Below are 57,671 nucleotides of genomic sequence, written 5' to 3' on the forward strand. Positions count from 1 at the left end.
TCCCTGCTCGTCGCCCAGGTCCTGGCCGGCTCGCCGCGGATCGAGGTGATGCTGACCGGCGGCACGCTGCGCGGCACGATCCTGGCCCTGGTGGGCAGCGCGGCCGAGCACTCACTGTCCGGGCTGCGGGTGCGCCGGGCGTTCATCTCCGGCAACGGGCTCACCGCCGAGCGCGGCCTGTCCACGCCCAACATGCAGGTGGCGGGCGTCGACCGGGCGCTGGCCGCGGCGGCCGAGGAGGTCGTGGTGCTGGCCGACCACACCAAGATCGGCGTCGACACGATGGTGCAGACCGTCGCCGCCGAGCAGATCGACCACCTGGTCACCGACGAGGGCGCCCCGGGCGACGTGCTCGACGAACTGAGCGGCAGGGGCGTCAGGCTGCATGTCGCCCGGATCTGATCGAATGTGACACTTCTGTTACTGGATTGTTTCCTGCCGCGACCACGATCGAGGCGGAGGCAACCGTGCTGCAGGTGGCTGGAGTTCTCAAGACGTTCCAGGGCGTGACCGCGCTCGACCACGTCACGCTCTCCGTGCGCCCCGGCGAGGTGCACGCGCTGATCGGCGGCAACGGCGCCGGCAAATCCACCCTGGTCAAGGTGCTCTCCGGCGTGTGCCAGCCGGACGCGGGCCAGCTGCGCTACCTGGGCGAACCCGTCAGGTTCGGCAGCCCGGCCGAGGCCAGGCGGGCCGGCATCGCCACCATCCACCAGGAGACGAACCTCGTCCCGACCATGAGCGTCGCCCGCAACCTGCTGCTCGGCCGGGAGCCGCGCGGCCGCCTCGGGCTGATCGACTTCACGGCCGCCAACGCCCGTGCCGGACGGATCCTGGCCGAGTACGGCCTGCGCACCGATGTCCGCAGGCCCCTGGGCACGCTGGGCGAGGGGGCCAGGCAGCTCGTGGCCCTGGCCAGGGCGGCCACCGCCGACGCCAAGCTGGTCATCATGGACGAGCCCACCTCGGCACTCGAACACGCCGAGCTGGAGACACTGTTCGGCGCGGTGGCCCGGCTGCGCGACGAGGGCCGCTCGGTCGTCTACGTCACCCATCGGCTGGAGGAGCTGTACGAGGTCTGCGACCGCGTCACCGTGCTGCGTGACGGCCGCGTCGTACACACCGGCCCGCTGGCCGGACTGGATCGGCTCCGGCTGGTGTCGCTCATGCTCGGCAGGCCGTTCCACCCCGTCGAGGAGCCGCACTCCGCTGCCCAGCCCGACGAACCAGGCGACGACCCCGTCCTGGAGGCGAAGGGGCTCACCCGCCACCACGTGCTCGACGGCGTGTCGCTGGCGGTGCGCGCGGGCGAGGTCGTCGGCCTCGGCGGCCTGCTCGGCGCCGGACGCAGCGAGACGGCCAGGGCGATCGCGGGTGTCATGCCGGTGGACGCGGGCCAGGTGACCGTGGCCGGGGCGGCGGCCCGCAAGTGGTCGATCAGGAGCGCCATCCGCGCCGGCGTCGGCCTCGTGCCCGAGAACAGGAAGACCGAGGGCATCGTCCCCACCCTCTCGGTGCGCGACAACATCGCCCTGGCCGCGCTCCCCCGGCTGTCCCGCGCCGGAATCGTCTCCGACGCGCAGATCGACGGCATCGTGGCGACGTTCATGAAGCGGCTCGGCATCAAGGCCGTCTCACCCCGGCAGCCCGCAGGCGAGCTGTCGGGCGGCAACCAGCAGAAGGTGCTGCTGGCCCGCTGGCTGGCCATGCACCCCAAGGTGCTGCTGCTCGACGAGCCGACCCGCGGCGTGGACGTGGCCACCAAGCTGGAGATGCAGGCGCTGCTCGACGAGCTGGCCGTGGACGGGCTGGCCATCCTGCTGATCTCCTCGGACGTGGCCGAGCTGGCGGGCAACTGCGACAGCGTGGTGGTCCTGCGCGACGGCGCGATCAGCGAGCAGCTCAACGGCGCCGAGGTGACCGAGGACCGCCTGCTCGCGGCCCTGGCGAAGGCTTAGCTCCCTGCCAGGCGCTCAGGCTTTGCGGCCACGATGATCGCGTACCCTATCTCCGGTGTTTCGATGAGCCGGGCCACGAACGGCGGCGGCTCGATCACGCCGTCGTACTCTGGGAACTCCTCACGCAGTCCGGCGATTCTCTCGACGATGCGATGCAGTGTCGGAGACATCGTGTGTTCGGAGATGTCGATGATCTCTCTCAGCGCGAGTCCGCTGTCCGCGATGAAGCCGGGATAGTCCCGCAGCGGGATGATCGAGTCAATGTGGGAGTCGTGGTAGGAGGCCTCCAGTCTGCCGCGCTGCTCGTCAGCAAGGGGGGCGCGCTCGACCAGGTTGGCGATGACCAGCACGCCGCCGGGCCGCAGTACGGAGTACGCCTGGCGGAGCACGCGCGCCTGGTCAGGCATGTGCAGCAGTGACTCGAAGAGCCAGGCGCCGTCGAACGAGTCCGGCTCGAAGGGCAGCTCCAGCGCGTCAGCCACATGGAACGTCACCCGATCCGCCAGCCCTTCGTCCTTCGCCAGACGGGAGCCCAGCTCCACTTCCCTCTCGCTGATCGTCACGCCGACGACATCCACCCCGGCGGTCCGGGCCAGGGCTATCGCCGGCCTGCCCGTGCCGCATCCGATGTCGAGTATCCGCCGGCCCTTGCTCGCGTCCAGCTTGTCGATCATCAGCTCGGTCAGGCGTTCGGAGGCCGCTTCCAGCGACGCCCCATCCATGGGGTCGTCCCAATAGCCATTGTGCAGGCTGCCTCCCATGATCTTCTCGATCATCTCTGTGGTCCGGTCGTAGAGCTGACCGATGGTTTCCTGGTGCTGGCTGGATGTCGGCGTCACTGGAACGATCCCTTCCTCAGGTTCATGGAAACGGAAAAGGAAGAACCCCCGCGGTTCCGGCCACTTGCGTCAGGGCGCGGGTGTGTGGTCCGCCGCGCTGCGGTACGGCGGCGACATGGGCCTGCTGACCGCCGGGCAGCCATGGCCAGGCGCACGATCATCAGAATGCATAAAAGTGATGAGCCACTGTGCTGCATCAACTTTGAGGAGTACTCTTGGAGACTCGCAGACGCGCATCCCCTCTGTCAACTAGGTTCCATTGCCGGAGAAGATCTGCGAATATAGTTGATGAAGCCGAGCGGTGAGTGATGACGGATGAGAACATGTCGGATGAGTTGACCGGGCAGTCGCAAGGCGAGCCGTCCTCGCCATCCCTGGCCGACAAGATCAACTTTTTGTTCCGGACGGTCTATCCAGCCGGCCGGGGGCCCTACTCCTACGCCGAGGCGGCGGCCGGCATCGAGGAGCTCACCGGCGAACAGGTCTCCCACACCACGTTGTGGAAGCTGTCCACCGGGCGCGCCACCAACCCGACCAAGCGCCTGATCGAGGCGCTCGCCGCCTTCTTCCAGGTCTCGCCGGCCTATTTCTTCGACGACGAGGCCTCGAAGGAGATCGGCGACCAGGTCGAACTGCTCGCCCTGCTGCGCGACACGGGCATGAAGGGCGCTCATCTGCGTGCCTTCTTCGAGCTCTCTCCGGAAGCGCGCGACATGGTGCAGGAGCTGATCGAGCGGACAGCCCGGCTGGAGCAACGTCACCGCGACAAGTAGGAGAAGAGGAGGAGAGGTGGACCGACCATTGAGCCCCTGCTTGCCATGAGCGACGACATTTGCACTGGGCGTGGGATGGCGAGGGTACCGGACGGCATGCGGTGAAAAGGGAGCAGCGCACACCACATCAGGTGTCGATCAAGGAGTTGGAGGCCGAAGGAGTAATCCCCGACCCCTTCGACCTCGAACTCTTCATCAAACGACTGGAGAAGCGACGAGGCCGCCCCATCCAGATGATTCCCATCTCGGCGCGTCGCGGTGCGCCGTGCGGCCTTTATATCAAGGCCGTCGGCACCGACTATTTGTGTTACGTGCGCAGCTCGTCGCCGCTGCATGAGTGCCATATCCTGCTGCACGAATTGGGTCACCTAGTGCTCGGTCATCAGGACAGCGGATGGCGGAGTGAAGAGCTCCAGCGCATGCTGCTGCCGGATCTCCACCCGGACATGATAAAACGCGTGCTGTGCAGAAGCGGTTACGCCGATCCCGCCGAAGACGCGGCGGAGGCTTTCGCCGAGCTCATTCTGGCGCCACGCGTTCTGGCACCGGGCAACTACACGGTGCCGGCCGCCACACCGCCTCCTGAAATAGCCGAGGTGGTCCGGAACATCGAACAGGCGTGGGGGTACGGAAGGGGATTTTGACGTGGTCGATGTGTTGTATTGGGGGGAGGCCTCCGTCATATGGACGATTGCCGTGCAGGCTGCGGTCCGACTCATCCGGAAACGTCGATCGCCAGTGGACCTGGCCTACTCCGCCCATATCGTCACGCTCAGCCTCAGCGTGCTGGTGCAGTTTCATGACATCCAGCCGAGGCTCGACACTCTCGCCCATATCAACGGGCTCGGGCGATGGCTGGTGTTCAGCTTCACCATCGCCTCCATGTGCGCGTTCTGGATCACAGTGACCTACCTGACGTCACCGGTGGGCGACCGGGCGCCGGGCGTCAGCGCGAAGATATTATGGGCCGCGGCCGGCATCGCGGTGATGGGAGTCCTGCTGTTCGGCTCCGGGGTGCCGGACGACGCCGGTGCGGGCTTCCTTGTCGTGCACGGCGAAAACCCGCTCATCGTAGGTTCCTATCTGGCCTTCCTCGCCTATATCTCCGCCGGCCTTTTCGGCACGCTCCGCCGGACCTGGCGATACGTGCGCTATGTGCACCAGCCATATGTGCGGCTCGGGTTGCGGCTTGTCGCGGCCGGTGACGCCGGCGGGCTCCTCTATGTGGGCTACTTGAGCGCCACCGCGCTGACCAGCTACTTCGGCCTTCCGACGCCGCCGGGCGCGTCGACGCATGCCGTGACGTACCTCGGGCTCGCCTGCACCACGCTGATCGTGGCCGGCCCCACCATCGGCGTCTGGGGGCCACGGCTCGCCACGCCACTGCGGTCGGTGGCCCAACGGCGGGCGCTGCGTCGCCTTCGCCCTCTGTGGACGGCGCTGACCACGGCCATGCCCGAACTCAGACGTGACCCGCCCAGCGTCGGCGACTCCGCCGGCTACCAGCTCTATCGCTATGTCATCGAGATCCGTGACTCCTTGCTGGTCCTGGAGTCCTACACCGGAAGGCCGTTTCATGACGGCATGACCCCGGCCCTGCACGCCCAAACCGTGGCCCAGGCCCTCCATACGTTCGCGGCCACGGAGAGGACCGCCGCGGCGCCAGGCGTTTCCCTTGCTTCCGCGGGTGCCATGAAACCCGCGGTCACCCGTGAGGCCACGTCCGGCGACCCAGTGCTCAGCCCCGGATTACCGGCCATGAAGGACGAGCTGACGCATCTGACCCAGCTTTCACGGGCTTTCGCCCGGCTCTGAACGAAGAGCATGCGCGGCCTCGTGCCGTTATTTTCCGACCCCCGTCGCGCTCATGAATCTTGCGGGGAGCGGAATTTCACTAATAGCGGCATGCCATCAGCCGCCATTAGTAGTGAGTCGCCTTATTTCGATGCGCCACGCATGTCTTCATGAGCACAGAAAAGCCGCACACAGGACAACACATTGGCATTTGATCAGGTCGGCTAATACGCTCGCATTAAGGATGGACAGGGGCACTAGGGGGAGCTTTAGGGGGTTGCCCGCTAAATGCCGCGCTGAAAGTCTTGAATTGCCATGACAGAGAAACATGTCTACGGGAGAGGTTTTCGGCATGCACATCGAAGAACTTGACGTAGCGGACTCCTTCGTGATCGACCAGAAAATCTATCCAGACATGCGCGGGATTTTCCTGGAACCATTCAGCCAGCCGGCGTTCCGTAAAGCAGTGGGTCATCCACTCTGGGTGGCGCAGGTCAACTGCTCCTGGTCCTATCGCGGCACGATACGCGGCCTCCATGTGGTGGGCCTGCCGGGCCAAGCGCGCTACTTCAACTGCGCGCATGGGGCCATGCTCTGCGTCGTACTCGACACCAGGATCGGCTCGCCCACCTACGGCGAGCACATCGCGGTTGAGCTGACCGCCGAGAGCAGGAGGGCCCTTTACGTCGCGGAAGGGCTCGCCGCCGGATTCCTCGCGCTGACGAAGGAGGTGACCGTCTGGTATCTCTGCTCCAGCCTCTATTCGCCGAGCACGACCGTGTCCATCAACCCGCTGGACCCAGAGCTCAACGTGCCCTGGCCGCGGGAGCACGAATTCATTCTCTCCGACATGGACAGAACCGCTCCTTCCCTGCGCGAAGCCGAGGAACGCGGGCTGCTTCCGCTCTATCGCGATTGCCAGGCCCGATACGCGGAACTCAACGCGACGGCCGATGCTTGTCCATGATTCTCGACATCCGGACCCATCCTCAGCGGACGCGCCGTTCAGTACACCGAGATGTGCGGGTGGTCGTAGTGGTTGGCCGTGGTGCCACCGCGGTCTGACATCGTGCGCCAAGCGCCGGTCCTGGCGTGCCAGATCCGCTGGCGGTAGATGATGTACATGATGCCCAGCCGCTTGGAGTTCTTGATCGCCCAGGCGGCGATCTCGTTGCCGCGCGCCACCTCGGCGGCCGTCGGCATCGAGCCGCCGCGACTCAGCATGAAGTCGCACGCCCTCCCGAGCGGGTGCTCGCCGCCGTCCTGGATCGCCCGGTAGCAGCCGATTCCATTGGGTACGGCGAAGCGCTCCTTCACCAGGGTCTTGACCAGGCGCATCCGGGGAGTGATGTTGTCGGAGCCCCCGGGAAGCTGCGGGACCCAGGTGCCGTCCGACCGCCGGACACCGGGCGCCTGGTAGAGCTTGTCGATCTTGTCCTTGATCTTCTTGATCAGCTGCTCGGCCTTGTCCTTGCGTTTGCCGAGGTCCGCGACCTGGTCGCCGAGTTCCTTGGCGCGGGCGGCCGCCTCCTCCTCGGCCTGCTTGCGGTCGTCCCTGACCTTGGCGAAGCCGCTTAGCCTGGCGCTCTGCTGATCGACCAGGTGGTTGGAGAGCGCGAGGCGGCTCATGAGCGCGGAGGGGTCCTCGTTCGCCGAGAGCATGGTGGCGGGACTCGGGGGGCCGCCGTTGGTGTACTGGGCGACGGCCATCAGCCTGAGCTCGGCCGACTCTCGGTCGTAGACCGCCTGGGCGGCGGCCAGCTTGTCCTGGGCGGCCTTCTCCGCCTTCTCGGCCTTCTGGTGGGCGATGCGGCCGTTGTAGTACTCGGTGATCAGCTTGTCCGACTGCTTCCCCAGGGCGGCCAGCTCCTTCTTGAGCTGCTTGATCGTCGGCTTGGGGGCCGCGTGTCCGGGCGTGGCCAGGCTCACTAACAGGAACACCGCTGTGATCATCGCGGTGAGCGCTTTGGTGAGGATCGGACGGCGCCGCCGGTCGGCGGGGCATGCAACCGCCACACTTCTCCTTCGCCCGAACTGCGGGGCCCAGAAGTACGCCCCCTATCCGAGGCTAGATAGTAGGGGATCACCTGTATCGGTCGGCAAATCAGCAAATTTTGGTATGGGCGAAATGTCCGACGGTGGCGCGGGTCACGGCTTGTCGATGTCCGGTGGAGGACAGGACGACGTGTGCGAGGAGCGGGCCCTCCTGGCTCTGCGGACGGCCCAGTGGCGGCCGAGCAGCGCGGAACCGGGGACCAGTACGGAGCCGAGCAGGCCACTCCCGAGCCCGAGGCCGAGGTCGACGTCGAGCAGGCCGTCCTTGCCCTTGAGCACGGGTACGTCGATCGACACCTTGACCGACACCGAGACCAGCGGCCCGGCGGCCTTGGTCGGGGCGGAGGCCTGGGTGTCCGGGGGGCTGGTGGTGGCCGGACGGGCGGACGGCTTGGGCTCACTGGTGGCGGGCTTCGTCGTCGACGCCTGCTTGGTGGGCGGCTGGGTGGCCGGTTTGGAGGTGGCCGGTTTGGAAGTGGCGGGTGCGGAGGTGGCCGGGCGCGTGGTCCGCGTCGGCTCCGCCCCACGGGTGGGCTCCTGCGAGCGGGTGCGGATGGGCTCCTGCGCATGGGTACCGGTGGGCTCGGTCTGGTCCTCGGTGACCACCGGATCCGCGGCGTCGGTGCTGGGCGGAGGGCTGGCGAGGTCGCTGGGCTCCGGGGTGAGGATGGACGGCTCCGCCGTACCGGATGGCGTGGGGATCAGGGCCGACTCGGCGGGCGCGCTGACCGGCGGGAGCCCGGCGAGGCGGTCCGGCGGTGCGTCGTTCCAGATCACGAACGCCGACGCCACCGCGGCGGCGGTCGCGACCACCAGGCCGCCCGTCACCGCGAACTTGGTCACCGGCGCGAGCGCGCTGCTGAACAGGCTCGTGCCGCCGTTCCCCGACGTGGGCAGCGGCCGCGACAGAGGTAGCAAGGAGGCGAGCGGGACGGTCAGCAGGCCGAGCCCGGCCCGGCCGCGTACCTCCCAGCCGGTGCCATAAGCGGTGTCGGCGACCTCCTCCAGCTCCGCCAGGAACGCCTCGGCCGACTCCGGCCGTTCGGCGGGGTCCTTGGCCAGGCCGTGCCCGACCAGTGCCCGCATCGGCTCCTCGATGTCCTCCAGCGGAGGCTCGGCGTGCTGGTGCTGGTAGGCGAGGGCGGCGAAGTTGTCCGCGATGAACGGCCGGTGCCCGGACAGGCACTCGAAGAACACCACGGCCGCCGCGTACACATCCGACGCCGTCCCCGCCGGGGCGTCCGCCCACTGCTCGGGGGCCATGTAGGAGGGGGTCCCGGCGAGGGGGGCGTTCTCGCCGGAGTGGGCGGCGACGCCGAAGTCGACGAGCTTGCTCTGGCCGTCCTGGGAGACGATCACGTTCTCGGGCTTGAAGTCACGGTGTACGACGCCGTGCCGGTGCGCCTCGGCCAGCCCGAGCAGGGCGCCCTTCAGTACGGCCAGCGCCGCCTCGGGGCCGGTGGCGCCCGCGTGCTGTAACAGGCGGCGCAGGGTGATGCCGTCCACCAGCTCCATCACGATGCAGGCGTCGTCGTGGCCTTCGACGTAGTCGAGCAGGCGGGCCGTGTGCGGGCTGTCGAGCTCGCGGATCAGCCCGGCCTCGGCGCGGAAGCGTTCGACGAACAGCTCGTCGTCGCGTAATCGCGCGGCAAGATGCTTGATCGCCACGGGCGTCCCGTCGGACGTGCGTAAAGCGAGCATCACCCGCCCGGTCCCGCCGTGTCCGAGTTCCCGAATTTCGGTGTAGCCGGGAACATCCATCGGGGGGACCTCCAGAGACGGATAAAGATCCTTTAACCCGACGCTATCCCGTGGTAACGCCCCGTGTCGAGAGTGCTACCGGTCACTGGCCTCAATCGGTATTTTTACTACTTCTCATAGTAGGTCCGGCAGCTGTAATGGAGTGGGCGCGGCGGACGTTAATAGGTCAGGCCGCCGGAACGGAGGGGGCCTGGGCGAGGAGGCGGCGGATGTTCCGGGCGGCGGTGCGGCCCGCGCGGTTGGCGCCGATCGTGCTCGCCGAAGGGCCGTAGCCGACGAGTTGCAGGCGCGGCTCGGCGATCACCTCAGTGCCGTCCACCCTGATCCCGCCCCCGGGCTCGCGCAGCCGCAGCGGGGCGAGGTGGTCGAGTGCCGAGCGGAATCCGGTGGCCCAGATGATCGTGTCCGCTTCCACGTACCGTCCATCATCCCAGCTCACCCCGCCGGCGGTGATGCGGCCGAACATCGGCAGCCGCTCCAGCGCTCCCTTGGCCAGCGCCTCCCGGACGACCGGCGTGTACCCGAGCCCGGTCACGGCGACCACGCTCTGCGGCGGCAGCCCGGCGCGTACCCGCGCCTCGACCAGGGCGACGGCGTCGCGGCGCGCGTCCTCGCCGAAGTCGTCCAGCGGGCGGAACACGGGCGGCCGGCGGGTGACCCAGAGGGTGCTCGCGGCGACGCCGGCGATCTCGGAGAGCACGTGCGCGGCCGAGGTCCCGCCGCCCACGACGACCACCCGCCGACCGGCGAACTCCTCCGATCCCCGGTACGTCGCGTAGTGCAGCTGACGGCCGCGGAAGGAACGCGCGCCCGGATAGTACGGCCAGTATGGACGGGTCCAGGTGCCGGTGGCGTTGACCACAGCCCGCGCCGCCCACTCCCCCGCCCCGGAGGTGACGACGAGCCGCCCGCCCTCCCCCGGCGCCACGGCCGTCACCTTGACCGGCCGCAGTACGGCGAGCCCGAGTTCCCGTTCGTAGTCCGCGAAGTACTCGGGGACGACCACAGCGGCGGGCCGCCGCCCATCGGCCCCGGACAGATCAGCACGACCAGCCCCAGGCATATCAGCTCGACCGGCTCCAGACGGGGCGGCCTGACCTGCTCCAGGCGGGGTGCCCACCGGTGGATCGGAGCGCCGCACACCGGGAAGGTCGAAGATGCCGTGCACCTTGTCCATGGTCAGCGACGGCGACCGGTGCCGCCACGCCCCGCCCGGCCCGTCGCCCGCGTCCAGTACCAGCGGCTCGAAGCCGAACCGGCGCAGAAAGTACGCGCTCGACAGCCCGGCCTGCCCGGCCCCGATCACCACGACGTCGATCTCGTCCACGTACGGATGCAACCGGCGAAGCCCCGGTGCTCTTCCCGGGACGAGCGCAGCGTCCCGGGAAGAGCGATCGGGGCCGCGGCGGCCGCCCCCGCGTCACCGCCGCGGCCCCCACCGGTCGAACCCGCCCCTCGGCAGGGCCGCCCGGCAGTCGGTGAGCCCGTCAGACAGTCGACCCGTCGGACGGGCGGTCCGTCACGGGCGGTCTGTCACGGGCGGTCCGTCACAAGCGGTCTGTCACGGGCGGTCTGTCAGACGGGCGGTGGGACGGTGTGCAGGCTGCGCGGCGTGACCGAGCGCGCCAGCCGGTACGCCGCCGCGGCGTCCACGAGCCCCGCCCCGGTCGCCCCGTCGAAGCCCTCCCCCGCGAGCTCCCCCGTCCCGCTCTTGCCGTCGACGACGTCCCGCGCCGAGGCCCTGAGCAGCGCCTTCACCAGGTCGGGAGACAATCCCGGCTGGACCTGCTTGAGCAGCGCGCACACCCCGGCGATCTGGGGCGCGGCGGCGCTGGTGCCGCTGATCACGCTCCAGCCGTCGTCGGGCGCGGTGCCGTCCTTGACCGGGTAGCCGGGACCGGCCAGCGAGGAGTCGATGACGTCGCCGGGCTCGGTCGGCAGCATGATGTAGAGCGCCCTGGGCTGCCGCCCGACCAGTCCGCAGACGTCGGGCACGTGCCGGCCCGGGTAGATGAGGCTGTCGAAGCTGCTCGCATAGTCGGACGCCTCCATCTTGAACTCCCCGTTGACCTGTGTCTCCTCCACGTACACGCCGCCCGCGGCGATGACGTCGGGCATCATCGCGGGGAAGGAGATGTGGCCGTTGCCCGCGGAGAAGCAGACCGTGATGCCGCGCACCCGTACGGCCTCCAGCACCGCTAACTCCAGCGGCCGCAGGAAGTTCGGCAGCCCGGTGAGTCCGTTGAGGTCGTAGCCCCAGCTGTTGGTCAGAACAGCGGGCGACAGGTCGGCGGCGGTCTTGAACGCGAGCGTGGCGTTGCCGCCCATCTTCACGCCGACGAAGTCCACGTCGCGCGCGCAGGCGAAGATGTTGGCCGCCTCGGCCGTGCCGTGGCCGTACTCGTCGTGGTCCACGCGGGCGGCGTCCGGCGCGAGGGTGGCGTTGTAGTTGTAGCCGTGATGCGGATAGAAGGGATGCTTGTAGAAGCCCGTGTCGACCATGGCCACCAACACCCCCCGGCCGGTCACCCCCCGCTCGTGCACGTGGCAGGCACGCAGGAGGAGCCCGACGTCGTCCGGCACGCGCAGGTGGTGATAGGAGACCCTGGGCGGCAGCGGCGAGCCGTAGAACTGCGGCGGCGCCTGCGGGTAGGCCCGTTCGACCAGCGGCTCCAGGTCGGCGGGCAGCGTGAACGGGACCCCGGACACATGCGACAGATAGGAGACTTCATCGCCCGGCTCGGCGGCCGGCGCGCCGCGCAGGGTGTGCGGCCGGACGGCCACGCGGGTGTTGAACGTCTCCTCCCACAGCCGGCGCGGGCCCTCCGCGCTGATGGAGAACGTCCCGACATGCCGGACGACGAACCCCCTGCGCTGCAACGCGAGCGCGGTCTGCGCGGCCCGGTCCGGCGGCGGCCTGAGGTCGTCAAGACTCGCCGCCTGTACGGCCGACGACTCGGCGAACATCGAGGCCCGGCCCGGCGGCCGCACCACTGCCTCGAAGTGGACGGTGGACTCGCGGCGTTCGATGATCGTGGTCATGCTTCCCCCTCGGGGCATGTCAGTGGGTCAGTGCAGGTCGGGAGGCCCGGCGAGATGGATCCCTGTGACAAGTCCCCGCAGTTCGCGGGGGATGGCGGGCTCAGGCAGGCCGAACGTCCGCTCCCAGACCTCTTCCGGGGCGCTCACGCTGATCGTCGGGCCGAGGTGCAGAACGCGCAGGCCGAGCCGGCTCAACACGGCCGCCGCCTGGTGCCGTCGTCCCGGCACCGGCTCCACCTCGGCGGAGATGACCCGGCGCCCCGGGGACGCGAAATCCGGCATGTCCCCAGAGTCGGGTCCGTGAGCGGATCCGGCCTCAGGTGACGGCTGAGGGCTAACCCTCAATGCGGAGGGCTAACCCTGAATGGGGACGGCTAACCCTGAATGGGGCTCCTGCCACGGGCCAGAATCCGCTCGGCCCTCGCCCGGCAGGCGTCGGCCGACTCCTTTTCCACCAGCACCTCGTACGCCTCCGCGAGGTCGAGCAGGGTGCCCGCGACGTCGGGATGGCCGCCCCCCAGCACCCGCTCGGTGCCCGTGAGCGCGCTGCGCAGCAGGTCCCGCGCCTCGGCGGCCCGGCCGTCGGCCAGCATGGCCTGGCCCAGCCGGCGCACGCCGAGGTGGACGTGGGCGTGGTCGTCGCCGTAGGCGTTCCTGAACACCTGGATCGCCCGCTCCTGGTGGTCCCTGGCCAGCTTCGGCTCGCCGGTGTCCAGGTAGACCAGGCCGAGGTTGGTCAGCGGCATGCCCACCTCGCCGTGGCCGGGGCCGTAGCAGAACTCCAGGATCGACAGTGCCCGCTCGTGGCTGACCCTGGCCTCCTCGAAGTGGCCCGACAGGCGCAGCGCGTACCCGAGCTTGTCGAGTGTGTGGGCGACCTCGGGGTGCTCGTCGCCGTACACGGCGGTGAGCATGGACGCGGCCTGCTCCTGCAGCTTGACGGCCCGCTGCGGGCGGCCGGTGTCCTGGACTATCAGCCCCAGCCCGGACAGGGTGTGCGCGACGTCCGGGTGGTCGGGGCCGAGGATCGTCCGCGCCGTGGCCAGCGCCTTGGTCAGCCATTCCTGGCCGGCGCGCAGGTCGCCCGCCGTCCAGGCGGCGAAGCCCAGCTCCCGGCTGACGCGGGCGATCTCCCTGCGGTCCGGCTCGTGCCGGGCGGTCAGGATGGCCAGGGCGCGTTCGAGGGTACGCCTGGCCTCGGGCAGGCGGCGCTGGCAGACCAGCACGTTGCCGAGCCGTCGCAGGACCCGCGCCACGGCCGGGTCGTCGCCGCCCAGGGCGCGTTCGGCCAGCACCAGTGCCTGTTCCTGGGCGGCGCGGGCGCCGTTGACGTCGCCGGTGAGCTCCAGCAGGTTGCCGTGGTCGGACAGTACGGCCGCCAGGTCGGCGTCGGCGCCCGGCTGCCGCCTGACGAGCCGCAGCGCCAGCTCGAACAGCTCCTGGGCCCGCTCGAACGCCGCCCGTACCGTGAGGTAGTGGCCGGAGCCGCAGAGCATGCGCGGCAGGCCGGGCACGGCGATGTCCGCGCCGTCGGCCTCCTGGCCGAGGTGGATGACGTCGGGGATGACGCTGTCCCAGGTACGCCAGGTGGTGGGGTTCTCGGCGTCGGCGGGCACGACCGAGCTCAGGATTTGGACGGCGCAGGTCACCCAGGTACGCCGCTCCTCGTCGGGCAGCCTGGCCCAGACCGCCGCCTTGACGAGCGGATGCATGCGCAGCCGTCCCCTGTCCCGCTCGACGAGCGAGTGGCGCAGCAGGTGGGCGATGGCGTCCTGCAGGGCCAGCTCGTCCTCGACCGCGTCCCTGAGCGCGGGCGGCAGCACGCCGGGCATGGAGTCCAGCAGGTCGAGCGAGACGCCGCCGGGGCCCAGCGTCGCGCACAGGTGCAGCAGCTCGATGGCGACCGGCGAGGCCCGCGCGACCCGCTCGAAGGCGAGCTGCCAGACCGTGGCGAACGCCTTGTCGCGGGTCAGCAGCTGATCCGCGCGGCGGCGGAACAGATCGCCGTACTCATCCAGCTTCATACCGGTCTGCTCGCTGTAGGCGGCGGCCTGCTCCAGCGCGAAGGGCAGGTCACCGAGCTGTTCGGCCAGCGCCCAGGCACCGCTGGTCCTGGCCACGCGCGTGGCCAGGAAATCGACTGACTCGGCCCGGGAGAAGGAGCCCACGCGCACGCCCACGGCCAGCTGGCCCCAGGCGGGGTTGCGCGAGGTCACGATGACGTGCCCGGCCCGCAGGGACGACAGGAACGCCTCGATCAGCGTGCCGTCCTCGACGTCGTCGAGGATGAGCAGCCAGCGGTCCATCCCGGCCAGGCGCTCGGCCAGCGCGGCGAGGATCTCGCCGCGGTCGGCCTGCTGACGTACGCCAAGACGCAGCGCCAGCTCCGCCAGCACGCTCCAGAAGGCCACGGGCTCGGCGGCCGGCGCCTCCCAGACCACGTCGTAGTCGGCGGCGTGCCGGTGCGCGTACTCCAGGGCGATCTGCGTCTTGCCGGTGCCGCCGAGACCATGCAGCGCCACCACCCGGGGCGGCGGACGCGTCGTCGGCTCGGTCAGCGCGCCCTCGATCTCGGCCAGGATCGTCTGGCGGCCGGAGAACACGTGGTTGCGCGAGGGCAGGTTGATGATCCGCCGCGGCGGCGCGTCCTGGCGCGGCGGCGGGGCGGGGCTGCCGTCGAGTCCCGGATCGTGCAGCAGGATCGCCTGGTGGGTGGCCTGCAGCGCCGGGGCGGGGTCCACGCCGAGCTCCTCGGCCAGGATCCGGCGGACCCGGTCGTAGACGTTCAGCGCGTCGCCCTGCCGCCCGCACCGGTAGAGCGAGCGCATGAGCTGGGCGACGGACCTCTCGCGCAGCGGATGCTCACTGACGCGCTGCTCCAGCCGCGGCAGCGCCTCGGCGTGCCGTCCCAGGGCCAGCTCGGCGTCGGTCCTGCCCTCCTCGGCGCTGAAGCGTAACTCCTCGAGCCTGATGGCGTCGCACTGCGCCCACGGCTCGGTGGCGAACTCCGTCAGCGCGGGACCGCGCCACAATTCCAGCGCCTGGCTGTACAGCGCCACGGCCCTCGCCCAGTCCTGCTGCGCCAGCGCGCGGGCGCCCTGCTCGACCAGCCGCTCGAAGCGGAAGGCGTCGACCTTGTCCGGCTCGACGACGACGCGGTAGCCGGAGCCGTAGGACTGCAGGATGTCGGCGCCGTTGAGCGCCTTGCGCAGTCGTGACACGTGCGCGTGCAGCGCGCTGAGGGCGCTCTTGGGCGGTGTCCCGCTCCAGACGTACTCGATGAGCTGGTCAGAGCTGAGGACCTCACCCTGGTGGAGGAGGAGGACTGCGAGAATGGCCATCCGCTGCGGTCCGCCGAGCGCGACGGAGTCGCCCTCGATCAGGACGTCGAACGTGCCCAGAATCCGGATGTCCACGCCTCTCCTCTCCTCTTGCCTGCGACTGTAACCCGGTTCAGATTGGGCAGACAGGCAGGAATACACAGCCAAGGAGCCCGGCGCCATGGCGAACATCGACGAGATCATCGGCCAAGCCCCGCCCCGAAGCATTTGGGAGGCCGTCTGGCCCCAGCGTGAGAGCTACCACCCGTCGCCGTCCGACTGGCGGGACGAGGTCATCTATTTCCTGCTGCCCGACAGGTTCAGCGACGGCCGCGAGCACGGGCGCGAGCTCGTCGACCGGGCCCGGCCGGCGAACTCCCGTCCGGCCGGGTGGATGTGGAACCAGTGGGCGGCCTCCGGCCGGGACCGCTTCCAGGGCGGCACCCTGCGGGGGGTCATCTCCAAGCTCGGCTACCTGCGCGAGCTCGGCGTGACCGCGCTGTGGATCGCGCCCGTGTGGAAGCAGCGGCCCGTCACGACCGTGGACGGCGTCCCCGCGCCGGACGACCCCCACGGCTACTCCATCCAGCACTTCCTGGACGTCGACCGCAGATTCGGCACCCGCGAGGACCTGGTGGAGCTGGTCGGCAAGGCCCACGAGCACGGCATCCGCGTCATCCTCGACATCCTCATCAACCACACCGGCGAGAACTGGGACTACGACCTCGGCACCCCCGGCTCCCCCCAGTACGTGGTCCGCCCGCCGTACGCCGGCCGGGACGGGAAACTGCCGTTCGGCGCCTGGCGTGACGGCACCGGGGGGCGCCTGCCGCACGGCACCGCGCCCACCGAGCCCGACCACGGCGTGTGGCCGAGCGAGCTGCACGACCCCGACGCCTACACCAGGGCGGGCGGCGACGGGCTCGGCTGGGGCCAGGGCGGCGACGACGAGCCGGACGCGCCCTACCGGCGGGCCGACTGGTTCAGCCGGGACCTCGACCAGTCCAAAGAGCTGCAGACGATCATCCGTATCTGGACCTACTGGATGGCGCTCACCGACATCGACGGGGTACGCATCGACACGCTCAAACACGTGCCGCCGCGCGACGCCACGTTGTTCTGCGGGGCGCTCAGGGAGTTCGCCGACGGGCTGGGGAAGGCGAACTTCCTCATCGTGGGAGAGGTCGGCGGCGGCGACACGATCGAGGAGCGGTACCTGGACCTGATCGGGCGCAACCTGAGCGCCGTCCTGGAGACCGGCGAGACGCGGCGGCTCCTGCGCGATGTCGCGCTCGGGCGGGAGGGCTTCCCCTTCCCCGACGCCGTCGAGGAGTTCTTCCGCAGGTTCGCCACGCAGGGGGTCTCTCATCGCTCTCTCGGTTCCGTCTACGTCTCGATGGTGGACGATCACGACGATCTGTCGATCGATCCCCAGCTCCGGTTCGGCGCGCTGACGCCGCCGGGCCACAGTGAGCCCGATCCCCGCCAGGTCACGGTCGGGGTGGCACTGCTGCTGTACTCGCTGGGCATCCCGTGCCTCTACTACGGCATCGAGCAGGGGCTGACGGGCCCGGAGGAGAGCGAGCGGGGATGGCTCATGGGTGAGGGCTGGGGCCGCCGCGAGCTGTCGGGGGATCGGTATCTGAGGGAGGCCATGTTCGGGCCCGAGCATCCGCGCAAAGCGGGCGCCGCCGGGCGGCCCGCCGACGGCGAGTCGCCGACCGCGGCGCACCTGTTCGACACGGAGTTGCCGGGGTTCGGCCCGTACGGCACCACGAGCCACCACGTCTTCGACCAGGACAACGAGGTCTACCAGCGGGTCAGGATGCTGCTGGCCGCGCGGGCGGCCCACCGGGCGCTGCGGGCCGGGCGGCAGTACCTGCGCAGGCTCGGCCGGGCCGACGGCGGCTACACGCTCCCCCGGCCCGGCGACGTCCTGTGCTGGTCGCGCGTACTGGCCGGGACCGAGGTGGTCTGCGTGGTCAACCCGAGCCTGACCGAGACGCGCGGCGCCCTCGTCGAGATCGACGGCGCCCTCAACGCCCGCACGCAGGAGCTCACCGTGGTCGCCAACACGGCCGAGATCGGCGGGGTGACGAAGCACCCGCTCAGGTCGGCCGTGACCGTGCTGCCCGGCCCGGGTGCCTCGCGCCACATCGAGCTGCAGGATCTGCCTCCCGCGTCCGCGCTGGTCCTGACGAACCAGCCGGTCAACTAAGGGTCAACCAGAAAGGTGGTCCGCCAACCGCATCGCCAAGGCCGTGAGCGTCAGCGAGGGGTTCGCGGCCGGCGATGTCGGGAAGACCGACAGGTCGCAGACGTAGAGGTTGTCGTGCCCCCACGCCTTCAGGTCGGGGTCGACCACGCCCATGCCGGGATCCTCGCTCATCCGCAGCGTGCCGACCTCGTGACCGACCGCCCCGAGATCGGCCGCGAACGGCTCCGAGACCGCCGGGTCGCCGCCCATGATCCGGATGATCCGGCCGCCGATCTCCCGCACCGCGGCGAGGTAACCGGGGATCTCGACCGGTTTCATCGTGATCACCGGCCGGCCGGTGTCCGGGTCCAGCTCGACGGTGTTGCCGTCGAGCAGCGGCACCGAAGGGAAGAAGACGATCTCGCAGTCCATCCTGGAGACGTCCGCGTGCGCCGGGACGGCGTCCTCGTCCACTCGGTACTGGTTGAGCCCCACACCCATCTCCACCACCACGTTGAGCGGCATCGCGCCGACCGAGCCGCGCAGCAGGATCTTGACCGAGTCGTGCGCGGCGTATCCGGGCGCGTCGCTCGGCAGCGTGAACTTCCAGACGTACGTGGGGTGGTCGGTGATCCCCTTGCCGACCCACTCGTTGTCGACCTGCGCTCTGCGGGCCAGCACGGCGCTGCCCACGGTGCCGGCCGCCATGATCACGCGCCCGCCGTCCGCCACCCGGAACACCCGGTCCTTCCCGGCGATCAGGTCACGGGCCCGCACGGCCGCCACCCTGGTCCGGCCGCCCGAGCGGTCCCACTCGAACCCGACGACCTCGTGGTTGAGGTTGACGTGCAGGCTCTTGTTCCAGCCGTCGCGCAGGCGGTCCTCCATCAGCAGCGCCGCCGTCGAGAAGATCCCTGAGGGGATGCCCAGCCGGTGCGCCACCGAGTTCTCGGCCGCCACCTGCACCTCGTGCTGGCGGAAGCGCTTCATCTGGGTGCGGAGCAGCTCCTTGATCGTCCTGCGGTAGTCGCTGAGCGTCGGGGGCGTGCCGTGCATCAGGTCGGTGGCCTCGTCGTACCACTCGGTACGCAGCTCCTCGCGGACGCCGCGCGGCCACGACTCGAACTCCCGCCCGTCCATCTTCGGGATCAGCGCCCCCCAGAAGACCGACTTGCCGCCCAGGCAGAACGCCTCGGCGACCTGCATCCCGGACGAACTCGTCCGGTAGCGCGCCGACCGGTACTGGTACCACAGGCCCCAGACGGTCCGGTTGGCCTCCGCGCCGGAGCTCTGCAGCCTGGGCATGTTGCCGACGTGGGTCGAGAACAGGTACCCGCCGGCCTCCAGCACGAGGATCTGCGGCATCCGCCCGCCCTTGGCCGCGGCCATCCTCGTCAGCTCATGGGCCAGCACGCCGCCGCCCATGCCGCTGCCGACCAGGATGTAGTCGTACACCGCGTCCTCGTCCAGCTTGGGGGCGAAGTGACGGCGGGCCGGGAGCGGGTTGGTGACGATGATGTCGTCACGGGTCGGGAACAGCTCCGACTGGGTGCCGGTCATCGTCTCGATCCGCTCGCCCGCCGCGATGTCCGCCGGCCAGGCGGTACGGTTGCCGTCCAGCGCCTCCCACGCCCCGTCACAGTGGAACTTGAACTCCACGGCCGTCCCGGCGGGCGGCCTGTCGAGCTCCACCCGCCACTCGTCCGCACCCTCCACGTAGCGGCAGGGCACGCGGGCCCGCCAGCCGTCGAGGCTGCTGAACACCCCCAGCCTCGCGTCGGGACGAATCGCCCCGCCCCTCAGCACGATCGTGAACGTCTCCCCAGCCATGCAAGCCCCCTCGCATGTCGCGCTAAATCTCCCGATGCTGGTATAGCTCGCGCCGCTTAACCTTCGCTTGCAGTCGGCGACAAGGGAGATGCGAGCGCGCAAGAGCACTGTGTGCGCATGCGAGAACGAGAGCTGGAATCGCTGACGGACCGCTTCGAGCTGGCCCGCCGGGGTGAGCCGGGGCTGGTCCTGATCCACGGCCCCGCCGGCATCGGGAAGAGCACCCTGCTGCGCCGGTTCCTGGCCACCCTCGACGACCAGGCGCACGTGATCGCCGCCGACGCCGTGGAGAGCGAGTCGGTCCTGCCGTACGGCGTGCTCACCAGGATCGCCGGTCTGCAGCCCGCGGACCCGTTCGAGGCGGGGGCCCGGCTCCGCGACCGGCTCGACGAGCTGCAGGAGGCCCGGCCGGTGGTGATCGCCGTCGACGACGCGCACTGGGCCGACTCCGTCTCGCTCACCGCGCTCGCGTTCGCCTGGCGACGGCTGCGGCCCGCCCGCGTCCTGGCCGTGCTGACCAGCCCGGACCCGTACCAGCCCGCCTCGCTCCAGCCGCTGCTCACCCGTGAGATGTCGGTACGGCTGGCGCTGACCGGCATCGGCGCCCGGCAGGTGCGCGCGCTGACCCACCTGCCCCTGACCGAGCAGGCGGCCGGGCGGCTGTGCGAGCACACGGGCGGCAACCCCCGGCACATCCTGCAGGTCCTGGAGGAGACGGACCTCGACGAGCTGGCCGACCCGCAGATCCCGCTGCCGGTGCCGGGGCAGCACGCCCGCGACGCCCTGGCCCGGCTGGCCTGGTGCAGCGAGCCCGCCCGGTCGCTGGTCGAGGCGGCGGCGGTCCTGGCCTGCGACATCGCGGCGGGCGGCGGCGGGCGGACGGCGGGCGAGGTTTCGCTCGGTGCGGCCGCCAAGCTGGCGGGCGTCGGGGCGCCGCTCTCGGCGCTGGAGGAGGCGCTGGGGGCCGGGCTGCTCGTGGAGCGGCCGACAGGTGCCGGGATCCTGATCCGCTTCTCATACCCGCTGCTCAAGGGGGCGGTCTATCAGCACATGGGCCCGACCAAGCGGCTGCGGCTGCACGCCGCGGCGGCGACGCTGACCGAGGATGAGACCACCCGGCTGGAGCACCTGCTGCGGGCCGCCGAACGTCCCGGCCCGGAGCTCGTGCGGGACATCGCGGCGGCGGGGCGACGCAGGGCCGCGGCGGGCGAGTGGGGGCCGGCGGCACGGCTGCTCGCGCAGGCGGCCCGGCTGGACCGGGAGCCGGGCGCCGACGCCGTCGAGGCCCTCCTGTTCGACGGCCGCCCGGCTGAGGCCCACGCTCTGGCGGTACGGCTCGGCGCCAACGAGCCGACCACCCGGTCAGGTACCTCTGCGACGGCTCCCTTAGAGACGGCCACCGAACCCTCCTGGACGGCTCCGTCGGACGCTGACCCTGGTGCGGGCTCCTCGACGGCCCTCAGGGTCGACACGGCGGACGGTCGTTTCGCGCGAGGGGTGCTCGCGCACTACGCCGGCCGTACCGATGAGGCGGTGGCGGCGCTGGCCGAGGCGCGGGAGCGGTGCGCGCGGCCCGTGCTGCTCGCCAGGATCGACGCCTGGAGCTGCCGCCCCGAGCCCGGCGACTATCTGCGCCTGATGCGTCACTCCGGCGGGCTGGGGGGCTCGCCACCGGCCAGGCTGCTCACCGCTGTGATGGGCAGCCTGGCCGACTTCCACCAGGGGCAGTGGGACGAGGCCGCGGCCCTGGGGCAGCTCGCCGCCGCGGTCGCCGACGAACTCGGCCCCTGCTGGATGTCGGCGCACGCCCACGCCGTGGCGTCTCTCGTGCCCGCGGCCAGGGGCGACTGGCAGCGCGCCGGACAGCACGCCGAGGCGGCCCGGCGGCTGGCCAGGGACGCGACGGCGCCGGTGGCGGTCATCGGCCCCGCGTACGCCGCGGCCCACCTGGCCGCCGCCCGGAACCGGCCGGACGAGGTGATCGCCCTGCTGAAACCGCTACTCGACCTGCTCAACGGCACCGAGCCCGCATCCGCCGAGCGTGGGCTGCTGCCGTGGGGCGATCTGCTGTTGGACGCGCTCATCACGGAGGGCGACCTGCGCCGGGCCGGTGACGTACGGGCCGGGTCTCCCGGTGTCCGGGCTCGGCTGCTGGCGGCGGGGCACGAGACCGAGGCGGCCACGACGGCGTTCGAGGCGGCGTGCGCGGAGACCGGGGAGCCGTTCGACCGGGCCAGGACCCTGCTGGCGTACGGGTCGTTCCTGCGCAGGCTCGGCCGCCGGGCAGCGGCGGCCGAACAGCTCAAGGAGGCACTGCGGGAGCTGGAACGCCTGGAGGCGGTGCCCTACGCGCAACGCTGCGAGATCGAGCTGGCGGCGTGCGGGCAGCAGCACGCGGTCTCCCCCCTCGGCCTGACGCCGCAGCAGGACGCCGTGGCCCAGTTGGTGGCCACCGGGCTGACCAACCGGCAGATCGCCCGCGAGCTGCTGCTGAGCGTCAAGACGGTCGAGTACCACATCAGCCAGGTGTACGCCCGCCTGGGCGTGTCGTCCCGCGTCGCCCTGGCCAACGGCGTCCGCGCCCGCGCGGGCTCATCAAGCTGAGGGGCCGTTCAGAGCCGCGCAGTGAGTCGGCCGCACACTGCGTCCGTTCAGAGCGCGCACTCCAGAACGGGCCGGCCGCGCACACCCGGCTCGGCGGCGAAGAGGGCGCCCGCGGCCGGCTGTTCCACCCGGTCGACGTCGAGGGCCGAGGTGGTGATGAACAGCTGGTCGAGGTTGTCGCCGCCGAAGGCGACCGCGGTGACCTTGCGTACCGGGAGGCGGACGACGGCCTCGAGACGGCCCTCAGGGCTGTAGCGGTGTACGGCGGCGCCGCCCCACAGCGCCACCCACACGCCGCCCTCGGAGTCGACCGTGAGGCCGTCGGGGGCGCCGTCGGCCGGGTCCACGACCGCGAACGGCCGCCGCCCGGTGAGCCCGCTCTCCCGGTCATAGTCCAGCACGTCGACCCGCCCGGTGGTCGTGTCGGCGTAGTAGGCGAGGTCGCCGGCGGGGCTGAAGTCCAGGCCGTTGGAGATCGTGACCTCCGGCAGCACCACGCGCAGCCCGCCGCCGGCCTCGGCCACGTAGAGGGAGCCGCGGCCCGGGGTCTCGTCGTAGGCCATGCTGCCGATGTAGAAGCGGCCGTCGGGGTCGCAGCCGCCGTCGTTCATGCGTACCGACGAATCGCTCCACGCCTCGCCGAGCGAGCGCAGCGGCGCGTCCAGGTCGTCGGAGTCGGCCAGCAGCAGCTCCCGCTCGGCCGCGACCACATAGCCCGCGCCGGCGGCGCGCGGGCGGATCGTCGCCGCGACCGCGCCGACGTGGCGGCGGCGGACCGAGCCGTCCGGGTCGAGCGCCAGCACGTCGCCGGCCATCATGTCGACGAACCGGAGGCCGCCCCAGCGAGCGGACCACACGGGGCCCTCCCCGTGCTCGGCGACGGGTGCGGTCACGGTGTACGCGGCGATGGTCATGCCGATCTCCTCCAGCTGGTCTCAGACCTCCCCATTGTCGATCACGAACGGCTGACCGCCGGGTAGGTCCGCCTCTGGCCCGTCGGCAGGTTCACCACGTCGGGTCCCTCCGCGCGGGCGTCCGCCAGGGACTTGGCCAGCTCACGCAGCAGGGCGCGCGTGGCCGAGCCGGTGAGCGCGGCGCCGATGATCCGGCCGTCCACGCGGGCCCGCTCGATCAGCTGGGCCCGCACCTGGTGGCGGCGCTCCCGGGTGAACATCACCCGGCCCTATCTCGGTGATCAGGACGAGCAGGTGTTGAGCATCTCATGCAGCGCGGCCTTCTCCGCCTTCGTGATCCGCAGCGCGTAGTGCCGCTTGACGGTGATCCACGACCGGGCGTACGTGCACCAATAGCCGATGACCGGCGGCCGCCAGGTGATCGGCGTGCTGCCGCCCTTGTCGATGTTGGCGGTGGCGCTGACGGTGACCAGTTCGGGGCGGATCAGGTCGTTGGCGAAGGCGTGGCGCTGGGCGTCGGTCCAGGTGTCGGCGCCCGAACGCCAGGCGTTGGCCAGGGGGACGAGGTGGTCGACGTCGATGTTCGCCTCGCTGGTGAGCAGCTTGCCGTCGTAGCGGCTGTACCAGGTGCCGGCCAGGACACGGCAGGACGCGTCGCGCCGGACGGCCTGTCCGTCACGGTTCAGGACGATCTCTCGGGTGTCGCACGCGCCCCGCTGCGGGGCCCATTCGGGCATGAAGCGGGTGTGGCTGTAGCCGTGGAGTGTGCCCCTCTCGCCGACGGTCAGGCCGTCGAGCGCCGTACGGGCTTCGCCCACCGAGATCGGGACGGGCATCGCGCGCGCGGTCGCGGCGGCGCCGGCCGGCGGAACGAGCAGGAGTGTCGCGAGGAAGGGGACCACGAACCGCCCTGAGAAGATGGTCATGGATTACCAGTAACAGCCACCCCAAAGGAATGTCACGAAAAGTAATTGAGATGGCACCTAAAGTGACTCCATCAAGTGATTGACGGAGTAGCGGAAGCCGAATTAGTTTCGTTCCATGAGAGACAGTGACCAGGTCACCGTGATCATGAAAGTCGCGACGCAGCTCTTCGCGGCACTCGGCTTCGACGGCACCTCCACCAGGCAGATCGCCGACGCGGCGGGCCTGAACATCGCCACCGTCAACTACCACGTCGGCGGCAAGCGGGAGCTCTACCTCGCCGTGATGGAGCGCGCCCACCAAGCCGAGCGCGCCGCCCTGGAGGGGGCGCTGGGCCGCCTGGGCGGCGATGACCCGGTCACCGGGATTCACCGATTGATCGACGACTACCTGGACTTCTGCGTGGTCCATCCCGAGGTGCCGGCGCTGTGGATGCACCGCTGGCTCTCCGACGCCAGCGACCTCACCGAGCTCGAACGCCACTACGTCCAGCCGCTGGTGGTCATGGTGACCGACGCCCTGCGTCCCTCGGTCGCGGCCGGGGTGATCGACAACGCGGTCGACCTGGAGTACGCCATGTGGTCGGTGATCTGGTGCGTGCACGGGTTCGCCAAGGGCGGCGTGCTGGACGAGGAGGGCCACCGCAGGGGCGGGAGCGACACGGTGGCGCTGCGCCGCTTCCGCGCCCACCTGCACCTGACCGTGCACCGCATGCTCGGACTGCCCGGCGAAACCCCGTGACCACGGCGGCGCCATGATGCGAGGAGAGCGTGTGAACCTGCCCGACACCGGGAGGACCGCCGACGAGCTGCTGGCCGAGGTGGCCCGGCTCAAGGAGCACGATCTGCCGGTCAGGGGCGGCCAGGTGACCGCCTATGTCTACGACAGCGGCCGGGACGGCGTTCACGAGGCGGCGGCCCGCGCCTACGCGGAGATGCTGGAGGTCAACTGCCTCGACCCGACGGCCTTCCCCAGCGTGGTGGAGATGGAGAGGCAGGTCGTCGGCGCCGTCGCCGACCTGCTGGGCGGCGGCCACGGCATCTTCACCAGCGGCGGCACCGAGTCGATCATGCTGGCGGTGAAGGCCGCCCGCGACACGGCCCGGCGCGACCGGCCCAACCTGGTGCTCCCCGTCACCGCCCATCCGGCCTTCCACAAGGCGGCGCACTACCTCGGGCTCGAGGTCAGGCCGGTGCCGGTCGATCCGGTCACGTTCAAGGCCGGCGCGCGGGCCGTGGCGGCGGCGATGGACGACGGCACCGTCCTGGTCGTGGCCTCGGCGCCGTCGTACCCCCAGGGCGTGATCGACCCGGTCGAGGAGATCGCGGCCGTGGCCGCCGCCGCGGGCGTCGGCTGCCATGTGGACGCGTGCGTGGGCGGGTGGTTACTGCCGTGGCTGCGGGCGGCCGGCGCGGCGATCTCGCCGTTCGACCTGTCGGTGCCGGGGGTCACCTCGCTCTCCTGTGACCTGCACAAGTTCGGGTACGCCCCGAAGGGCGCCTCGGTCGTGCTGTTCGCCGACCCGGCGACGCGCCGAAAGGCGTACTTCGCCTCGGCCGCCTGGCCCGGCTACACCGTCATCAACGCCACCGTGCAGAGCTCCAGGTCGGCGGGGTCGCTCGGCGGGGCGTGGGCCACGCTCCAGGCTCTGGGCCGCGACGGTTACCTGGCTCTGGGCCGGACCACGCTGGAGGCGACGGCCAGATTACGCGCGGGCATCGCGGCGATCCCGGGGCTGCGGGTGCTGGGCGATCCGGAGAGCTCGCTGGTGGCGTTCACCTCGTCGGAGCTCGACGTGTTCGTCCTGGCCGACGAGGCGCGGCGGCGCGGCTGGTACCTCCAGCCGCAGCTGTCGTACGCGGGCATCCCGGCCAACCTGCACATCACGGTCACCGGGGTGACGCTCTCGGGGATCGAGGCGCTGCTGAAGGTCATCGGCGAGTCGGCGGCGGCCGCCCGGACGCGCGGCCCGGCCGTACTCCCCGACGGGCTGATCGACCTGGTCGTGGACCTCGACCTGGAGGCACTGGACGACGCGGCCTTCGCGGAGCTGGCCGCGGCGGTCGGCGTGGACCTGCGGCCCGGCGCGGGGCAGCCGGAGATGGCGCTGGTCAACGCGGTCCTGGACGCGCTGCCCGCGCCCCGGCGGGAGGCGGTGCTGGTGCGCTTCCTGTCAGTGATCTACAGCTGACAAGCCGGTGATCTACAGCTGACAAGCCGGTGATCCGCGGCTCGCATGCCGGTGATCTACCGCTGACGAGCCGGCGATCTGCGACTAACGTCGCAGTCCCGCGTATTCGGGAGGCGGACCCCGGTCGTCATTCCAAGGAAGGACACGGAACGTCCTCGGGAAGGATGTCCCCCGCCGGGTCACGCGGGACCGTGGAAGCATGATTCGACTAGCCCGTATCGCCGCCTCGTGCGCCGTGGTCGCCCTGCTCGCCTCGTGCGGGACGGCCACCACGGCCACCCCGGCGGCCCACCCGAGCCACGCCGGGGGACATGGGGCCAAGGTCGCGCCGGTGGCCGCCCCCTTACGCGACGGCGAGCGGTTCGAGTCCCTGACGATGGCGGAGCCCTACACGCCGCACGCCCCCAACGGCGGCACCGACGACTACCGGTGCTTCGTCATCGACCCCAAGCTGACGAAACAGGCGTTCCTGACCGGAGCCCAGTTCCAGCCGCAGAACGCCGACATCGTGCACCACGCGATCTTCTTCCGGGTAGACCCCCGGCAGGCCGCCAAGGCGAAGACGCTCGACGACAGCACCCCTGGTCAGGGGTGGACGTGCTTCGGTGACGCCGGCGTGGACGACGCCTCGTGGGTGGCGCACTGGGCGCCGGGCACCAACGAGACGCTGCTCGACTCGCGCTACGGCTACGCGTTGCCGCCCGGCAGCAAGCTCATCATGCAGATCCACTACAACACGCTGAACGTGGAAGGCACCCCCGGGTCCGACAAGTCGGGCATCCGGCTGCGGCTCACCGACAAGACCCTGGAGCCGTTGGAGACCGCGCTGCTCCCGGGGCCGGTGGAGCTGCCATGCACGCCGCAGGAGTCCGGCGCGCTGTGCGACCGGGCCGCCGCCGTCAAGGACGTGGCGCGCAGGTTCGGGCCGGGGTCCGAGGAGCAGGCCGACCAGCTGGCCAAGATGTGCGGGCCGCTCAAGCCGGGGCCGACGCAGCACTGCGACCGGCCTGTCCCGGGGCCCATCACGCTGCACGCGATGGCCGGGCACATGCACCTGCTCGGGCGCTCCATCAAGGTCGAGCTCAACCCCGGCACGCCCAAGGCGCAAACGCTGCTGAACGTCCCGAACTACGACTTCGACGACCAGGCGCTTCGTGTGCTGGCCAAGCCGGTCACGCTCAAGAAGGGCGACATGCTGCGGGTGACCTGCACGCATGACGCCGGGCTGCGCGCGCGGCTGCCGCAGTTGCGCAAGCTGCAGCCGCGTTACGTGGTCTGGGGCGAGGGGACCAGCGACGAGATGTGCCTGGGCCTCGCCATCTGGTCGAAGGCCACATAAAGCACCCGCCAGGGGGCGTAGCGCACGCAAGCGGGGCGCAGGGGGTAGGGCGCACGCACACCGCCAGGCCGGTGTGCGTGCGCCCGTGGTCGGGTCAGCCGAGCATGACGTGATCCAGGCCGGGGGCCGCCGCCCGCGGTCGGGGTGTCAGCCCAGCGTGACCCGGTCCAGGTTGGGGCCGCCGCCCGCGGTCGTGGCCGTGAGGCGGATCGTGTTGGCCCCCGCCTGGAGGTCTACCGTGACCGTGCCGTCGGCCCAGGTGTCCCAGTTCGTGGTGGCGGGGAAGGACCGGGTGGTCACCGCCGTACCGTTCACCGCGACCTCCATCGGCCGGTCCACCGCCGTCCCGTTGGCGTACCGGATCGTCAGGGGCGTGGCGCCCGCGGCGGCGGCGTTGACGGCGAACTCGACGTAGGAGCCCACGAGGTTGTCGTAGTTGACGAAGCCGGTCCCGGTGAAGCCGGTGTGGTTGGACTCGGCCACGCCCTGCGAGATCGTCGCGCTCTCCGCCTGGTACTCGGTGCCGGTCGGGGTGGCGGCCGAGACGTCGATGTAGTCCGCGTTCGGGCCGCCGTTCGCGGTGGTGGCCGTCGCGCGGATGGTGTTGGCCCCGGCGGTCAGCGGCAGCGTGAACGTGGCCGTCGCCCAGGTGTCCCAGTCACCGGTGCTGGGGAAGTCGCGGGTCAGCGTGGTGCCGTTGGCGGTGATGGTCATCGGGCGGTTGACCGTCGTGCCGTTGGCGTACCTGAGGGTGACGTTGGCGTTGCCGGCCGCGGTGGCGTTGACGGTGTACTCGACGTACGAGCCGACGACGTTGTCGTAGTTGACGAAGCCGGTGCCGGAGTAGCCCGCGTGGTTGGACTCGACGACGCCCTGCGAGATCGTCGCGTTCTCCGCCTCGTAGTGGGGGGTCACGGCGGTGGGCCGGGCGCGGATGAGACGGGTCTCGCCGGGGCGCAGGGTGGCGCTGTAGGAGGAGGCGACGGTGCCCTCTGAGCCGCCGGACCACAGGTTCGTGACCTCGGCCGGGCCGGTGAAGCCCACTTGCGACCAGGTGACGCTGACCGTGGAGTTGCCGGACGTACCGGTGTTGTAGAGCGCCACGATGTAGTCGCCGTTCGATTCCCGTTTACGCCAGACCTGGTTGACACCACTGTTCACAACCCGGCCGGCCGCGACGCCGTCCTGGTCGACGGCGATGAGCCGGTCGTTGGTCAGCATGGCCAGGTCGGTCGAGGTGAGCGCGGTCAGGTCGGTGCCGAGCAGCAGCGGGCTGGAGATCATGGCCCAGTGCGTCATGTGCGTACGCCGCTGGTCGGCGGTGAGACCGACCTGGTCGCCGTTGCCGACCTCCAGGGAGTCGTAGTCGTTCCAGCCGCCGGGACCGGCGTACTGCTGCCAGCTGGCGGCCGAGGTGAACCGGCTGGACACGTGCGACCAGTCGGTGAGGGGGAACCCGCTCCCGTTGGCGCCGGGACCGCAGTAGCACTCGACGTCGCCCTGGGTACGCCAGCTGTTGGCCAGCCGCTTCCAGGTGGTGGCCTGGGCGATGGGCAGGTTGTTGGACAGCGCGAAGTTGATCGGCCGGCCGGTTTGGCGCAGCGCCTTGTCCCAGGCTTCGACGTCGGCGACCGTCGTCGCGTCCACGCCGTCGATCTTCAGGTAGTCGACGCCCCAGGAGGCCATCTGGTTCGCCCAGGAGTTGATGAACAGCTGCGCGCCGGGGTGGGAGTAGTTCAGCCGGTACATGTTCTTGCAGTTGTAGTTCTTGTGCGTCTGGGAGGTGTCGGCGATGTCCTGCGCGTGGTACGAGGTGCCCTCGACGGGCTTGTTGGCGGTGACGGCGTTCTTGGCGATGCCGGGCGTGACGTAGAAGCCGAACTTCAGCCCCTTGGCGTGCACGTAGTCGGCCAGCGCCTTGATCCCGCTGGGGAACTTGGCGGTGTCGACGGCCCACCGCCCGAAGCCGTCGACCTGGAAGCCGTTGGAGTCGCACTTCTGGTAGAAGTCGTCGAGGTTGACGTAGACGTAGCCGTGCGCGGCCAGGCCGCTGCTGACCAGCGCGTCGGCCTGGGCCTTCATCTTGGTCTCGTCGGGCCAGCGTCGCACGAAGCTCCAGCTGCTCCATCCCATGGCGGGCCTGATCGACAGGCCGTTGTCGGACGCGGCCGCGGGCTGAAGGCCTGCGAACAAGCCCGCTAAGAGCACCGCCACCGCCGTGACTATCCCTCTCCCTCTCACGGGATCTCTCCTTTGCTCGTACGGCCGGCCCGGTGGGCGCCAAGCGCCGTACGGGGCCGGGGACTGTCCAGGGGAACGCTCCTCCGGTGGAGCCGGCGCGCCGCCGCTACGTGCGCCTTCTTGGCCATGGCCGCCGTTGGTGCCGGCCGCCGTGCGAAGCGTCCGCGCCCGCACGGCGGCCGGGGTTCAACCGATCGTGACGCGATCGAGGTTCGGACCGCCGCCGGCCGTGGTGGCGGTGGCGCGGATGGTGTTGGCGCCCGCGTTCAGCGGGACCGTGATCGACTTGGTCGTCCAGGTGTCCCAGTTCGCCGTCGGGTCGAAGGCGAGCTCGTCGGAGACGAGGGTGCCGTTGACCGTGACGTCCATCGGCCGGTTGGCCGCGGTGCCGTTGGCGAACCTCAGCGTCAGCGTGGCGTTCCCTGCCGACTCGGCGTTCGCCGTGAACTCGACGTAGGAGCCGACGAGGTTGTCGTAGTTGACGAACCCGGTCCCGGTGAAGCCGGTGTGGTTGGACTCCGCCACACCCTGGGAGATCGTGGCGTCCTCGGCCTGGTAGTCGGTGGTGGTTCCGCCGCCGCCCGGTGTCACGTCCACGTCGATGTAGTCGATGTTGGGGTTGCCGTTGGCCGTGGTGGCGGTGGCGCGGATCGTGTTGGTCCCGGCGTTGACCGGGACCGTGAAGGTGTCGGTGGCCCAGGTGTCCCACGTGCCGGTGCTCGCGTAGTCACGAGTGGCGAAGACCGTCGTGCCGTTGACGGCGATCGCCGACGGCCGGTTGGTGGTGGTGCCGTTGGCGTACCGGAACTTGATCGTCGCGGTGCCGGCGGCAGCTGCGGTGATGGACCACTGCAGGTAGGACCCGGCGGCGTTGTCGCCGTTGACGTAGCCCGTGCCGCTGTAACCGGTGTGGGAGTTCTCGAAGATCCCCTGCGAGATCGTCGCGTCCTCCGCCTCGTACCGGCCCGGCGGAGGTGTCGTGCCGCCGCCGGCCGCGTACTGGCCGCCGACCCACGCCTCGTCCACCCGCCAGCGGGAGACGCCGTGGTGGCCGGTCTTGGTGAGCCGGACGTAGCGGGCGGTGGTGGCGGTCAGGTCGATGAACTGCACGCCGCGCGCGTTCGGCACGGTGCCGGTCTTGACCGCGCTCCCCCAGCTCGACCCGTCGTTGCTGACGTGCACCTGGTAGCCGGAGATGCGGGCCGACCCGGACGACGGATAGACGGTCGAGTCCTCCCGCTGGTTGAACGCCAGGTATTGGATCCGCTTGGCCGAGCCCAGGTCGAACGTCAGGGAAGCGGGCTCGGCGGCGTTGCTGTCCCAGTAGGTGAGGTAGTCGCCGTCACCCGCGGCCGAGGCGCCGTGCCCGCTGGTGGAGGAGCTCGCCGAGAGCGAGACGCCGCTGTAGATGCCCTCACGGCCGCTGGAGATCACCTTGAAGACCGTGTCGTACTGGTCCCAGGAGGAGATGCCGCTCAGCGTCAGCGTCCCGTTGGCCTGCGTGAACGTCACCGGCGAGCCGGTACGCAGGTTCGTCACCGAGCTGATCCGGTAGCCGTTGTCACGCACGGACAGCGTGCTGCCGGACGGCGGCGTGATGACGTGGATGTAGTGCCGGTTGGGATCGGTCTTGGAGATCGTGGTCACGCCGTGGGCGCCGTTGTTCCAGAAGCCCGGTTTGAGCCCGCCGAACATGTAGCCGCCGCCCTCGGTGCCGCCGAGCGACTCCCAGATATCCTCCAGGTAGGTGTTGGCGAAGTTGTTGAAGCTCACCTGCTGGGCGGGGAACTTGCCGTTGACCATCGCTGTCTCGGCCATCAGCGCCTTCACCGACGATCCGGCGTTGGTGATGAGCCGGCCCAGCGTGAGCTTGCGGTCCACCGCCTCGTCCGACCCGCCGTACCACCAGGGGCCGCCGGTCGGCAGCTTGAAGTCGGCCTCGATCAGCCTCGGCAGCGCCGTGTAGACCGCCTGCGGGTAGTCGTAGGAGGGCGACATGCCGGTCTTCTGCTCGTTGCTGATCATGTCCATGATCGGCGTGTCTTCGTTGTTGTTCGAGATCGTCATGTCCGGGCGCTGCTGGTAGATCTTGGCGTAGAGGTTGTTGCTCTCCCAGTAGGCGTTGTCGTTGTCGATCCAGAACCCGGCCAGCTTCGGATAGCGCTGCATCTGCTCGAAGAACTGCAGGTAGCTGAACTCCCCGAACCCGTCACGGGTGGTCAGGTCCACGTTGTGGCCGACGTAGCTGGAGAAGGCCGAGGAGTTGAGCCAGTCGCCGGAGCTGAGCCCCTCGTTGTGCCACTGCGGGTCGTCGGTCATGTAGTTGATGACCTTCAGCCCCTGCGCGTCGGCGGCGTCGATCAGCTCGCCCAGGAAGTCCCGCGTGGTGCGGCACGAGCCCGGGATCGACGACGGGTACGGCCGGGCGTAGCCGAGCCTGCTGTGGAAGGTGGCCAGGACGATGTACTGGGCGTGCAGCTTCTTGGCCTCGTTTACCCAGTAGGAGGCGCTCCAGCCGCCGTTGGTCACGTCGGCTTCCCAGCCGCTGCAGCTGGTGTGCTGCGGCGAGGTGCGCTCGCCCCAGTGCAGGAAGAGGCCGGCGATCGAGTTGCGCAGGAACGCCTGGCGCGGGTGTTGCAGGTCGGCCCGGGCGGGCAGTGCGGTGAGCAGGCCGAGCAGGAGGGCGAGTACGGCGAAGACCGCCGTACGCGACACACGGGACATATGCGTGCTCCTAGGGTCCGGTGATGTCGAGGTAGTCGAGGTTCGGGCAGCCGTTGGCGGTGGTGGCGGTGAGCCTGACCGTGTTCGCGCCGGCGACCAGGTTGGCGTTGACGGTCTTGCTCGCCCACGTGGTCCAGGCGCCGGTGCCCGCGAAGCTCAGGCCCGAGGCGACGACGGTGCCGTTGACCGTGACGTCCATGGGCCGGTTCGCGGAGGTGCCGTTGGCGTACCGGATGGTGAGGGTCGCGGGGCCCGCGGTGCCCTGCTGGAATCCCCACTCGGTGTACGCGCCCGCCACGTTGTCGGAGTTGACGAAGCCGGTGCCGGAGTAGCCGGCGTGGTTGGACTCGACCACGCCCTGCGAGATCGTCGCGTTCTCCGCCTCCAGGCGGGTCGCGGTGACCTGGACCTGCTTGTAGGCCCGCATGTTGGTGAGCAGCATGTAGCAGTTCTGCAGCGAGCCCGAGGTGTCGCCGAGCGAGCGGTAGATGCCCCACTTGGGGCGGACCCGGTCGCCCAGGAACGTGTCGCCGGTCTTGGTGGCGTCGACCAGCGTGGTGCTCCCGTCGCGCAGCACCCAGCGGACCGAGCCCGCGCTGCCGTCGCCGATCTTGATCTCGTACTCGGCGTCGATCCACTTGTCCTGCAGCGGCTCCAGGTTGGTCCGGCCGACCAGGATGCCCTGCTCGTAGATCGTGTGCTCGATGGTCTGCACGCCGTTCACCCGGCGCAGCGAGGTGGTCGTGATGGGCAGCGTTCCGGTGCCTGGCATCTTCGTCTGGCTGATGTGGGTGAAGGTCGTGGTCGCCTTCAGCGAGCTCGGGATGAACATCGAGTACGTGACCCGCCATGTCTCGCCCTTCAGCCACTGCAGGTAGCCGCTGGGGTTGCGGGTGCCGGTCACCTCCTGCCGCTGCCGGTCGGTCATCGTGTCGCGGTCGACCGTGTGCATGTTGAAGCGGAAGTTGTTGCCTTCGGCGAAGATGTGCGGCTGGCCGGCGGGGTGGGAGTCGGCGCGGTCGTCCTCGATCGTCTCGAACGCGCCGAGCCCGACCGACGACGCCTCCGGCGCCCACATGAGCTGCCAGGCGACCGCCGCCGCGGCCGGGCGGGCGGGCAGGTACGGGGTGAGGAGCGCGGCGCCTACGAGGGTCCCCAGCTGGCGTCGGGTGATGTCCATGGCTTCCTATCCGATTGTGATCTTGTCGAGGTTGGGGCCCCCGTTGGCCGTCGTGGCGGTCGTCCTGATCGTGTTGGCCCCCGCCGTGAGCTGGACGGTGAGCGTGGCGGTCTGCCAGGTGTCCCAGTTCCCGGTGCCGGCGAAGTCGCGGTTCACGGCTGTGCCGCCGTTGACCGCGATGGCCATCGGCCGGTTGACCGTGGTGCCGTTGGCGTAGCGGATCGTCAGCGTGGCGGGCCCCGCGGCCGCGGCGGTGACGGCGAACTCGACGTACGAACCGGTGACGTTGTCGAGGTTGACGAAGCCGGTGCCGGTGAAGCCGGTGTGGTTGGACTCCACGACGCCCTGGGAGATCGTGGCGTCCTCGGCCTGGTAGTCGGTGCCGCCGCCCCCGGAGGCGGTCGCCACGTCGATGTAGTCGATGTTCGGGTTGCCGTTGGCCGTGGTCGCGATGGCCCGCAGTGTGTTGGCCCCGGCGTTGACCGGCACGGTGAAGGTGTCGGTGGCCCAGGTGTCCCACGTACCGGTGCTCGCGTAGTCACGAGTGGCGAAAACCGTCGTGCCGTTGACGGCTATCGCCGACGGCCGGTTGGTGGTGGTGCCGTTGGCGTACCGGAACTTGATCGTCGCCGTGCCGGCCGCTGCCGCCTCGAAGGCCCACTCGATGAAGGCGCCCGCCGCGTTGTCGCCGTTGACGTAGCCCGTGCCGCTGTAACCGGTGTGGGAGTTCTCGAAGATGCCCTGCGAGATCGTCGCGTCCTCCGCCTCGTAGCGGCCCGGCGGCGGCGGGGTGCTCGCGCCCGGCAGGCCCCAGGCGGCGCCCGGCGTGGCGATCGGCACCGGCGCGATGACCAGGTCCGGGACCGCGCCCGCGTAGACGAGCACCTCACGGTTCTTGGGCAGGGTGATGCCCAGGACGCCGCCGCCCAGGTCCGAGACCGTGGCGGGAGTGCCGTCGTCGAGCACCGCGGTGACCGTGCCGGTCAGGCCGTGGTCGAGCTTGAGCGGCTCACCCGCCAGGCTCCTGACCCGGACGAAGCGGGTCGTACCTGCCTGCCGTACGGCGGAGACGAGGAAGGCGCCCTGCGTACGGAAGTCGTGCAGCGTGACGTCGGGCCACGAGCCCGGGATCGCGGGGAAGACGCGGACGACGCCGCCCCAGCTCTGGCAGAGCAGGTCGTGGATCGACTGCGAGGCCGACAGCGGCGTCTCGATGACCGGTCCGGCCTCGGTGTAGTGGGTGTTGGCCCGGCACGGGTAGGACGTCGAGGGGTCGAAGAACTTCAGCAGGTACGACAGCGCCGTGTCGCCCCGCCGCATCATGGCGTACATGGAGGCGGCGCCGGTGTAGCTGTAGCCCCGGTGCGCACCGGTCAGGGCGTGCCACCGGACGATCGACTTCTCGATCAGCGAGCGGTTGCCCGTCTGATCCCAGTTGACCAGGTAGAGGGGATAAATCATCAGAAGGTGGGAGTAGTGGCGGTGGGACTGCGCGTACGGCGTGCTACCGCCGATCATGTAGCCGTTCGTGTCCGTCGGGTACGACACGAGTGTGCTGAGCACCTGCTGCCACTTGGTCTTCAGCGGGTCGTCGACGCCCAGGCGGGCCGCCGAGTCGAGCAGCGTCTGACAGCCCCACCTGATGAGGGCCAGGTCGTAGTTGGTGTCCTGCGGCGGGACGGTCGGGTACTCGGGCGACAGCGTGCTCGGCAGGTGCAGCTTGCCGTCACTGCCGCTGGCCAGGAAGTGCAGGTAGTAGTTGATCGCCCGGCGCAGCAGCGGGAACAGCGTGTCCCTGAGCAGCCCGTCGTCCATCGTGTGCCGGTAGGACAGCCACACGTTGTGCAGCGCCCAGGTCAGGTCGCCGACCTCGGCGCCGCTGCCGGGCGTGCCGACGCTCCGGGTGGCGAACATGTCCGAGCTGCGGCCCACGCCCGAGGAGTCGCTGCGGTACGCGCTGCCCACGTTGGCGGTCAGCTGCGCCCGGTTCTGGTCGAGCGTGCTGGTGACCGAGTCGAGCTCCAGATGGTTGGAGCCGTGGATGAGCCAGTACTCCAGCTGCACGTTGAGGTTCCACCACACGCCGGGCCACGGGGTGGGCTCCAGCCACGGGCCGGTCGTCGCCATCACCGGCGCGCCGGCGCGGGTGGCGGAGGCCACCTTGTAGAGCTGGATCCAGTGGAAGCTCTGCAGCCGCTGGTCCGGGAAGGACACGAAGCTCTTGCGGTAGAAGGCGTGCCACCAGGTCCGGTGCGCCGCCCGCAGCGTGTCGTAGGTGCCCGCGTTCTGGATCCGGCCGAGCGAGGCCGTCTCGGCCGCGGTGTTGGACGGGAAGCTGTGGGCGACCGACAGCAGCAGGAGGTTGCCGCTCTGCCGGTAGGCGGTGGCGGTCTGCCCTCCCCCGGCCAGCCCCTGGAGCACCTGCTTGACGTCGCCGGTGGTCTTGGTCGTGTAGGCCGGGTTGTGCGTGTAGCCGGACGGCGGGTCCTCCGACGCCTGCCTGGGGCTGTCGGCCACCTCCGGGTGGAAGGTCCACCGGACCTGCTCACTACCCGTGACCGAGGCGCTGGCCACGAACGTCTCGTCATGGATGAACGCGGTGAACGTGATCTTCCCCGACGAGGTGGTGACGGTGCCGGTCAGCTCGGCGTCCCACAGGCTCAGCCGCCAGTCGACGGCGGTGATCGTGCCGACGGGGTCGAGCGTGAGATGGCCCACGGGCAGCCTGCAGGTGCCGAACCCGCTGCCGAACTCCGGCCGATGATCCTGGACCCGCCCGTGCTGGGTGGTGAAGCGGATCTTGTTGGCGTCCGGCTCCTTGTAGATCATGCTGCCGAGCAGACCGTCGCCCAGGAACGGGCCCTCGTGCCAGAGCGTGGGCAGCTTGGCCCACAGCAGGTCCTGCTCCCGCAGGAACGCGGCCCACTGGGCGTCCGAGGTCATCCGGACGTCGAGCGTCCAGGGCGCCGACCGCGCCTCGGCACGAGCGGGGATGGCGGTGGCGCCGCTCAGCGCCGCCGTGGCCAGAGTGCCGAAGGCGCCGCCCAGCACCACCCGGCGCGTCGGCTTACTCTCACTGTCGTCAGGTTCCATCACGCGAGGTTCTCCAGCTGCTGTGGGGGGTGTGCTCCGGGGGGCAGGCGGCCGCGCCGAAGCGCGGCCGCCTGGTGAGGGGGCGTACGTCACTGGATGTTGGAGCGCCTGATCACGTCGGCGTCACCATTGCCGTTGTTGTCGGAGTTGGTGGAGCCGAACCAGATGGCGCTGGCGTTCGGCACCTTCTCCACCGCGCGGAGCCGGCCGTACGTCCCGTTGAAGTAGGAGTTGACCGTCGAGACGTTCTCGCCGTTGAGCACGATCCGCCACAGCCGCTGGCCGCGCAGCGCCGCCATGAACACGGTGTTGTTGACGATGGCGATGCCGCTGGGCGAGGCCTCCGAGACACTCCACGTGTACTTGGGATTGGTCATGCCGGAGGTGCTGCAGGTGCCCTCACAGGTGGGCCAGCCGTAGTTCTTGCCCGGCTGGATCAGGTTGAGCTCGTCCCTGGAGGAGTTGCCCAGCTCCGACTCCCACAGCCGCCCGGCCGAGTCCCACGCCAGGCCCTGCGGGTTGCGGTGGCCGTAGCTGTAGACGCGGGTGTTGAACGGGTTGCCCGGAGCGGCCGCGCCCGTCTTGGTGATGCGCAGGATCTTGCCGTTGAGCGAGCTGAGGTTCTGCGCGTTGCTGCTCTGCTGGGCGTCGCCCGCGGTGACGTACAGGTAGCCGTCGGGGCCGAACCTGATGCGGCCGCCGTTGTGGTAGCGGTTCTTGTCGATGCCTTGCAGGATCGCGCTGTAGCCGCTGAGCGTGGTGCCGTTGAAGTTCATCTTCGCGACCCGGTTGCCCTCGGAGGCGGTGTGCATGAAGAACACCTCCTGGTCGGTCGTGCCGTTCCAGGTGGGCGAGAAGTCAAGGCCCAACAGGCCGCCCTCGCCGTCGGTGGTCACCACGTTGGGCACGGTGCCGACCTGCGTCTTGGTTCCCGACGGGGTGATCTTGAATACCTTGAACGAGTCCCGCTCGGTGACCAGCGCGTACGAGCCGTCGGGCGCCCAGGAGATGTCCCAGGGGATGTCCCAGCCGCCGGCGATCGTGGTCGGCGTCTGCGGCACGGTGCCGCAGCCGCCGGTCGTGAACGACGCGGACGCCGCGCTCGGCGTGGACAGCTGGTTGGCACTGTCACGAGCGACGACGTCGAGCGTGTAGGTGTGCGCGCACTCCAGCGGCACGCTGGCGCTGGTCGCGGGCGGCGTGCCGGTGACCGTCTGCAGCACGGTGCCGGTGGCGTGGTCCCGGATCAGGTAGGCGCGCACGCCGTTGTCATCGGTCGAGGCGGCCCAGGTCACGGTGGCCGAGGTGGGCTGCACGCCGGTCACGGTGGGCTGGCCGGGCTGCGACGGCGGGTTGTCCGCGGGCGCGGGCAGCGTGCGGCAGTTCGCCTCCGGGCTGCTCAGCGACACATTCCCGGACGCGTCGCGGGCGAACACCGAGATCTGGTACGCGAAGTCCGCGTTCAGCCCCGTCACCGTGTACGGCGGCGCGGGCGCGGTGGCGATCTGGGTGCCCTGGTGGAAGATGTCGTAGGCCACGACGCCGACGTTGTCGGTCGACGTCGGCCAGTCCAGCCGGATGCTGTTGGAGGTGATGTCGCTGCACACCGGCTGACCAGGGGCGGTCGGCTTCTCGGTGTCACCGGGGCCGCTGACGCGCAGCCGGTCGAGGTTCGGGCCGCCGTTGGCGGTGGTGCCGGTGGCTCTGATCGTGTTGCCGCCGGCGTTCAGCGTGGCGTTGAGGCTGATCTCCTGCCACGTGGTCCACGCGCCGGTGCCGGGGAAGGACTGGCTGGCCGCGATGGACGTACCGTTGACCGTGACGCTCATCGGCCGGTCCACGGTGGTGCCGTTGGCGAAGCGGAACGTCAGGGTCTGCGGCCCGGTGGTCGCGGCGCTCACCGCGAACTCGACGTAGGAGCCGGCCACGTTGTCGTAGTTCACGAAACCGGAGCCGGTGTAGCCCTCGTGGTTCGCCTCGACGACGCCCTGCGAGATCGTGCCGCTCTCGGCCTGGTAGTCGGTGAAGTTCGAGGACGAGGCGACCTCGGCCTCCAGGTAGTCCCAGTTCGGGTTGCCGCCCGCGCCGCTGGCGGTGGCCTTGATCGTGTTGGTGCCGGCGACGACCGGCGCGGTCAGCGTGACCGTCGCCCAGGTGTCCCAGTTGGCGGTGGCGTTGAACGCCCGCGCCGCGGCGACGACGGTGCCGTTGACCGCGATGTCGCTCGGCCGGTTGGCGCTGGTGCCGTTGGCATAGCGGAAGGCCAGCGTGGCGGTGCCCGCGCTGGGCGCGTTGATGGTCCATTCGACCGAGGATCCGGCGACGTTGTCACCGTTGACGAAGCCGGTGCCGGAGTACCCGGTGTGGTTCGACTCCACCACACCTTGCGAGATCGTGGCGCTCTCCGCCTCGTATCGGGTGGGCGCCGCGGCGGCCGGAGGGGCCACGACCGTCAGCGCCCCGGCGAAGAGCGCGAGGACACCGGCGAGAACGCGGTACCTGCGTAAGTTCATTCGATCACTCCTGCGGGGGGTGGTATCTCGGCGAGAGATTGGAGCTTTTCATCGTGTTCCCACAAATAGTCACAACCGTCAACAGATTCTAGATCTTGGAACGATCCAATCTTTAGGAAACTTTCCTAACTCCACTTATGAACATCCGGAGCAGAGATCGGATGTCCTGACGCCTGGACACAGAGAGAGCCGGGATGTTTGGCTATGCGCCAGGCGAAAGGTTGGATCTGTCTCTCGACGCACGCGAAGGCGCGCCAGGCATTTCACCGCACTCAGCGCAGCCGGGAGACATCACAGGTCAGAAGCTCACAGGTGAGACATAGGATGTCTTACCTGTGGCGCTCACCAGCGTGAGGAGAGTCCCTTGCCCCTCAGAATCCGACATCGAGTGGTGGCCGTGGTGGCCCTCGGTGCCCTGCTGATCCAGCCCGTGCCCGCGGCCGTCGCCGCGGCCACGCTCCACGAAGCCGAGAACGCCACCATCTCGCAAGGCGTCGTGGAATCCAACCATGCCGGGTTCACCGGCACCGGTTTCGTCAACTACGACAACGTGACCGGCTCGTCGGTCGAATGGGCGACCGACTCACCGCAGGCGCGCCAGGTGCGGCTGATCCTGCGGTACGCCAACGGCACCACGGTGGACCGGCCGATGAGCATCTCCCTCAACGGCACGACCATCGCGACCGGCCTGTCCTTCCCGGGCACCGGAGCGTGGACCACCTGGCGGACGGTGACCGTACAGGCCTCGTTGGTCGCCGGAACGAACACCGTACGGGCCACCGCGACCACCGCGAACGGCGGCCCGAACGTCGACTCGCTCACCGTCGACGACGGCACCACGGGCGGCGGGACGGACTGGTCCAAGGCCGTCATCGACTCCACGATGGCCCGCTTCACCCCCAGCTCGCTGGGCGGCTGGAGCTACCCGCAGGGCTTATACCTGTGGGGGCAGTATCTCGTCTGGCAGCGCACCGGCGACGCCCGCTACCTGCAGTACATCAAGGACTGGGCCGACCGCTTCGTCGACAGCTCGGGCAACATCTCCAACAGTTTCAGCAACCTGGACAGCATGCAGGCGGGCAACGTTCTGCTGGCCCTGTTCAAGGAGACGGGCCAGGCCCGCTACCGCACCGCCGCCACCAAGATCCGGACCCGGCTGAACACCTACCCGCGCACCTCCGACGGCGGCTGGTGGCACTCCACCTCCGACTCGCGGCAGGGCCAGCTCTGGGGCGACGGCGTCTACATGGCCGATCCGTTCCTGGCCCGCTACGGCGCCTGGGTCGCGGGCGACACCTTCACCAGCACCGAGCCGGCCAAGCAGATCGAGGTCTATCACAGCCATCTGCGACGCACCTCGGGCACGGCGGCCGGGCTGCTGTATCACGCCTATGACGAGCCCGGCGGCCTGACCGCCTCATGGGTGAAGCCGTCCCTGGGCAACACGAACGGGATCTCGTGGTGCCGGGCCATGGGCTGGTTCGGCATGGCCACGATCGACATCCTCGACCTCATCCCGGCCGACCACCCGCGCCGGACCGCGTTGATCAACATTATCCGCGACCTGGTGCCCGCCTACGCCCGCTGGCAGGACCCGGCGACCGGGCGGTGGTTCCAGGTGGTCACCGAGACGACGAACTCCGCCAACTGGACCGAGACGTCCTGCTCGGCGATGTACACGTACACGATCTCGAAGGCGGTCGAGCGCGGCTATGTGGACGCCTCCTACCGCGCCAACGCCGACCGGGGCTACCAGGGGGTGCTGAACAAGATCTCACTCGGCCAGGACGGGCGGACGAACCTCGTGGACGTCAGTGAGGGCACCAACGCCAGCGACTCGCTCAGCTACTACTTCAACCGGGGGCGGCCGGTGAACGACTTCCACGGCCTGGGCGCCTTCTTGATCATGAACGAGCAGATGATGCGCGTCGGCCCCGGCAGCTGACCCGCACGGCTCTCCTGGGACCGGCGCGCACGCGTCGGTCCCAGGAGCCGAGTCGTGATCAAAATGTTCCTGCTATCCGGGGATCATCCCCCATATCCGACTTACGCTACGACGGACGGCGCACGGGGATGGGGATGGGGGATCGCATGGCGACATTGATGACGCGGATGGCCGCTGCCTTGAAGGGAGAGGTCCGGGCCGACGAGCTCGAGGCGTACCGGCGGGCAGGCGGGATCGTGTACACCGAGCTGGAGCAGGCCGAAAGCCTCCGGGGCCGGTTGGCCCTGGAGGGGGTGAACCTGTGGCACGGCCCGCAGGGGGCCGCCGGGCAGTTGCTGTGCGTGTGGAACGCGTTCGTCCTCCAGGCCATCGGCGAGCATCTGCTGGACGCCGACTACGCCGCCGACCCCCGCACCTCCGGATTCGTGCCGCCGGTGACCGCCCAGCAGGTGGGCGCGTGCTTCGCGCAGGTCGAAGGGTGGGTATCGCGGGCGCGGCAGGCGGCGGGCAATCCCGGCTACCTGGTGGAGCAGGAATTACTCCTCCCGGCCGACCTGCCCGAGTGGGCCGAGGCCGACCCGTGTCCGCTGCCGCACCTGCACGGCATGCTGGCCGCCTCGCGCGCGATCCGCCAGCACGCCGAGGTCGCGCTCGGCGTCTTCGAGAAGACCGTCGCCGACGCCGACCGGCACATGGACGCCCTGCGGCGGCTCAGGCAGCTCGTCGCCGAGGCCGCGACCGCCGCCGACTACGCCGAAGGGCTGCTGGACACCGACCCGAACCCGCGGATGCACGAGGCGATCGAGCAGCGGCTGCAGCGGGCGCTGGAGATCTACTACCACCTCGGCCAGCTGACCGCGATGCCGCAGCTCATCGCCGGCTACAAAGGGGTGGACGCGAGACGGGCCGTGCCTCCCGTCGCGACGCCGCCGGTGAACCCCCGCAGTTTCGATCCCTGGTGCCTGACCGACCCGCAGAAGCGCGGCGTGTGGCAGGCGGATCCCCGCGCCCGGCAAGCGATCAAGGAGATGTGGGAGTACGACCCCGACGCGGCCCACACCCTGCGCATCCAGGCCGAGATCGACGCCGCCTTCGCCAGTGGGGCCATCACCTACGCCACCGACGCCGGGGGCAAGCCGTACGGCAGCTACTACTGCTGTCCGTGGGCCGCCATCTACCTGGTCCGGCGCCCGATCATCATCGGTGGTACCCGGCTTCGTACGATGCAGCAGTTCACGTACGAGGTGTCGGCCGAGGACGTACCAAAGGGCGGCCGGTTCAAACGCGAGATCATCGTGTCCAACTTCAGGCCCACGGACGAGGTCGACTACTGCGACCCCGACGGCCTGCACGGAGACTGAGCGGGCTCGCCCAAAGCCCCATCGCCGCTCGCCGGGCGCCGGGCGCCGAACATGCCGATGATCGGATCCAGCATGGTCAGGCACCCGGCGTGGTGGCTGGTGGCGGTGGCCAGTGGCGTGTGGCTAACGGCGTGTGGCTAGTGGCCCATCACCGGCCTTACCCCGGCGCTCGGGATCGGCAGATGCTCGCGGATGAGCAGCCAGCTCGCCGCCAGCACCCACAGCGCGGTGAGCACCCCGGGCACGAACGCCACCAACGCGCCGCCGGGCGCCAGCGGACCGCCGGTGATCGCGACCGTGAACGCGCCCAGGACGCTGACCACGGCGACGACGATGGCGCACCAGGCCATCCACTGCGGAAATACGTGCGTGCGCATGATGGCGGCGGCCGAGGCCGCGAACGGCACGGCCAGCGCGATTCCCATGATGGCGTCCATCACGGTCAGCGAGATATACGGCCCCGCGGCGATGGCCAGCAGCGGCCGATGCGTGGTGACCGCGTAGGTCATTCCGGCGAACACGGATATGCCGATGAATCCGGTGGCGGCGAGGACTATGTACCCCGCGAGCACCATCGCGGGCGCGTCACTGGTCTCGTCCGAACGGCGGAAGGCAGTGGCCAGCGCCACGCCGAACCACAGGAACAGCGCGGTCGCGATGGCGTACAGCAGTGCCGCCGCCAGAACCTGGGCCCGGCGCTCGACCAGATACCCCGAGATCGTCATCGCGGACTCCGTGATCTGCGGCGCGTTCCCCATCACCAGGCGCCCGATGATCGCGACCACTATGGCCACGACGCCTGCCACTCCACCCCAGCGGAGCTCATGACTTTCTTTCATGGAAGTCACCTCCCACCTGCCATTATTCGGCGCCCTCGCTGCGCCTGGCAGGGTCAAAGGTCCCAATATCGCGAGGCGGCCCACGCGCCGATCAGGCCTTGCCGCTCTTCTGCAGCGCCTGGGTGAGCTCTTCCTTGGTCATGGACGAGCGGCCGGGGACCTTGGCCTCCTGGGCTCGGTGGTACAGATCCTCCTTGCTCGGTTCCTTGGATCCTCGGCTCTGCTTCCTCGATTTGTTACCGCTCCCCACCGGAAGACCGTGCTGGATCTCCTGTGCCTTGCGTTCGCTGAAGGCTCGGCCGAGCTCCTCCAGGCGCTCGCGGGAAACCGCCTTCTTGAGCGCTGGGAGGATCTCGCTCTCCTCCTCCTGAACGTGGTGCGCGACTGCCAGAACGAGCTCGTTCAGCAGCGTGTCGAACTGCGCCGTGTCGGTGTCGACGTCCAGGAGGTTGAGCAGCATCCGCTCGGCCTGGTGGTGTTCCTCCGCTCCCTCTCGGACCTGGTCCTTCTCACTGGGTACGGTCTTGGCGATCTCCGGGTAGACCAGTTCCTCCTCTCCTCTGGAGTGGGCGACGAATTTGGCGGCCAGTTCGGCTAGCAGGGCCGGACGATCCTCGGTGTCCTTCTTGAGCCGGCCGAAAAGCCGCTCCACGTCGCGATGGTCTGACTTGATCATGCTGATGGCGTCCAATGTCATGGCTCCCCCTCTCTGGCGCCCCGGTACCCGGCAAGGACGGTCGTACGCGAAGTTGAAGGACAACGGAACAGTTGTTTGCGCTTCTTGGGCACTCCGAGCCCGGCACCATGGGCCACTGGAACCGCGCAGCCCGTTGCCGCGTTTGTCGGTGTCGGCGCGTACGTTCACCCCGAAACCACGTTCGAGATGGTGATGACCATGACCACGATCGACGAGCAGGCCGCCGTTCTCGCCCTCACCAAAGCCACCCATGACCGGCCCTGGTTCTTCACCGCCCGGGTCATCCTCGACACCGGTAGCGCCCTGGAGGTGCTCGACGGCGGCTGCGCGAGCCGGGACACAGACGACCGGGCGCACGCCGCCTCCGTCGCGGCACGGGTCCAGCCCGGCGACCTGACCTGGGCGCGCGACCTCGTCACGACCATGCGCGGTCACGGCGTCCGCCTCGTCACCGTGCTTGACGACGCCTACCCCGGCAATCTGATGTGGGCCTACGACCGGCAGCCGTTCCTGTGGATCCGCGGCGGCATCCTCCCCACCGATCACCGAGCCGTTGCCGTGGTCGGCGAGGTCGACACCATCCACGCGACGGCCGCGGCCCGCGCCCTGGCCCAGGCCGGCATCACCGTCGTCGCGCCCCTGCACTCAGCCCTGGACGCGGCCGTCCACCAGGCCGCACTCGACGCCGGCGGCCGCACCCTCGCCGTCCTGGCAGGCGGCATCACCGAGCCATCGACCGTAGGCGAGTACGCCAGTGTGGCCGAGAGGATAGCCGGCTGCGGCGCGCTCATCTCCGCGTTCTGGCCCGACGCCGCCCCAAGCGACCGGACCGCCGCGCTTTCACGTGTCGTGACCTGCGGATTGGCAGACAGCCTGTACGTCATTGACGGAGCCGACGGCGGAGCGTCCGCCGGGCACGTCGAGCAGGCGCTGCACACCGGCAAGTACGTCTTCCTGTCCCAGCGGCTTCACCAGGAACAACTGTGGGCCGCGCGGGCGGGCATCCGGGGAGGCATGACTGCCGTCCAGGACATTGACGAGCTGACCAAGCAGGCAGTCAATCTCGTAGATATGACCCCTCGAACGAACACCTGTTGATCATGGGTGACGCCGAGGCGTTCACCCGCGAATTCCTGCCGCTGTTTCGCCCCGTTCCACCGACGCGGCCAGGCGTGTGCCGGATCTGCCACTCCGGCCCGAACAACGCCGGCCACACCGGCGGACCCTGGGCCACCTGCGCGAGCTGCAAGCGCACCACGGAGAACCTGTACGGCCACACCCAGCACGTGGTGCCGATCTCGCTGACGACCAGGAACACGCAGCTGTATGACGTTCTTGTCCGGGAGAGAGACCTCAACGGTGCCGGCGGGCGGCGCAAGCGGGGCGACTTCCTGGCCGCGACAGTGGCCCACTTCTACCACCGGCATGTCCGATGCCTGGAAGGGCTGGCGGGCGGGCCGTTCACACTGGTGGCCACGATCCCGAGCAACAACCCCGAGTTACCTGCCCGGCCCCTCCACATCATGTGGGAGGTCGTGGAGAAGGTGGGCGCGCTGGCTCCCTTGTGGCGACCTCCACTCCTGCTGGAGGCCGACACCAGGTTCGCACCGGTGCTGGCCGACCGTCGCTCCCACCGGGACGCCTTCCGGATCCTCTGGCCGGACTGGGTGAGCGGGGCGCGCGTCTTGCTGGTGGACGACTTGTTCGTGTCTGGCGCGCATGTGCAGAGCGCGGCGTCCGCGCTGATCGAGTCCGGGGCGGCGGCGGTGGTGGCGCTCGTGATCGCACGGTTGATCAACCCGGCGTCGAGAAGTCCGCACAGCGCCGGCATCTGGCAGGAGGCGTGCGAACGGCCCTTCAGCTTCGCCCACTGCTGTGTCTGCGATCCAGCCCGCGGAGCCGGCGCTTGACCCAAGGCGCTGTCGGCCGCCGGCGAGCTGTTCGTCAGCTCCAGAACCCGCCGACCGGCGACAGACTGTACGTCACCACCACGACTTTGTTCCACGCGAAGGCGTATTTGTTGAAGGTGGCCTCGTCCGGGATCCAGCGGAACGCACCCGCCCAGGAGTCATAGATGTAGACGGCGTTCGTCCCGTCTTTCCTGACCAGGTAAGCGTTGCTCCACATGCGGGCTCCCCCGAAGCAACTCGACACAGTGTCGCGGGGCCACGAGCTGATGCCGTCCCAAGTGTTCCAGAGGTGGAAGTAGACGGTTTCGTCCGGCACGGCGTACGCGGCAGGGCCCGGGCCCACGACGTACACCCTCTTGGTCGTATCGCCGCTCAGCTGGAATCGCTGTCCCGACTGCGGGCAGGCGAATACCCCGGACTTCCCGGCCGACGCGGCGTTGGACACCCCGGCCGTCCCTAAGGACAGGAGCAGCGCCAGCGTGGAGACCAGGACGGTGCGGACTAACGTGCGGTTTTCGAGCATGGATCCTCCTTTTGAACGACTGCGATCCGATCGAGGGGCGGCGGCCGGGCTCCGTGCCAGTCTCAGCGCGAGATGACCGATAAACCAGGGCATACGGCGGGCATTTTGCAGACATATAGCGAAAAACTGTTCACCATCCAGTGATCTACCGCCCAACAACTCCAGGATTTCTGTCGCGTTTGACCGAATTCTCGCGAAATCTGTTGACGCTGAAGCCATGCGCTCTCAATCTATTCAAGGAGTACAGAGAAATTTTTCTCAATGGAGGTAGAATGAAGCCAAGCGGAACGATGCTCACCACGGTCCTCAGCCTCTTATGCCTGACCTTCTTGGTGGTGCCCGCGCACGCGGCGGCAGGGCTGTCGGTGTGGACGATGGACGCGGCCGACCGGCCCTTCACCTCGTCCCCGGTGGGATCCACCCAGTACATCGCGCTGTACGCGGCCCGCGGGGAGTTCGAGGCCGCCCAGATCCTGGCCCGGTCCACCTCCGCGCAGAGCGGCGTGTCGGTCAGCGTGAGCCCGTTGACCGGCCCGGGAGACCGGCTGGTGCCGACGGTTCGGCTGGAATACAACCATCCGACGATCCAGCAGATCGGCACCACGCGCCAAGATCCGCCGGGCGGCGGCGACGACTACTACGACGCCCTGGTGGAGAACACCGCGCAAAGCCCGGCGGCGAACACGACGCTGGCCTGGTTCTACCAGGTGTTCGTGCCCGCGGGTCAGGCGCCCGGCGTCTACACCGGCAACGCCGTGGTCCAGAGCGCGTCCGGCAATGTCACCGTGCCCGTGAGCCTGCGCGTCTACGACGTCACCGTCCCGCCGGCCGACCAGTCGACCTTCAAGATGAACAACTGGTTCACCTCCGCCGGCTGGGACTACGCGGGCACGATCGACGCGATTCCGGACCAGTACGACGTCAAGATGTTCGACGAGGGCTGGTGGACGGTCATCAAGAACTTCGCGGCCAACCACGCCAAGCACCGCAACAACGTGATCTACGCCGACTTCCAGGCGCTGCTCATTCCCCACTCGACCGTGGACGGGGCCGGAAACTTCACCTTCGACTGGGATGACTTCGACCGGTTCGTGAAGCTGTTCGAGACCGCGGGCGCGCTGCAGTACATCTACACCCCGACCCTGATAGAGGGAGGAAACCAGCTGGAGATGCTGGTCCCCGCCAACGGCGTGAGCGGCGGGCTCAAGCGGGTCCTGGTGCCCTACGGCGACCCGAAGGCCGGCGCCTACCTGGACAAGGTGCTACCGGCACTCAAAGCACACCTGGACGTCAAGAAGTGGACCGACAAGTTCTACATAAGCGCGGTGGACGAGCCCCAAGACCCCGCCTGGGCCAACGCCGCCAACTGGCTGTACGGCAAGTACCGCCAGTACTTCCCCACCCCCCGCACCAACGAGGCGCACAACCAGCTCTACCCCGGCACCGAACCGTCGCTGACCACGCTGACGCCGGCCACGTTCCTCTACCAACCCAACATCGCGCACTACCAGTCCCAGCGGCTGGCCGGGAAGGACTTGTGGCTCTACACCGCCAACATCCCGGAGAGCGACTACATGAACCGCTTCATCAGCCACTACCTGGCCGAGACCAGGCTCCTGCCCTGGCTGGTGTGGAAGATCGGCGGCACCGGATATCTGCACTGGGGCTGGAACTACTGGTGGGATTTCAACAGGCCGGGTCAGCACATCGACACCTTCAAAGACTCCCAGAGCGGCGACGGATGGCTGGTACGGCCCAACACTAAAGATAACGCCCTCAACGTCTACGACAGCCTGCGCAGCGAGGCCCAGACGGACGGCCTGGAGGACTTCGAGCTGCTCAACCAGCTCGCCAAGACCAAGCCCGTGACCGCCCAGGCCATCGCCAACAGCCTGATCCTGGACGCCACGCACTACGAGCGCTCGGGCACCGAGGTGGAGCAGCGGCACAAGCAGATCCTGGACGAGCTCTCCGCCAACTCCCCGGACCTCGCCTTCCCCTACAACGACGACTTCGGCACCGCCGGCCAGCACTGGCGCACCTCCAGGGGCTCATGGTCGGTCAGCGGGCAGGAGTACGTCCAGGCCAGCACCGCCGCCGACTGGGGAGTGACCTCCGTCCTGGAGGGCCGGGCCTATCGTGACGTGGCCGCCGGCGTCGACCTCAAGATCACGGGTGTGTCACCCGACGGCGGCAGCGCCAACTGGGCCGGACTCATGGTCCGCAGCCTCAACGGCTCAGACATGGACACCGGCTACCTCATCGCCCAGCGCAACAACGGCAAGGTGTTCGTCTACCGCAACGGAATCCCCCTGGCCGAGGCCGACGCCCCCGGCTACACGGCGGGCCAGTGGAACCGCCTCCGGGTCGTGGCCAAAGGCAACACGCTGAAGGTCTACAGCGGCACCCGCCAGCTCCCCGCGCTGACGGTGAACGACGCGGCCTTCCCCGTCGGCAACATCGCCCTCGTCACCGGCGGCGCCGCCGCCCGCTTCGACAACGTGCACATCAATCCCATGACCAACGCCGCCGAGGGCGCCACCATCACCGCCTCCAGTTCGTACGAGGCCGACGGCTGGGGGACGGGCTCCGCCGTGGACGGCCGCCGCTCCTCGGCCACCGGAGCCCTCGGCTGGAGCAGCTCCGACAGCAAGAACGTCGACCACACCGAGTGGGTCCAGGCCGATCTCGGCTCGGCGCGCCCGGTGAGCCGGGTGGACCTGTACCCGCGCGATGACGGCGCCAACACCGGCTCGGGCTTCCCCACGGACTTCACCATCGATGTCTCAGCGGACGGCTCGACCTGGACCAACGTCGCCACCGTGACCGGCTACGCCAAGCCGGGCGCCGGAGCGCGGACCTTCCCGTTCGCCCCGGTCAGCGCCCGCTACATCAAGGTCACCGGCACCAAATTGAGCACCGACCAGTTCGGCGAATACCACATGCAGTTCGCCGAGATCGAGGCCGCCGGAGGCAACCTGGCCGCCGGCCGTACGGTCACCTCCTCCAGCTCGGTGGAGTATCCGGCCGAGAGCTGGCTGCGCGTCAACGCCACCGACGGGGTGCGCCACTCCAACCTCTGGTACTCCATGGGCTGGAGCAGCCTCATCGGAACGACCGACCACCCCGAATGGCTGCAGGTCGACCTCGGCGGCCCTACCCGGGTGGGCAAGGTGACCCTCTACGCCAGGAACGACGGCGCGAACACGGGCGACGGCTTCCCCTCCCGCTTCACCATCGAGACCTCCCCCGACGGCTCGGCCTGGACCACCGTCACGACTCAGAACGGCTACCCACGGCCCGGCGCCGATGGCCAGACCTTCACCTTCGATCCGGTCACCACCAGATATGTGCGCGTCACCGGGACGGGCAAGGTGATGCAGTTCGCGGAGATCGAGGCGAGCAGCTGATCAGCTTCCCGCCGGACAAGAATGACGCATGAGCGGTAGCGTCGGCTGCTCCCTTCACCTGGACGACATTGTGGTCGCCGACCTGTAGTCGCGGCCACCTGGCTGTGAGAGGGGCGAGCTCCACCGAGCTCGCCCCTCTCACCAGGCTGGATGAGCACTACGTCGACGTCGCTCGATGGCCATGCTCGACAAGTCTCCACTCCTGCCAATGTCGACCGCGATCGAGATAATCGGCCAGCCCTCGAGCGAGCCGGTCGAGGCGGCAGTCGTCCCCGTTGTCGCGGGCATGGTCGACGAGAGCCAGCAGCGTCCGATGTTCACGCTGGTACCACTCCATAGCCTGCTGGTAAGTGGCGATGGACTCCGGCCTGACATTGAGCGCCAAAGGATCGACAGGGATGCTGTCGTGCGGCAGCCCGGTCAACTGGTGTGAGGCTGCCAAACTGGTAAGGAGATAGTGGTCGAAGATGCGGCGCTCGGCCTGGTGACGTTCCGTGCGCGACTCTTGAGCCGCGGCCAGTTCAACGGCGTAGGCGCGCATGAGGTCATGTAGCTGATATCGGCCGGGAACGGATTCCGCGATCAAGTGTGCGCGGTGCAGCTCTGCCAGCAAGGCGCGCGCCTGGCGTACCGGCAGGCCGCACATGCTGGCAGCCGCCGGAACGCCGATGTCGGGTGCCGGGTGCATGCCAAGCAGCCGGAACATCCGGGCGGCCGCCGCTCCGAGAGTGCGATAGGACCAGGAGAACGCGGACCGGACATCGGCAAACGGGTCTTCGCAAGACAGCACGTCCAGCCAACTACTGGCGGCGTCCGCTTCGACGGCGAGGTCGTCGAGGCTGAAGTCGGGATGGATGGACGCGCGTGCTGCCACAACGGACAACGCCAGCGGTAATCCAGCACACCCTGCGGCAATCTCCTTCGCGGCCTTTTGTGCGGCGACCACGCGCGCGGCGCCGAGCCGTTCGGCCAGCAGCCGCAAGGAGTCACCGTTGGACAGCGGCTCGAGCACCAGCGGGCTGGCGCCCGCGGCCACCAGGCCGGGCAGCTGATTGCGGCTGGTCACGATGACCAGGCACCCACTGCCGCCAGGAAGCAGCGGACGAACCTGACCGGCATCGAGCGCGTTGTCAACGACGATCAGCAGTCGCATTCCGTTCACCACACTGCGCCACAGCGCCGCTTGAGCGTCCGCGCCGGCGGGGATCTGCTGCGGGACAACACCCAATGCGCCAAGGAAGCTGCGGATCGCCTCAGCCGGATCAGCCGGCTCCGCGCTTGGCGCGAATCCCCGCAGGTTCACATACAACTGGCCATCGTGGAAACGGTCGGCGACCAGGTGCGCCCAGTGCACCGCCAACGCGGTCTTGCCGATCCCGGCGCATCCGGCGATGACCACCACCTTAGGACCCGTCCGCATGATCTGTTCATCCGTTGTGAGCATGCCGTCGAGTGTGCGCAGTTCCTTGGATCGGCCGACGAAGTGCGCGGGGCCGGGCGGGAGCTGGCGCGGCATGGTCATCGCAGGAGCCGGCGCGTCCGTGTCATCTTTGAACCCGCGCGCCCTTGGATGGGTGTGGCTCCTGAGCGATGCGGCGACTAATTGCTTGTGCTTTCTGGGGTCCAGCCCCAGTGCTTCGGCCAAGGCCAAGAGCGACGAGCCGCGTGGGCGGTGGGGTTCGCCGTGCTCCAGCCGACGAAGGGTCCGGGGGTTCAGCCCCGACCGTTTGGCCAGCTCCTCCTGTGTCAGCAATGCCTGCTCGCGCCAGGTTCGTATCAGCACGCCCAGAGATGGTTCTTCGCCGGCCGGGCTGACACTGGCTCCGTTTCGCGGCTCTTCGTACATCAGCCGCCCTCCTCCCGGCAAGCGGCACCGGCCGGCTTGTGTGGGCTCCATGTGAGCGGTGTCCCTTCGTAAACGTGGTGTGAGGTGCGACGGACGATGACGTCTTCGAAATCGACTCGACCTGCTCCAAGAAGGCACATCGGGAACGGCTCAGATCAGTCATCGGATCTTCTGCGGGCGGCGCGGGGGGATCGGCTCGGCGCCCAGGAGCCGCGTATAAAGCGCGTGGGATTCGAGCGCGGGTACGCCGGAAAGCTGCCGGCCGGCCAGCCATGCCGCGGCTGCGGCTCCCCCGCCGGCGCGGTGAATCTCCGCATCCGGCCATACCTTCCGGACCGACGCCCGGACGGCTTGCGAGAGCGGATTGGGCGTGGTCAGCAAACTGCCCCCGAGCACAATGGGGCTGGTGGCGCCAAGGATCCGGATGGTGTTGAGCGATGCGGTGAGGTGATCGGCGGCCCGCCTGGCGATCAGCCTCGCTTCGACGTTTCCGCCTTCTGCGGCTGTCAGGATGAGGGGCGCGAGCTTGGCCAGCTCAGCAGGTGGCATGCGATGAGCCGCGTCGATGGTGGCGCTGGTCAAAGCCAAGGTCCGCCGGTCAGCGTGCGCCACCCCCAGTGCGTGCAGGATCTCGCGGTGGAGGTCGGATGGCGGGTGGCAGCGGTCCATCGCGGCGAGCGCGGCTCGTATGCCCTCGCGCCCGATCCAGAAGCCGGAGCCGAGATCGCCGAGCAGCCAGCCGTGCCCGTCGGCGCATCGCACGATGGTGCGTTCGCGGATGGCCGCGGCGACCGCCCCCGTACCGGAGACCAGGACGCTGCCCTCAGCGGAGTCGGTACCTGCCACGTACGCGAGAGTGACGTCGCTGACCATGGTCGGCGTGCACCGCAGTCCAGCCTGCCGCCATCCCGCTCGAAGCGCCTGGGCGATCTCGGGATCGTGAACGGCGACATCGCCGCCCGCCAGGCCGAAGACGGCCGCCTTGACGTCGGCCGGATCGACGGCGCCGAGTGCGGCGCACAAGGCGTCACGGATGGCGGTGATTCCGGCCGGGCCGCGCGAGACCGGGTTGCCGCCGCCTGCCCGGCCGACACCGCGCAGGCGCCCGAACAGGTCGGCCACGATGACGCGGCTGGAGGTGCCGCCGATGTCCATGCCAAGGACGAGCGCGATGCTCATCCGACGGCTCCCGCGGTGAAGAAGAGTCCTGTCATAAGAGCCTCCGGATCCGTCCGGCGTAGCGCTCTTCCAGGATCCGGTTGTGATCGTCGCCGCCGGTGATGTTGGCGGACAGGTAGACAGGGGCCTGCTCACCCGCCTCGTCAAGGCGACGCACGACCTCCGCCACGACCATCTGCGCCAGCAGACCGGCGCTGATGGAGGAGATCCCGCAGACCTTGGCGCCCGAGGCCATCGGCAGCAGCGCGTCACCGTGCGGGGCCCCGTTGTCCAGCACAACGTCGGCGAAGTCGATCAGCCGGAGTTGGGATGGGTGGCGGGAGGTGGCCTGCGCGGTGTGCCGGGTCGAGGTGAACGCGATCAGCGCGTGCCCCCGCCGCTTCACCAGCTGGGCCATCTCCACGACGCACCCGTTCACCCCGGAGTTGGACGCGATGACGAAAGCATCCTCCGGGCGAGGGGCGGCCAGCTCGTAGAGCTGGTAGGCGATGGCCGGGTCCCGTTCCAGGAACGGATCGAACAGCACCTCGCGCGGGGAGTCTCCGAGAGTGACCACGTCGCGCAAGGCGATCTTGTTGGTCGGCACCAGCCCACCGGCCCTACCAGCGATCTCCATCGCCAGCCCCTCGGAATGCCCAGTACCGAAGGCCTGGACGACACCGCCCGCACGGATCGATTTCGTGATGAGGTCGGCCGCGGCCTGGACCGCGGGCGCCTGCTCGGAGACGACTTGCTCCAGGATGGTCCTGGCCGCCACGAGATACGCGGCAGCACTGGGGCGATGCTGATCGGACACCACGACTCCCAACATGGAGAAATATTTCCCACTCCGGCTCACTGTGGAAGCGAGTAACCGGCCATGTCAAGGACGTTTACCGGACATTCGCCCGACTCATGCCTCGTGATACGTTGATAGCCAACATAGCGAAGAAAAATTTTTGACGAATAGAGATCGCATGTCACAGAGCGGCGTCATCGAGCGCATCCGCGCGCTGCTGCCCACCATGCCTGGCGCTCAGCGTACGATCGCCGAGCTCGCGCTCGGCGATCCGGCAGCGGTGGCCCGGCTGACCATCGTCGAGCTGGCGGAGCGGTGTGGGGTCTCCACCGGCACCATCACCAGGTTCTGCCGGTCGCTGAACCTGAACGGCTACGCCGCCCTGCGTATCGCCCTCGCCTCCGACAGCGGCCGCACCGGCCCCGACGCCTGGGTCGAGCACATCGGCACGAGCTTGACCGAGGCGGACGACATTCAGCAGGTCGCCCGTGTCATTGCCGACAACATCGGACATGTCGTCACCGAGGCGATCGCCAACCTCGACCTGGCCGCCGTGGAGCGTGCGGCCGGTCTGCTGGCCGCGGCCCGCCGGGTGATGGTCTACGGGGTCAGCGGCAGCGCGACCACGGCCTCGGAATTGCAGCAACGGCTGTACCGCATCGGTCTGCCCGTCTGGGCCTCCACCGACATACACATGGCCCTGACCGGTGCCGCCCTCATGTCCCGTGGCGACGTACTTGTGGTCTTCTCCCAGAGCGGGCGCACTCGAGAGGTCGTCGATCTGATCACCGAAGCGCGCTCGCACGGCGTCCGGACCGTTGCCCTTACCAGCGACCTGACCTCCCCTGTCGCCCGCCAGGCCGAACTCGTCCTGGCCACCAAGGTGCACCCGGTCGGCTTCAGCACCCAAACCATCCTCGGCCGACACGCCCAGCTGGCCGTCCTGGACGTGCTCTACATCGCCGTCACCCAGCGCACCTTCGAACAGACCACAGAAGCCATGGCCCTCACAGCACAAGCCGTTCAGCCGCACAAGCTCGACAACGCGGCCGACACCGTCGAGACGGGACAGGAACAGCATTAGGACCCGGCGCGTCCCCGTTTTATCGCACGGACGCGAACGCCACAGCCGTGGTGAGGACCAGGTTCGGCGCGGTGCGGCGAGCAGGTCTTGGCAGGCGCGTTCGATGGCGGCGTCGGTGCCGGTGCCCATCGCCAGTTCCAGGTCGATCTGAGCGAGCGCGGCGGACCCCTACTAATACCAACATGACGCTTGAACTGCGCAGATGAGGCAGACGCACTGTTCGGAGCGTTGTCACAAATCGGGGCGCTGTCTTGTCTGAGCTGGTGCACGGCCGAATCGAGCCGGCCACTTCCAGGAAGGAATCGTGATGAGCACCGATCACGCTCAAGCCCACCACCTCGACAACCCCGACAAGAGCGGGCCACCGCCGCAGATCGACGTGGTCGGCACCGTGCCGGGGGCGCCGGCCGCGCCGGAGGGGGCCGAAGCGATGACGCTCCGGGTCACGCTGCCGCCGAACAGCCCTGGTGCGCCGCCTCACCGGCACTCCGGGCCCGCGTACGGCTACGTGATCAAGGGCGCCGTCAACTTCGAGCTCGAAGGCGATCCCGTGCGGGTTCTCCGGCCTGGTGACGCGTTCTGGGAGCCCGGTGGAGACGTGATCCACTACCAGGACGGCAACCACCTCACCGACGAGGAGTCGCAGTTCGTGGTGACGATGTTCTGCGCGCCTGGACAGCCGATGTTGATCCCGGTCAGCCCGGAAGAGTTGGAAGCTCGGCGAGACCGTCGCGCCCCACAGTCATGACCAAGGTCTCGTTGACTGCCCTCGTTCGCGATCAGCTCGCGCTTGCCCGCGAGGCGGACAGCGGCCGCAGCGCCACCACTGTCCACGGGGGGCACGATCGTTCGCTGCGGCAGACCGTCATGGCGTTGCGGCAGGGCGAACACCTGCACGAGCACGAGCATCCTGGCGAGGTCACGGTGCACGTACTGCACGGGCGGATGCGGCTTGTCGCCGGGCCCGACTCTTGGGACGGGATGCCCGGCGATCTGCTGGTCATGCCCGAACGCCGCCACCGCGTGGAGGCCGTACAGGATTGCGCGTTCCTGTTCACCACCGCACGTTGAAAGCCAAGAAGGCGGGAACCGGTTTCGGTTCCCGCCTTCAGCGTCGCCAGACGGTTTTCAGACCAGCTTGCCGATGGTGAGACCCGGGTACCGGTTTTATCTCACGGACGCGAACGCCACAGCCGTGGTGGACGCGATGGCCGTCGTGAGGACCACCATCAGGAGCACGGTGCCCAGCGGGTTCTTCCGCGGGCGCGGTGGCGGGGCGCGATGGGCGCGTACGTAGGCGATCGGGGGCTTGGGCGTCGGCTTGAGGGTCGGTGTGGGTTTCGGCGTCGGCTTGGCCGGCTTGACGCGGACGGGCTGGGGTGCGATGTGGGGCGCCCGCACCCGGTTGGGTGTCGGCCGCTGAGTCGGCTTGGGTTTCGCGGGGCGTGGGGTGATCACGACCCGCACCGTGGGCGTCACCTTCGGGGTGGCCACGGGCCGCGGCTTCGGGGTGACGACGGGGCGCGGCTTCACGATCACCACGCTCGGCGGCTTCACCACGGTCGGCGGCTGCACCGCCGGCGCCGCGCATTTCCCGATGTGTACGCTCACCAGCGGCACGTCCACACAGACGGTCGCCTCGACGCCGACCTTCACCGTCACGTCGCCCGGATCCGGATCGGCCGCGGCGGGAGCGCTCGCGGACAGCGCCAACAGCGTGCCCGCCAGGAGCAGCGGCATGCGCCAGGCCCTCACGGTCACACGCCTCCGGCTATCCGGGCGAACTCCTGCAGCGCGCCCTTGTACGCCTCAGGCCCCACGGCCAGCGGTCCGTCGAAGGCGTGGGAGATGTCCCAGGTGAGGTAGACGCCGAAGCCGAGCATCGCGGCCATCGCCAGCAGCGGCAGGACCGCCAGCCCGGTCGGCCGCGCTCCGGCCAGGAACGGGAACAGGACGACCAGCAGGCCGGTGAGGATCGTCAGGGCCAGCAGGCCGTCGGGCGGCGTCGCGGCGGCGTCGGCGGTGCGCTGGGAACGGGCGGAGGCGATCGCCGCGAGGTGGTCGAGCACCGCGGTCTTGGCCTCCTTCTGGTCGGTGGTCACCTGCAGCGCGGCGACGCGGGCCCGGAGCGCGTCGAGCCGCTCCGTGCCGACGGGATCCATCGAGCCGCGCTGCATGACGGGCCACTCGTCCCGGACGACGAACGTGATGTAGTCGCGCAGTCCGGCGCGTACGACGTCGGGGGCGGTGCCGGGCAGGCCGGACGCCGACCAGTAGGCCTCGACGGCGGCCTGGCTCTCGGTGTGCGTGTTCTGGCCGGCGGAGTCGGCGGTGGTCCACGGCACGATGATCGCGATGGCGAAGACCAGGAGGAACAGGGCGGACAGCATCGCGCCCGCGTGGCCCGCCGACGGCCCGCCGGCGTCGTTGTCGTCGCTGCCCTTCTTCGTGAGCCTGAACAGGGTGGCCGCGAGCGCCACCACACCCACCGCGGCCACGGCCGCGATTACGTATTGCAGCATAAGGATCTCCCCAATCCCCACCGAACACCGAGCGTGACATTACTATCACAGACCGCATGACTACTCAGGGGATAGATTGCGGTACGGTGTGTAACCAATCGGTAACGGTCGGGCGGAGTTTCCGCTGCGATGGTCGATCAGTTGGCGGTGGTCAAAACCATGCGGAAGCGGGCCTGGCCGGAGAGCATCTTCTGGAACGCCGCCCGAGCCTCCTCCAGGGGGACCTCCTCGGTCCACGCCCGGACACCGCTCTGGGCGGCGAACCTCATGGTGTCCTGGATGTCG

The 57,671-nt window shown here is 69.4% G+C and carries 44 protein-coding genes (2 of these 44 running past the window's edge); 19 read left to right on the plus strand and 25 right to left on the minus strand.

The features are described 5' to 3' along the window. Together ACGFJ2_RS48865 and ACGFJ2_RS48870 are read left to right on the plus strand one after the other, a co-directional pair. Positions 1–402, plus strand: partial view of a DeoR/GlpR family DNA-binding transcription regulator gene (locus tag ACGFJ2_RS48865; protein ID WP_358182511.1) — the 3' portion only. Its footprint begins 399 nt before the window's first position; only the last 402 of its 801 coding nucleotides appear in the window; its start codon lies beyond the left edge, outside the window; the stop codon is at positions 400–402. A 74-nt stretch (positions 403–476) separates the two neighbouring features. Next, positions 477–1,958, plus strand: a complete 1,482-nt coding sequence (locus tag ACGFJ2_RS48870; protein ID WP_393480316.1) for a sugar ABC transporter ATP-binding protein — start codon at positions 477–479, stop codon at positions 1,956–1,958. On the opposite strand, the gene ACGFJ2_RS48875 is transcribed toward ACGFJ2_RS48870, so the two are convergent. Next, positions 1,955–2,797, minus strand: a complete 843-nt coding sequence (locus ACGFJ2_RS48875; RefSeq protein ID WP_393480319.1) for an SAM-dependent methyltransferase — start codon at positions 2,795–2,797, stop codon at positions 1,955–1,957. The two genes, ACGFJ2_RS48870 and ACGFJ2_RS48875, sit on opposite strands and share 4 nt — an antisense overlap. 323 nt (positions 2,798–3,120) lie before the next feature. On the opposite strand from ACGFJ2_RS48875, the gene ACGFJ2_RS48880 reads away from it, so the two are divergent. The 4 genes from ACGFJ2_RS48880 to ACGFJ2_RS48895 all read left to right on the plus strand — a co-directional run bounded on the left by ACGFJ2_RS48880 (position 3,121) and on the right by ACGFJ2_RS48895 (position 6,331). After that, positions 3,121–3,570 carry an XRE family transcriptional regulator gene (locus ACGFJ2_RS48880; protein ID WP_357953271.1) on the plus strand — a complete coding sequence of 150 codons (450 nt, stop codon included), beginning with the start codon at positions 3,121–3,123 and terminating at the stop codon, positions 3,568–3,570. Between the two features lie 131 nt (positions 3,571–3,701). Continuing rightward, positions 3,702–4,214 carry a hypothetical protein gene (locus ACGFJ2_RS48885; RefSeq protein WP_393480322.1) on the plus strand — a complete coding sequence of 171 codons (513 nt, stop codon included), beginning with the start codon at positions 3,702–3,704 and terminating at the stop codon, positions 4,212–4,214. 10 nt (positions 4,215–4,224) lie between these two features. Then, positions 4,225–5,385 (plus strand): MAB_1171c family putative transporter, encoded by a 1,161-nt coding sequence (locus ACGFJ2_RS48890; RefSeq protein ID WP_393480496.1) that lies wholly within the window; start codon positions 4,225–4,227, stop codon positions 5,383–5,385. Between the two features lie 331 nt (positions 5,386–5,716). Further along, complete coding sequence (locus tag ACGFJ2_RS48895; RefSeq protein WP_357953274.1) at positions 5,717–6,331, plus strand: dTDP-4-dehydrorhamnose 3,5-epimerase family protein; 615 nt, start codon at positions 5,717–5,719, stop codon at positions 6,329–6,331. 38 nt (positions 6,332–6,369) lie between these two features. On the opposite strand, the gene ACGFJ2_RS48900 is transcribed toward ACGFJ2_RS48895, so the two are convergent. From ACGFJ2_RS48900 to fxsT, 6 genes are all read right to left on the minus strand, one after another. Beyond that, positions 6,370–7,380: a hypothetical protein gene (locus tag ACGFJ2_RS48900; RefSeq protein ID WP_357953276.1), complete on the minus strand. Its 1,011-nt coding sequence runs from the start codon at positions 7,378–7,380 to the stop codon at positions 6,370–6,372. 132 nt (positions 7,381–7,512) lie between these two features. Continuing rightward, positions 7,513–9,180: a protein kinase gene (locus ACGFJ2_RS48905; RefSeq protein WP_357953278.1), complete on the minus strand. Its 1,668-nt coding sequence runs from the start codon at positions 9,178–9,180 to the stop codon at positions 7,513–7,515. Positions 9,181–9,346: 166 nt separating this feature from the next. After that, a complete protein-coding gene (locus ACGFJ2_RS48910; protein WP_393480326.1) occupies positions 9,347–10,507 on the minus strand; it encodes an FAD-dependent oxidoreductase in 1,161 nt (386 codons plus the stop codon). A 248-nt stretch (positions 10,508–10,755) separates the two neighbouring features. Then, entirely contained in the window at positions 10,756–12,222 is a 1,467-nt protein-coding gene (locus ACGFJ2_RS48915) for a S8 family serine peptidase (protein WP_393480329.1), read from the minus strand. A 27-nt stretch (positions 12,223–12,249) separates the two neighbouring features. Beyond that, a complete protein-coding gene (locus ACGFJ2_RS48920; protein WP_357953283.1) occupies positions 12,250–12,504 on the minus strand; it encodes a hypothetical protein in 255 nt (84 codons plus the stop codon). Positions 12,505–12,596: 92 nt separating this feature from the next. Beyond that, positions 12,597–15,638 (minus strand): FxSxx-COOH system tetratricopeptide repeat protein, encoded by a 3,042-nt coding sequence (fxsT, locus tag ACGFJ2_RS48925; protein WP_393480332.1) that lies wholly within the window; start codon positions 15,636–15,638, stop codon positions 12,597–12,599. 85 nt (positions 15,639–15,723) lie between these two features. Between fxsT and ACGFJ2_RS48930 the strand changes: the two genes are divergently transcribed. After that, entirely contained in the window at positions 15,724–17,760 is a 2,037-nt protein-coding gene (locus ACGFJ2_RS48930) for an alpha-amylase family glycosyl hydrolase (protein ID WP_393480334.1), read from the plus strand. A 3-nt stretch (positions 17,761–17,763) separates the two neighbouring features. On the opposite strand, the gene ACGFJ2_RS48935 is transcribed toward ACGFJ2_RS48930, so the two are convergent. Continuing rightward, the gene (locus ACGFJ2_RS48935) at positions 17,764–19,569 is read right to left on the minus strand and encodes a GMC oxidoreductase (RefSeq protein ID WP_393480337.1); all 1,806 of its coding nucleotides are present in this window, start codon (positions 19,567–19,569) and stop codon (positions 17,764–17,766) included. Positions 19,570–19,686: 117 nt separating this feature from the next. Between ACGFJ2_RS48935 and ACGFJ2_RS48940 the strand changes: the two genes are divergently transcribed. Beyond that, positions 19,687–22,173, plus strand: coding sequence for an AAA family ATPase (locus ACGFJ2_RS48940; protein ID WP_357953290.1), 2,487 nt, complete (start codon positions 19,687–19,689; stop codon positions 22,171–22,173). A gap of 47 nt (positions 22,174–22,220) precedes the next feature. Here the strand turns inward: ACGFJ2_RS48940 and ACGFJ2_RS48945 are convergent, their stop codons facing one another. The 3 genes from ACGFJ2_RS48945 to ACGFJ2_RS48955 are packed head-to-tail and all read right to left on the minus strand — an operon-like array spanning position 22,221 to position 24,013. Beyond that, positions 22,221–23,087 carry an SMP-30/gluconolactonase/LRE family protein gene (locus tag ACGFJ2_RS48945; protein ID WP_357953291.1) on the minus strand — a complete coding sequence of 289 codons (867 nt, stop codon included), beginning with the start codon at positions 23,085–23,087 and terminating at the stop codon, positions 22,221–22,223. Between the two features lie 41 nt (positions 23,088–23,128). Beyond that, entirely contained in the window at positions 23,129–23,347 is a 219-nt protein-coding gene (locus tag ACGFJ2_RS48950; RefSeq protein ID WP_393480340.1) for a hypothetical protein, read from the minus strand. Positions 23,348–23,368: 21 nt separating this feature from the next. Continuing rightward, complete coding sequence (locus ACGFJ2_RS48955; protein WP_393480342.1) at positions 23,369–24,013, minus strand: HNH endonuclease family protein; 645 nt, start codon at positions 24,011–24,013, stop codon at positions 23,369–23,371. A 115-nt stretch (positions 24,014–24,128) separates the two neighbouring features. Here ACGFJ2_RS48955 and ACGFJ2_RS48960 point away from each other — a divergent pair, with 115 nt between their 5' ends. From ACGFJ2_RS48960 to ACGFJ2_RS48970, 3 genes are all read left to right on the plus strand, one after another. Then, positions 24,129–24,752, plus strand: a complete 624-nt coding sequence (locus ACGFJ2_RS48960; protein ID WP_357953297.1) for a TetR/AcrR family transcriptional regulator — start codon at positions 24,129–24,131, stop codon at positions 24,750–24,752. Positions 24,753–24,783: 31 nt separating this feature from the next. Next, positions 24,784–26,202, plus strand: coding sequence for a pyridoxal phosphate-dependent decarboxylase family protein (locus tag ACGFJ2_RS48965; RefSeq protein ID WP_393480345.1), 1,419 nt, complete (start codon positions 24,784–24,786; stop codon positions 26,200–26,202). A 199-nt stretch (positions 26,203–26,401) separates the two neighbouring features. Next, positions 26,402–27,541: a monooxygenase gene (locus ACGFJ2_RS48970; RefSeq protein WP_393480348.1), complete on the plus strand. Its 1,140-nt coding sequence runs from the start codon at positions 26,402–26,404 to the stop codon at positions 27,539–27,541. A gap of 147 nt (positions 27,542–27,688) precedes the next feature. On the opposite strand, the gene ACGFJ2_RS48975 is transcribed toward ACGFJ2_RS48970, so the two are convergent. The 5 genes from ACGFJ2_RS48975 to ACGFJ2_RS48995 form a co-directional block, all read right to left on the minus strand. After that, positions 27,689–29,782 carry a carbohydrate-binding protein gene (locus ACGFJ2_RS48975; protein WP_393480351.1) on the minus strand — a complete coding sequence of 698 codons (2,094 nt, stop codon included), beginning with the start codon at positions 29,780–29,782 and terminating at the stop codon, positions 27,689–27,691. A 186-nt stretch (positions 29,783–29,968) separates the two neighbouring features. Further along, entirely contained in the window at positions 29,969–32,506 is a 2,538-nt protein-coding gene (locus tag ACGFJ2_RS48980) for a carbohydrate-binding protein (protein WP_357953305.1), read from the minus strand. 10 nt (positions 32,507–32,516) lie between these two features. Further along, positions 32,517–33,686, minus strand: a complete 1,170-nt coding sequence (locus tag ACGFJ2_RS48985) for a carbohydrate-binding protein (RefSeq protein WP_393480354.1) — start codon at positions 33,684–33,686, stop codon at positions 32,517–32,519. Positions 33,687–33,692: 6 nt separating this feature from the next. After that, on the minus strand, positions 33,693–36,779 hold the full coding sequence (locus tag ACGFJ2_RS48990) for a carbohydrate-binding protein (protein ID WP_393480357.1): 3,087 nt from the start codon (positions 36,777–36,779) through the stop codon (positions 33,693–33,695). A gap of 89 nt (positions 36,780–36,868) precedes the next feature. Further along, positions 36,869–39,292 (minus strand): PQQ-dependent sugar dehydrogenase, encoded by a 2,424-nt coding sequence (locus tag ACGFJ2_RS48995; protein WP_357953309.1) that lies wholly within the window; start codon positions 39,290–39,292, stop codon positions 36,869–36,871. A gap of 364 nt (positions 39,293–39,656) precedes the next feature. Between ACGFJ2_RS48995 and ACGFJ2_RS49000 the strand changes: the two genes are divergently transcribed. Then, on the plus strand, positions 39,657–41,237 hold the full coding sequence (locus ACGFJ2_RS49000) for a glycoside hydrolase family 88 protein (protein ID WP_393480360.1): 1,581 nt from the start codon (positions 39,657–39,659) through the stop codon (positions 41,235–41,237). Between the two features lie 146 nt (positions 41,238–41,383). Next, the gene (locus ACGFJ2_RS49005; RefSeq protein ID WP_358182447.1) at positions 41,384–42,598 is read left to right on the plus strand and encodes a hypothetical protein; all 1,215 of its coding nucleotides are present in this window, start codon (positions 41,384–41,386) and stop codon (positions 42,596–42,598) included. Between the two features lie 137 nt (positions 42,599–42,735). On the opposite strand, the gene ACGFJ2_RS49010 is transcribed toward ACGFJ2_RS49005, so the two are convergent. Continuing rightward, entirely contained in the window at positions 42,736–43,437 is a 702-nt protein-coding gene (locus ACGFJ2_RS49010) for a hypothetical protein (RefSeq protein ID WP_357953315.1), read from the minus strand. Between the two features lie 91 nt (positions 43,438–43,528). Continuing rightward, positions 43,529–44,134, minus strand: a complete 606-nt coding sequence (locus tag ACGFJ2_RS49015; protein ID WP_357953317.1) for a hemerythrin domain-containing protein — start codon at positions 44,132–44,134, stop codon at positions 43,529–43,531. Between the two features lie 198 nt (positions 44,135–44,332). Between ACGFJ2_RS49015 and ACGFJ2_RS49020 the strand changes: the two genes are divergently transcribed. Both ACGFJ2_RS49020 and ACGFJ2_RS49025 read left to right on the plus strand, forming a co-directional pair. After that, positions 44,333–45,232 (plus strand): DNA-processing protein DprA, encoded by a 900-nt coding sequence (locus ACGFJ2_RS49020; protein ID WP_357953319.1) that lies wholly within the window; start codon positions 44,333–44,335, stop codon positions 45,230–45,232. Next, positions 45,229–46,044, plus strand: coding sequence for a hypothetical protein (locus tag ACGFJ2_RS49025; protein ID WP_357953321.1), 816 nt, complete (start codon positions 45,229–45,231; stop codon positions 46,042–46,044). The genes ACGFJ2_RS49020 and ACGFJ2_RS49025 overlap by 4 nt, the downstream gene beginning before the upstream one ends. A 34-nt stretch (positions 46,045–46,078) precedes the next feature. On the opposite strand, the gene ACGFJ2_RS49030 is transcribed toward ACGFJ2_RS49025, so the two are convergent. Continuing rightward, positions 46,079–46,567 (minus strand): hypothetical protein, encoded by a 489-nt coding sequence (locus ACGFJ2_RS49030; RefSeq protein WP_357953322.1) that lies wholly within the window; start codon positions 46,565–46,567, stop codon positions 46,079–46,081. A gap of 272 nt (positions 46,568–46,839) precedes the next feature. On the opposite strand from ACGFJ2_RS49030, the gene ACGFJ2_RS49035 reads away from it, so the two are divergent. Further along, positions 46,840–49,977: a discoidin domain-containing protein gene (locus ACGFJ2_RS49035; RefSeq protein ID WP_393480367.1), complete on the plus strand. Its 3,138-nt coding sequence runs from the start codon at positions 46,840–46,842 to the stop codon at positions 49,975–49,977. Between the two features lie 157 nt (positions 49,978–50,134). On the opposite strand, the gene ACGFJ2_RS49040 is transcribed toward ACGFJ2_RS49035, so the two are convergent. The 3 genes from ACGFJ2_RS49040 to ACGFJ2_RS49050 all read right to left on the minus strand — a co-directional run bounded on the left by ACGFJ2_RS49040 (position 50,135) and on the right by ACGFJ2_RS49050 (position 53,798). Then, positions 50,135–51,823: a helix-turn-helix domain-containing protein gene (locus ACGFJ2_RS49040; RefSeq protein ID WP_358182435.1), complete on the minus strand. Its 1,689-nt coding sequence runs from the start codon at positions 51,821–51,823 to the stop codon at positions 50,135–50,137. Between the two features lie 159 nt (positions 51,824–51,982). Beyond that, positions 51,983–53,002 carry an N-acetylglucosamine kinase gene (locus tag ACGFJ2_RS49045; protein WP_393480371.1) on the minus strand — a complete coding sequence of 340 codons (1,020 nt, stop codon included), beginning with the start codon at positions 53,000–53,002 and terminating at the stop codon, positions 51,983–51,985. A gap of 31 nt (positions 53,003–53,033) precedes the next feature. Further along, positions 53,034–53,798, minus strand: coding sequence for a sugar isomerase domain-containing protein (locus ACGFJ2_RS49050; RefSeq protein ID WP_393480374.1), 765 nt, complete (start codon positions 53,796–53,798; stop codon positions 53,034–53,036). A 160-nt stretch (positions 53,799–53,958) separates the two neighbouring features. Between ACGFJ2_RS49050 and ACGFJ2_RS49055 the strand changes: the two genes are divergently transcribed. From ACGFJ2_RS49055 to ACGFJ2_RS49065, 3 genes are all read left to right on the plus strand, one after another. Continuing rightward, entirely contained in the window at positions 53,959–54,864 is a 906-nt protein-coding gene (locus ACGFJ2_RS49055) for a MurR/RpiR family transcriptional regulator (RefSeq protein ID WP_358182426.1), read from the plus strand. Between the two features lie 307 nt (positions 54,865–55,171). Continuing rightward, a complete protein-coding gene (locus ACGFJ2_RS49060; RefSeq protein WP_357953334.1) occupies positions 55,172–55,612 on the plus strand; it encodes a cupin domain-containing protein in 441 nt (146 codons plus the stop codon). 11 nt (positions 55,613–55,623) lie between these two features. Further along, positions 55,624–55,935 (plus strand): LuxR family transcriptional regulator, encoded by a 312-nt coding sequence (locus tag ACGFJ2_RS49065; RefSeq protein WP_393480377.1) that lies wholly within the window; start codon positions 55,624–55,626, stop codon positions 55,933–55,935. Positions 55,936–56,031: 96 nt separating this feature from the next. Here ACGFJ2_RS49065 and ACGFJ2_RS49070 read toward each other — a convergent pair whose 3' ends face one another. From ACGFJ2_RS49070 to ACGFJ2_RS49080, 3 genes are all read right to left on the minus strand, one after another. Continuing rightward, positions 56,032–56,625: a hypothetical protein gene (locus tag ACGFJ2_RS49070; protein ID WP_393480379.1), complete on the minus strand. Its 594-nt coding sequence runs from the start codon at positions 56,623–56,625 to the stop codon at positions 56,032–56,034. Then, the gene (locus ACGFJ2_RS49075; protein WP_357953338.1) at positions 56,622–57,386 is read right to left on the minus strand and encodes a hypothetical protein; all 765 of its coding nucleotides are present in this window, start codon (positions 57,384–57,386) and stop codon (positions 56,622–56,624) included. Before ACGFJ2_RS49075 ends, ACGFJ2_RS49070 begins: the two co-directional genes overlap by 4 nt. Positions 57,387–57,523: 137 nt before the next feature. Beyond that, positions 57,524–57,671 carry the final stretch of an alcohol dehydrogenase catalytic domain-containing protein gene (locus tag ACGFJ2_RS49080; RefSeq protein WP_393480381.1) on the minus strand. The gene runs 896 nt beyond the window's last position, so only the last 148 of its 1,044 coding nucleotides appear in the window; its start codon lies off the right edge, out of view — the gene reads right to left on this strand; the stop codon is at positions 57,524–57,526.

The sequence above is a fragment of the Nonomuraea sp. NPDC049028 genome (genome assembly GCF_043197735.1).
GTDB lineage: Bacteria > Actinomycetota > Actinomycetes > Streptosporangiales > Streptosporangiaceae > Nonomuraea.

What these genes read in the sequence shown, in the direction of transcription:
- ACGFJ2_RS48880 (WP_357953271.1), top strand. Translation starts at nt 3,121, where the DNA reads ATGTCGGATGAGTTGACCGGGCAGTCGCAAGGCGAGCCGTCCTCGCCA.
- ACGFJ2_RS48895 (WP_357953274.1), top strand. Translation starts at nt 5,717, where the DNA reads ATGCACATCGAAGAACTTGACGTAGCGGACTCCTTCGTGATCGACCAG.
- ACGFJ2_RS48905 (WP_357953278.1), bottom strand. Translation starts at nt 9,180, where the DNA reads ATGGATGTTCCCGGCTACACCGAAATTCGGGAACTCGGACACGGCGGG.
- ACGFJ2_RS48915 (WP_393480329.1), bottom strand. Translation starts at nt 12,222, where the DNA reads ATGACCACGATCATCGAACGCCGCGAGTCCACCGTCCACTTCGAGGCA.
- ACGFJ2_RS48920 (WP_357953283.1), bottom strand. Translation starts at nt 12,504, where the DNA reads ATGCCGGATTTCGCGTCCCCGGGGCGCCGGGTCATCTCCGCCGAGGTG.
- ACGFJ2_RS48930 (WP_393480334.1), top strand. Translation starts at nt 15,724, where the DNA reads ATGGCGAACATCGACGAGATCATCGGCCAAGCCCCGCCCCGAAGCATT.
- ACGFJ2_RS48935 (WP_393480337.1), bottom strand. Translation starts at nt 19,569, where the DNA reads ATGGCTGGGGAGACGTTCACGATCGTGCTGAGGGGCGGGGCGATTCGT.
- ACGFJ2_RS48940 (WP_357953290.1), top strand. Translation starts at nt 19,687, where the DNA reads ATGCGAGAACGAGAGCTGGAATCGCTGACGGACCGCTTCGAGCTGGCC.
- ACGFJ2_RS48945 (WP_357953291.1), bottom strand. Translation starts at nt 23,087, where the DNA reads ATGACCATCGCCGCGTACACCGTGACCGCACCCGTCGCCGAGCACGGG.
- ACGFJ2_RS48950 (WP_393480340.1), bottom strand. Translation starts at nt 23,347, where the DNA reads ATGTTCACCCGGGAGCGCCGCCACCAGGTGCGGGCCCAGCTGATCGAG.
- ACGFJ2_RS48955 (WP_393480342.1), bottom strand. Translation starts at nt 24,013, where the DNA reads ATGACCATCTTCTCAGGGCGGTTCGTGGTCCCCTTCCTCGCGACACTC.
- ACGFJ2_RS48960 (WP_357953297.1), top strand. Translation starts at nt 24,129, where the DNA reads ATGAGAGACAGTGACCAGGTCACCGTGATCATGAAAGTCGCGACGCAG.
- ACGFJ2_RS48970 (WP_393480348.1), top strand. Translation starts at nt 26,402, where the DNA reads ATGATTCGACTAGCCCGTATCGCCGCCTCGTGCGCCGTGGTCGCCCTG.
- ACGFJ2_RS48980 (WP_357953305.1), bottom strand. Translation starts at nt 32,506, where the DNA reads ATGTCCCGTGTGTCGCGTACGGCGGTCTTCGCCGTACTCGCCCTCCTG.
- ACGFJ2_RS48985 (WP_393480354.1), bottom strand. Translation starts at nt 33,686, where the DNA reads ATGGACATCACCCGACGCCAGCTGGGGACCCTCGTAGGCGCCGCGCTC.
- ACGFJ2_RS48990 (WP_393480357.1), bottom strand. Translation starts at nt 36,779, where the DNA reads ATGGAACCTGACGACAGTGAGAGTAAGCCGACGCGCCGGGTGGTGCTG.
- ACGFJ2_RS48995 (WP_357953309.1), bottom strand. Translation starts at nt 39,292, where the DNA reads ATGAACTTACGCAGGTACCGCGTTCTCGCCGGTGTCCTCGCGCTCTTC.
- ACGFJ2_RS49005 (WP_358182447.1), top strand. Translation starts at nt 41,384, where the DNA reads ATGGCGACATTGATGACGCGGATGGCCGCTGCCTTGAAGGGAGAGGTC.
- ACGFJ2_RS49010 (WP_357953315.1), bottom strand. Translation starts at nt 43,437, where the DNA reads ATGAAAGAAAGTCATGAGCTCCGCTGGGGTGGAGTGGCAGGCGTCGTG.
- ACGFJ2_RS49015 (WP_357953317.1), bottom strand. Translation starts at nt 44,134, where the DNA reads ATGACATTGGACGCCATCAGCATGATCAAGTCAGACCATCGCGACGTG.
- ACGFJ2_RS49020 (WP_357953319.1), top strand. Translation starts at nt 44,333, where the DNA reads ATGACCACGATCGACGAGCAGGCCGCCGTTCTCGCCCTCACCAAAGCC.
- ACGFJ2_RS49030 (WP_357953322.1), bottom strand. Translation starts at nt 46,567, where the DNA reads ATGCTCGAAAACCGCACGTTAGTCCGCACCGTCCTGGTCTCCACGCTG.
- ACGFJ2_RS49035 (WP_393480367.1), top strand. Translation starts at nt 46,840, where the DNA reads ATGAAGCCAAGCGGAACGATGCTCACCACGGTCCTCAGCCTCTTATGC.
- ACGFJ2_RS49040 (WP_358182435.1), bottom strand. Translation starts at nt 51,823, where the DNA reads ATGTACGAAGAGCCGCGAAACGGAGCCAGTGTCAGCCCGGCCGGCGAA.
- ACGFJ2_RS49045 (WP_393480371.1), bottom strand. Translation starts at nt 53,002, where the DNA reads ATGAGCATCGCGCTCGTCCTTGGCATGGACATCGGCGGCACCTCCAGC.
- ACGFJ2_RS49055 (WP_358182426.1), top strand. Translation starts at nt 53,959, where the DNA reads ATGTCACAGAGCGGCGTCATCGAGCGCATCCGCGCGCTGCTGCCCACC.
- ACGFJ2_RS49060 (WP_357953334.1), top strand. Translation starts at nt 55,172, where the DNA reads ATGAGCACCGATCACGCTCAAGCCCACCACCTCGACAACCCCGACAAG.
- ACGFJ2_RS49075 (WP_357953338.1), bottom strand. Translation starts at nt 57,386, where the DNA reads ATGCTGCAATACGTAATCGCGGCCGTGGCCGCGGTGGGTGTGGTGGCG.